We start from the raw sequence: 47,329 nt of genomic DNA on the forward strand, positions 1-47,329 counted from the left end.
GAGCGATTAGGTTTAGAAGTACTGTGAGTAGACCTTCCATGCCAGCCACCAAGTGTTTTGTCGTAATCTCACTTTAGGCCAGGTTCTTGGAAGGTCTATTTATTTTGTGGAAATGAGTATTTTTTTGTCCAAACTTGAGAAGAGGGAGGTAAATACCTCCCTCTCTGCTTTTACCCAAACACAGTGCTTAGATATGGAAATTTAAACGAGTGAAGAACGTGGGACCGATGCTGGGATAGAACGCCCCGCCGACACCGCGACCGATGGCATCACTGTCGTCCTGAGGGAAGCCCTGGTTGAAGATGTTCTGGCCACCCAGCTCGAAATCAAAGTTCCGGCTCACAGTGTAGCCGTAGTTCAAATCCCAACTGGAAAATGAACCAATGTACCCAAGCTGCTTGTTGGATTTTTGATAGCGACCATTCGAGTTGCTGATGAGACGAAGGCTATTGTCGCCAATGCTGTATCCAAAAGTGTTCGTCCAGCGCCAGCGAGGAATTCCCCCCTCTTCGAGGTACTGCTCAAACTTGCCACCGGGCAGTTTTTGGCGAGTGTAGGTCAGGTAGTAAGAGTAATCCCCCTTATACGACAAGGTTCCGAAGCCAGCGGCATATTCCGTGTAACCTGTGAAGTTAAGCCCCGAAGCTTTCGTCGTTGAAAGGTTTGTGCTTGGGCTGATGATCTCAGTCACTTCTTGGGTCGTAGGATCACGAATAATGGCTGTTCCATTCGGCAAATCGCGGCCAGCAGCATCCAATTGCATCAGCTCATCAGCACTGATCGTCGTGATCACGTCTTTGATCTGTTGGTTGAAATATTCCACTGATAAACCGGTGCCGATGAAAGGCTCGTATCCGAGATAGGCGCTGAAACTGGTGGATGTCTGCGGATCAAGCTCAGAGTTGCCGCCACTGCGGATTTCGGCTGACTGATCTAGGGTGCAATATTTGGTGATGTTTCCTGCATCGCCAGCTTCTGTAGCCTGGTTACATAGTTTGTAATCAGTAAAGTCAGTGAAGTAACGAGCTTCCTGATCGTGCAAATCACGTAAAGTCGGCGCTTTGAAGCCTGTTCCTGCATTCAGTCGAGCAAAAAATTCTTTGCCGAGACGGTACTGCAAGCCAGCCATCGGATTGAATGTGTTTCCGAAATCCGAGTAATCATCAAAACGACCGGCCAAGCTGGCTTCCAACGTCGAAACAAGTGGTATGCCGAGTTCAGCGTAAACAGCATTCGCTTTTCGATCACCTTGGCCCCCGCCGCCGCCGAGACCTTTGACCTGACCCGCAAGCTTGTTCGGTGCCGCGCGGTTCATGTACGATTCGAGAATGTGCGATGCACCGACGGAATACCCTGCGCTCTTGCCCAGGATGTCGAAAGTTCCAGAATAGTTAATTTCAGCGGATTTTGCAGTGGAGCTGTCGGTGTCAGGAACATCCAAAGAATAAAGGCTTACGTCACCAGTCGGCACAGGTGCCAGAACATCGAACTCCCCGTTGAAAACAGCTTCTCTAAACCGCTGATCATCGATAAAGTTGGTCCACACGTGCGACCTGTAGATTCGACTGTCAGAAACGTTGAATTCAAGCTCCTGGTCATCGCCAAAGCTGTGCACAACGCCCATTGCAGCGGAAAAAGTTGTTTGATCTGTCTTGGTCCCAGACACAGATTGGGGAACTCGACCATGGACGAGAACTCCATTCTGATTGCCATTGTTTGGATCCGGGCTAAAAACTGCTGCGTCTGCGCCGGTTGTTAGCTCAGGATGAAGGGCATTAACCGCAGCTTCAGAAACTCTATATGCATCGCTGGCCACGTCCAGCACTGCTGGCAAACCTACTGTCTTCGCCGTCTTCTTGGTTCCAAACACCCGGAGATTGATCTTGGTGTTGTCCGTGACTTGGTAAGAGAATTCATCAAGGACAGAAACCTTCTGCCAGTTGCCCTGAAGTTGATAGATATCCCAATAGTCATAACCGCAGAACCGATTCTCGCCGTTGGCCCCCGAGAATTTATCACCGTCAACACAGGGCCCTACTGGAGCGAAACCATCAGCAGTCTGATATGAGAATGGCGTACCGCGCGACGACCGGAAATTGGTGTCAAACCATGGACGATCTTTGGCAAGAATAGGCTTGCTTTCGTCCCACTGCATTGTGATCAGGTTGGACGTTTTATCACTATTTGTCCCGGACATCACGTAGACCTGATCGCGGTCACCGCCGCCGAAACGCGCTTTGGTTAACGAGTAGCCAAAAGACATTCCGTCATATTGCTTACGGGTGATGATATTAATAACGCCGGCTAAGGCATCAGTACCATAAATAGCTGACGCGGTTCCGGTGATGATTTCCACTCGCTCGACAGCAGCTGTTGGAATCACCGACAGGTCGATAAACTCGAGGCTCGGATCGCGGACAATACGGCGGCCGTTCAGGAGAACCAAGGTGTTCCCTTCACCCAGGCCGCGCAGGTCAACTGTCTGAGTGCCTTCGGGTGCACCGTAGCTCGATCCATATTCACCGGAGCCAAAGGATGCTACCGTCAGCTTATTAAGAGCCTCGTTGAGGTTGACCGCCCCACTCTTTTCAAGATCTTTTCGGTCTACCGTTATAACAGGCTTAGGTCCTTCAAGATCAAGCTGACGGATCCGACTACCTGTGACCTGGATGCGTTCACTTTTCTTCTCCTGCTTTTTGTCCTCCGCGTCTTTGTTTGCGGATTCAGTCCTTGTGGGCGCGGGAGTTGGAGAAGGTGTCGGCGTTGAAGCAGGAGCTGTATTGCTCTGCGCATTCACAGTTGTGAATGATGATAGCAGCAGTAGGCTGATTAAGGATTCGCTTCTTCGAAGCATATATGACTCCAAGTCAGAGTATCGTTTTGTCGGACGATACTAGCAGTATGGTTGGAAATGCTTCAATACAAATATCGCGAAAAGCTCGTGTTCAACTCGACTGAGCTATGTTCAAAGCTGCATGACGCTGTAGAAAATCATTTCGCACTTTTGCTGTCATGAATGTTCTGAGGGCCATTGCCAGTAAGACATGCAGATTTGCATTGAAGTTCCTTCTTTGTTCAAACGTTCCTTTAATTATGTTAGGTTGGTCAAAATGGGTGTTGCTCGTTCTGTCAAAAGAACTATTGTTGTATCGTATTCCGTAAACTGCCTATTTGGAGATTCCTTCATGAGGTTTGCTTTCCCTGTTGTGCTGACTTGCCTGCTAGCTGCTTGTGCTACCCCAGCACCGAACTCTCGAGAAACGAATATGGATACGCAAACAGACCTGAAGGTCGCTGCCGCCAAGGATTGCAACGAAGACAGTTTCTGCACCCGCGAATACCTTCCGACCAGCTGCCAATTCAGTGGCCAGAGCTTCGATGGCAGCAATCCCTGTGAAGCCAAAAAACTCGCGCGGCGCTATGCCTGCGAAAAAGGCCTTCAGTTCGCCGATGCGGACGTCAGCTGCAAAAGCAAAGAGGAGCCTGTGATCGAAGCGGCACCGGCGGCGCCTCAGAAGAAAGGAAAAGGCAAGTGATCGGCGGGAAGCGGTCATGGTGGGTAGGGGCCTATGCGCTGACGGCCACTTTGGAAAGATTTTCTGAACGTGACGCCGCGGATTTTTATGCGGCCATCCATCAGCTGCCCGGGCTTGCGGGGCTGGAGTTGCCCCTGCACCTTTTGGAAAAAAAAGACGATCCCTGGCGGCACCTTCATTGTCTGCCGCGGGATCTTGATTTTATTCTCACACCGCTTCCCTATGTCATGCAAAGCCTGGAAAAACAGCCTCTTTTTGGTCTCGCCTCGCCGGATCACGAAGGGCGTGCTGCGGCTTTGCGATTCATTTCTGAAATCAGACAGCGCATTCACCGCCTTGAGGACCACACGGGACGCGCAGCTGTGCGGGCTGTTCAGCTGCATAGTGCCCCGACGGGACAAGCCGAAGCCGCATCGTTCAGAAGGTCACTCGAAGACATCGTGGCCATGGATTGGGGTGCGGTGGAACTGTGGCTGGAACACTGCGACGCTGTGATTCCCGGTCAAATCCCGGCCAAAGGTTTTCTTCCCTTGGCGGATGAAGTCACGATCGCCAAGGACCTTGGACTCGGCATCACGATCAATTGGGGGCGCTCCGTTTTGGAAACAAGGCAGGTGGAGGGCGCTCTGCATCATATTCAGACAGCGGCTCATGCCGGCGTATTGCGCAGTGTATTCCTCTCGTCCACCGCGCAGAACGATCCCCTTTACGGTACCTGGCTCGATAATCATGCGCCCGTGCAAGGCATCGGTGTCGGCCCCTGGCGTCCCACCCATTCCCTTTTGAATGCCGACGCGGTGCACGCTGCCCTGGCCGCGGCGGCCCAGGCCTCTTGCTTCGGGCTTAAAATCCAGCCTTTTCCTGTCACCCTCTCGCTTGCGGAACGGATTGACTGTATCCGTCAGCACCTGGAATTTCTGCGTCCTGGCAGCGCCCAGACATAAAAAAAAGATATACGTCATGCCTTCCTCTTGTTAGAGTTTTGGCCCGGCCTTGCCTGGACGAACCATTCAGGAGAAACCCCTATGCACCTCGCACCCCTGATTCAAGACCTTGCCGTGATCCTGGGTGTCGCGGCACTGGTGACCTTTCTGTTTCGCCTCATCAAACAGCCGGTGGTCCTGGGTTATATCGTTGCGGGCATTATCGTGGGACCCTATACGCCGCCGATTTTTTCCGTGGTGGATGTGGAGAGCGTGAAGGTCTGGGCCGAGCTGGGCGTTATTTTTCTGATGTTCGCGTTGGGTCTGGAATTCAGTTTCCGGCGTCTGGCCAAGGTTGGAGTGTCGGCAGGCATGACCGCCGTCATTCAGATTCTGACTATGCTTATTTTAGGGAATGTGACAGCCCGGGTTCTAGGCTGGACTTCGATGGATGCCGTGTTTCTGGGCTGCATGATCGCCATTTCTTCGACCACCATCATTATCAAGGCTTTGGAAGAACTTGGCCTGAAGACGAAAAAATTCGCGGAGCTGGTCTTCGGCATTCTGATTGTGGAAGATCTCGCGGCCATCATTATGCTCGTGGCCCTGTCAAATATCGCAAGCAAGTCCACCGTCAGCAGCATGGACCTTGTGAGTGCGGGCGGGAAACTCGCTTTGGTCGTGGGGTCCTGGCTGGTCATCGGCATGTTCGTGGTGCCGCGTTTAATTCGTGCTGTGGGGCGGCGCGGCAATAATGAAATGATGATCATCTTTTCGCTCGGGCTCTGCCTCGCCCTCGTATCCCTGTCGGCTTACTTTCATTACTCGGTGGCGCTCGGGGCTTTCATCATGGGTTCGATACTGGCGGAAACCCGTGAGGTGCATCGCATCGAGGAGCTGGTCACACCGCTCAAGGATATGTTCGGTGCGGTCTTTTTCGTGTCGGTCGGCATGCTGCTCGATCCCGCGATCATCCTGAGTAACTGGGCGAGCATTCTCATTCTTTGCGTTGTGATCATCTGTGGTAAAGTTCTTTCGGTGGCGCTGGGCACACTGGTCACGGGACAGTCGCTGGGCACCGCGGTGCACAGTGGTTTCAGCATGGCCCAGATCGGTGAATTCTCCTTCATCATTGCCACCCTCGGTCTTTCCTACAATGCGATTCGTCCTGACCTTTATCCGATCATCGTGGCCGCATCGCTGATCACGACATTTACCACGCCTTATTTCATCCGATATGCAGGACCTGTGACCGAGGCCATCAAACGCAGGCTGTCGCCCGAGGCGATGACGCGGCTTGATCGTTACGGATCGTTCATTCAAAGACGATCCTCGGGCGGCACCTTCAGCAAGGATTTTTATGTGCGTGCCCTGCGTTGGCTCGCCTGCATGATCATCGTGCTGACCATCTTCATCGCGATCGGATACCGCGTTTATCCCTGGCTCGCCGGGCAGATTGTAAGGCGGGAAATTGCCCAGGCCGTGGCCTGGCTTTTGAGCTTTGTGCTGTCCGCGCCTTTTATCTGGGCCATGCTCACGGCGTTTCGCGCGCCCTATCAGCTGGCCGGCCTTGTCAGCCGGATTGCAACAGTCGTGCTGCTCACGGTTTTCAGTCTCGAATTTTTTTCGGTGTGGCTCGTGCTCCTGGTCACCGCGGGACTGGCAACGCTCTTTTTCTTCCTCTTTCGTCGGCGTTTTGAAAGTTTTTATGGATGGTTCGAGGAAAAATTTATTGCCGGCATGGAAAACAGCCCCGAGGATTCCGTTCATTCTCATCTTGTTCCTTGGGATGCTCACCTTGCGGAATTTACCGTCGATCCGCATTCCTCGATCGTCGGGCAGACTCTGATTGAACTCGGTCTGCGCGAACGATTTGGGATGAATGTGGTCGTGATTCAACGCGGCGACAAGGACCTCGTGGCTCCCAAAGCCACGGAACGCATTTATCCGGGTGATGTGATCCTTTGTTTTGGAACGGATGAAGAGCTGGAGCGTTTCCATGCGGATCTGATTCGCCGCCCTGAAACGCAGGGGGAGGATGAGGATGCGAGCTATGCTCTGAGGCCCTTTGAAATTCAAAGCGGCTCCCGCATTCTGCATCGCACCATCCGGGATTCCGGCGTGCGCGAGCAATTTGATTGCATGGTCGTGGGCATTGAACGCGATGGTGAGCGCCTCAGGAGTCCGAAATCAGATCTGGTGCTCGAGGAAAAGGATCTTTTATGGGTCGTCGGCAACGTCAGGCAGCTGCAGCGTCTCGCGGAACATTTTCAGAATCAAGCGTCACGGCGCGCTGGCCTGTGAAGGTTGCCGCACAGGGGGCCAGGGTGTGGGAAAGCGAGTGGGATCAAAGCGAAAGCCATCGCCCAGTTTGACTTTTTTCTGGCCGGTGCGAATGAAGAGTATCGCCCCCTCGTGAATGGGAAAACCACGCGGCGAGGTCAGCCCCAGGCCGCTGCCGTAAAATCCGACGACATGACCTTTGATCAGCCTCTGCCCATCATCAAGATAAAGACGATCATTCATCTCAAGACCCCAGGCCCGACCGCGATCCAGATAAGCCCAGGCCCCATAAATCTTCGCGACCTGGGGCCAGTCATCCGCTTTGATGCTGCCGGCCTCTTTCTGCAGGAGCTGAATCAGTTCGGTTGGCAGCTGCAGTTTTTCCTGAGAGATGTCGATGGTGGTGCGCACCCGCACATGCGAGTTGATCGACGAACCCAGCACAGCTTCACTCCAGCGCGCATCGGCTTCGAAGCTTGGACCTTTCGGCTGCATGCCCCAGTCCAGAACGAGTTCCCGCGTGGCCCGGATCATCGGCTCCTGAATGTCCCAGACGCGGCGCAGATGAAAGGCCTCGCGTTCACCGACCAGCGGCAGAACAGTAAACGATGGCGCGAGCGCATGCGCGGTGAGCATATTGAGGCAAAGATGCGAGCCCTTGCGTCCGTCGTGACTGCCGCGCATGAGTCCCAGCCTTAATTTAAAGGGGTTTTCGCGCGCTGCGGCCTCTGGGATCACAGGATCATTCAAAAGTTTTTGCACGGCCTCACGCCACGAGGGATCCGGCATCAAAGGAGCGGGTGCCTTTTTTTTCCACTGCTCCCAGTCGGCGCGTGGCACAAGGATCTGCTGGGCGCCGAGCAGCTGAGCCCGCCTCGTACTGATCAGCTCGATGGCAAAGAGCAGGCTGTCGCCAATCGGACAGATGACCGGCTGCAGATGATGAGGCTCGGCCAGAGAGGAACGTGATCGTCCTGCCATGATGCTATGAGCCAGACGCTGCTCGTTCAGCGAAAGCATGACCTTCGCTTCCTTCGCCATCTGATCCAAGGGTTTCGCATTCTGTATCCAGGCTTCCTGCAGCGCTCCATGCAGCTTTTGTAACTGATCGCGATGGCGGAGGGTGAACTCCGCATCCAGACCGATCAGCTGCCAGGGCATCAGCGCCGCAGAGCGCCATCCGTCCTGGGACTCAGCCGCGTATGCATGGGGGTTTGCTCCCCAAATAAGCAGCAGAATGCATGAGCTCCACGCCTTTGCAAAAAAGTACAAAATTTCTCTTGGAAGTCGGATGGAAAACCGTTTAAAAGGGTGTGAGGCCATATCATTGTATGGTTGTTGGATTGAGTCTTCAGCCGCGGACGCTTGCATGGGATGTCTCTTCAGTTTTCCCGTGAGAATGCTTAGACTGTGTATCGGCTTCCGGTTTCCGTAGCTGAAGATGCCGCCCCTGCGGCAGGAAAGTATGTTTCGCATGATCAATCCCATCCGCGATTTGGTTCGCGGCAGTCGTCTGTATTGGTTGGGAGTCAAGTGGCTAAGCCAACATCCGATTTGGTTCCTTCTTTTGTTCATCCCAACTCTGGTAGGATTGGGACTGATGGCAGCTGCGCTGCTGCTTTTTTGGGAATACCAGGCGGATATTATGCGAACCCTGCTCTTCGAACCGGGTGAGGGGTGGCTCTGGGTCCTTCTTTATTACATAAGCAAGGGCCTGCTCTATCTGGCAGCTTTGGGACTGTCTCTTCTCTTTGGTCTTTTGACCACCAACGTTCTGGCGGCGCCGCTCTATGAGTTGCTGTCCTGTGCGGTGGAGAAGGAGAAGCGGGGGCGGGTGACGGAAATCTCGCTGTGGCAGTCGCTCAAGAATATTCCGGAGGAACTCAAGAAGGTCCTGCTCATTATGGTACTGTCTCTTCTGGTCTTTCTGGTACCGGGGCTGAATCTTCTGGGCATATTTGTGGCAGCTAGTCTGGTAGGGTGGGATTACTATGATTATCCCATGGCCAGGCGAGGCTGGAGTCTGAAACAAAGGTTAAGGGAAGCGAGACAGGATTATTTTGCCATTTTAGGCTTTGGCCTGTGGCTGGTGATACCCTTCGTTCATTTTATTTTGATGCCCATGGCCGTAGCAGGGGGAACCCTGATGGCTCTGGAGCGGATCGACACTATCGAGAGGAGATAACATGGGTTTAGAAAATTCCGCCGAACGCACAAAGGCCATTGACGCAGCGCTGAGCTCGATTGAGAAGCAATTCGGCAAAGGTGCCATCATGCGTTTGGGTCAGGCGGAGCAGGATGCCAGTCGGATCGAATCTATTTCGACCGGTTCCTTGTCACTGGATGCAGCTCTCGGAGTGGGTGGTTTGCCCAAGGGACGTGTGATCGAGATCTTTGGACCAGAATCCAGCGGGAAAACAACGCTGACTCTGCATATTGCGGCTGAAGTGCAAAAAGCCGGCGGTGTGGCAGCTTTTGTGGATGCTGAGCATGCTCTTGATACCTCCTACGCGAAAAAGATCGGCGTGAACCTGGATGAACTTCTGGTTTCACAGCCTGATACCGGCGAACAGGCTCTGGAAATCGTCGATATGCTGGTGCGCAGTGAAGCGGTGAGCCTTGTGATCATCGACTCTGTGGCGGCTCTGACCCCGAAAGCGGAAATCGAAGGCGAGATGGGTGACATGCATGTGGGTCTTCAGGCCCGCCTGATGTCCCAGGCTCTTCGGAAACTGACCGGCTCCGTGTCCCGTACGAACTGTACGGTCATCTTCATCAACCAGATCCGTATGAAGATCGGTGTGATGTTTGGAAGTCCGGAAACCACCACCGGTGGTAACGCGCTCAAGTTCTATTCTTCGGTTCGTCTTGATATCCGCCGCTTGGCGTCCATCAAGCAGGGCGAGGATGTGATCGGGAACCGCGTGCGTGTGAAAGTCGTGAAGAACAAGGTTGCCGCGCCTTTCAAAGAAGCGGAGTTCGATGTGCTCTTCGGTACGGGTATTTCCCATATCGGTGATCTGATCGATCTGGCTTCCAACCATGAAATCATTACCAAGACCGGCGCCTGGTTCTCTTACAAGGATCAGCGTTTGGGTCAGGGCCGTGAGAAAGCGAAGGAATTCCTGGAAGGCAATCCCGAGCTGAAAGCCCAGATCGAATACGAAGTGAAGAAGAAGCTCAATTTCCCCAATCTGCAGGAACCGAAAAAAGAGTCGGACGTGGCCAAGGCTGAAGCCAAAGGCGCCCGTAAGGGAAAAGCCGATGATGCTGAGCCGAAGGCCAAGGCTGCCGGCGCCAAGGATTGAGTTTGAGCTTACTGTGCTTTCGAGCGGCTCCTCGTTAAGAGGGGTCGCTCTTATCGTTTTCAGCGGAGTCAGTCCGGTTTATTATTGTTGGTATACGCCCGTCCAGGCGACAGCTCGCTGCTCGATTCCAGAATCATTTTGCCAAAGGCGAAACTTTCCTGCGCCTGCAGATCAGCAAAGCTGCGCGGAACAAAGTGAACGCGCACTTCATAATCGCCGGGCGGCAGCGCCGTACCCCGCGTTACCACGACTTTTTTCGCACCGATGGGAATGGCCGCACGGATATTCACACCGGGACCTAAAAGTTCAGCATAATGAATCGGGCGCATCTGACCGCAGACTTCATCGAGGCTCACGGTCAGAAGACTGTCCTTGCTCATTTTGAAGGGAAAGTGAAAGCTCTGCGCCTTCAAAAAGAGGCGCAGGTTCGGCAAAGTTGGATCCGGCAACGTGTTCCCGCCTTCAGCCGGCAGACAGCTTTCCGGTGCCGCGAGTGAGAAGGGATTATTATCGACGACGAAACTCGCGCTTCCACCATAGGCATAGCGTTTGTCCTGCATCGGAGCCGCGGGCGTTGTACCGGAACCCGGACCGCTATTGTCATCATCAGGCGGCAAGCTCGAGATAGTGGTATTGAAGTGATAGCGCATGCCGTTGACAAAGATATCAAGCGAGACGTCCACCAGGATATCCTGGGGGATTTTAATCGCCCACTGCCAGCCGCTCGTCGTATCCAAGGCCAGGGGTGCGGCATCGAAGGGAACATCATTCTGCGTGAAGACCCAATTCTCCAGAGTTGGAGACGAATTCACAAACACGGGCTGACTATTCTCTTCCAGGCGACACCAGACTTCGCCGTTGTCAGGCATGACTTCATAGCGGCAGGCCAGGTAAGCGCCACCAATCGGAACGGGCTCAAGCGCAGCCTGAGCTGCTTCAGCATCCTCGCTGTCATCATCGGCAGCGGGTTTCACGTCCTTGGCCTGAGCCGATTTGTTTCGGCTGTCAAACTTCGGACCTTCCTTGCAACTGAACCAACATAAGGAAATGAAGCATAGCCCCAAGAAATTCATGGTGGTGCGCATAATTATTTCCCCTGCGGTGGACCTTACCCTTTATCGGTTCGCTTTCGGGAAAACCTGAAAATAATTAAATAGTGCAATTATTCCCGACAAAAGCTGCGTATTTTGCATCCTTACCGGGTCCTTTCAGACGCTCTTGATCCAAAAGCCCGGACAGGAGAGACTTTCGACACGTAAGAATTTGGAAGAAGGACAGGACATGGCTCAGACTCTTTGCTATCTGCCAGGGGAAAAAATCAAAGACCCGACGCTCTGGACGAGCTTGCGCGGCTGGCAGAAAACCCAGAATCTCAGCGCCGAGAAAATCCGCTGGACCCCCGATTTCCTCAAGTCTGACGGCATCGACCGGGACGAGCTGGCAGGAGCGCTGGCGCTTCTTCGCGGCGGGCAGATTCAAAAGGTGGTGTATTTCGAGCCACGTCCTCGTGCTGCCAAGGATCTGGACTGGCTCGCGTTCGCCTGCAGCTGCATTCAGCTCGGCATCGCGGTCGAGGATGCGGAAGGCCAGCCACTTTTGACGGAAGAGAAGGCCAGTGTGCTGCAGGACCTTTTCATGAAGGCCTCGAAAAAACCCGCTGCCCCTGCACGGCGCAGTAGTCGAGTTTGATGAATCCTTCAGACCGTATGCTGCGGCATTCGGTCACCTCAGCATGAAACCACCTGTCGCGTAAATCCCTCATTACGAGTATTGAGCAAAACCAACCTGGCGGCTTGTAACCATTGGTACGCGTAAAACAATTCAGTCAAATTTCGTAAGTCAAAAACTTTAGTTTTCCGAAATTGTCTTGGCCAGCCGACCAATTATTCTTGTAAACATCAATAACCCTAAAAAACAAAAGGGAAAAAGAAGATGCTTGCACGAATCACTTCAACGGCTTTCGCTGGACTTGTCCTCACGGCTTCCGTCGCAAAGGCTGACTTTTTGCCAGAGAACGATCTCTGGAAAGAAGACGGTCTTCTTCGCGCCTCTGGAATTACCCAGGACGAATTCAACAGGGTCATCGACGAAGCAGAAGCCACCTATGCACAGGTGTTCCAAGGCTTCGGCGCCAAATTGAAAGTCAACCGTCTGTGGAGTGACTCCACAGTGAACGCCAGTGCGGTTCAAACCGGCACCACCTGGCAGGTGAACATGTACGGCGGCCTCGCTCGTCGCCCTGAAGTGACTCGTGATGGTTTTGCTCTGGTTCTGTGCCATGAAATCGGCCATCACCTGGGCGGATATCCTTTCAGCTCGTCGTGGGCTGCCAATGAAGGCCAGTCGGATTATTTCGCGACTCTCGCCTGCGGTCGTCTCCTCTGGGGCGGTCAGGATGAAGAAAACGCACGCTTCGCCGCCGATCTCGATGCGATTCCCAAGGCGCAGTGTGACAAAGTCTGGAGCACAAGCTCCGATCGTAACCTCTGCTATCGTATGATGGCGGGTGGAAAGTCGCTGGCTGACCTTCTGTCGGCTTTGGGCGGTACCAAGGCTTCGTGGTCGACTCCTGACAAGTCGGCTGTCAGTCGCACCAACAACGCTCACCCTGCTGGCCAGTGCCGTCTGGATACCTATGCGGCTGGTGCGCTTTGCGGCAAGGATTGGGATGCGAAAGTGATTCCTGCGAAGGATCTTGGCAGCAAGCGCAACACCAAGGATGGCGAGATGGATGCTGTGCAGTATACCTGCAACCAGTCCGAAGGCTTGGCCCTCGGCACCCGTCCTACCTGCTGGTTCAAGCCTTATCTGACTGCTGCCAGTACCTTTGAATAAGGGGCTGCTTTAATCGACCCGTCTTTCATGACGGCTGAATAACTCATCAAGGTCGACCGCTCGCGGTCGGCCTTTCGGCATTTTGCGCAAGGGGCGGGAAGATGCGTGTTCCCCCGGTTAAACGCTCAAAGCGAACAGGCTTCTTCCCGGTCTCCATACTCCATGAATACGTATACCAGGCCGCCAGCTCCACCGGCATTTCCGCCTTCAATGCTTCCGCACAGCTAAAAACTTTTTTTCGGCCCTGCTCGCGCAGCTCCAAAGTCAGTTCAATCAGATGCAGGCTCGCATGGGTATCCTTGCTGCCGAGATAAAGGCAGGCGCGCATGGTGCCTTCGGTCTGGCGTTCTGCATTCTGACAGCGAAGCAGCGCATCCTGCTCACGCTGGGGAAAGTGCCGCCGCAGTTCCGTCCAGCGGGAATCGGTGGTATTCGCAACCAAATGAGCAAAACGGATCGAAGCCAGGGCCTCATCCGGTTTTTCGCAGTAGGTTCGCCAGTGCGCGGAGCCCTGCAGAGCCTGATTGATCATGGAACGCTGCGCGTCCAGGTCCGACGAATCGAGCGTCGGACGTTCCACCGGACCTATGACCGGAATGTCTTCATCATTCCTGAGGGTAAAAAGAATGGACACCACGCTCAGGACGAAAAGCCCGGCCGGCAACCAGATCTGAGACAGGCTTGCAAAACGGTTGGGAGGAACAGCCATGATGATTCCTAGCCTTCGAAGGGGCGTTTCAGATTCCCGAATTTGTTGAGCAAAACTCGCTGTTCCGTCATGATTCTTTGCAGCGGCACGCCCTCGGTGAGTTCCAGGACGACAGCATCGGAATCTATGCGCAGGATCCTGCCCGTCACCTGCGTGCGGCCGTGATCCTGAAAAATAATCGTGGCATCCAAGGGATTTTCCGTATCCAGGACAAAAGCTGAACGCTTGGCGTCGAAGGAGAATTTCACACCCTTCTCGCTCAGATTGATCACAGGAAATTTTCCGTTGCCGATGGCAATCTGCGGCCTGGCTTCCTTGGGATATTCCAGGCGGAAGTAATTGCGACTCGGTTTTTCCAATTTTTCGGTCATTTCACATCCGTATGCCCAGGATCTACTAAAATTGTGACGTAGTTTGATGGGGCCGTCAATTGCAGGGCCGCCCTGCCGATGCCAGCTCACATACGTTAGACTAAGGAAGAGCCCGTTCGATTCAGCGAACATCCCGGTGAGCGGGGCGGGTTTTTTCGGTGGAAAGGTCTTTGCAAGCTACGGGTAACGCGTTACTTTGCATTCGACTTTACCGATTCCATAAAACCAAAAAAGCGCGGGGACGGGCCTGATATGAAGGGTGAGAGTCAAAGACAAGCCATACGCCAAAGACTCAAAACAGAGACATTCGATGTGGCCGTCGTGGGCGGCGGCATCAACGGTGCGGTGGCCGTGGCAGCCCTGAGCGCGGCTGGTTATAAAGTAGCCTTGGTCGAAAAAAAGGACTTTGCCTCCAGCACCTCCCAGGAATCCTCGAACCTCGTCTGGGGCGGCATCAAATACCTCGAAAGCTATGAATTTTCCCTGGTCTGGGACCTTTGTCGATCCCGCAACGAACTCATGCGTCGTTACCCGCATGAGGTGCAGGAGCTGCGCTTTTTCACCAATCTCGAGCGTGGCTTTCGGAAACCCCGTATCCTGGTCTTTCTGGGGGCGGTCCTCTATTGGTTTATGGGTCGTTTTAAAACCCGTCCGCCGCGCCTTCTGTCCCGGGCTACGATTGAACGGGATGAGCCCCTGGTTTCAACCAAAACCAGTCAGGGCGGGCTTGAGTATTCGGACTGTTTTTTAAAGGACAATGACGCCCGTTTCGTCTTTCACTTCATTCGCCGCGGCCTGCGTTCCGGAGCGGCCGTTCTAAATTATGTGGAAGCCCGCGAGGGGCAGCGCGGGGATGATGGACTCTGGTCGGTGGCCTGTGTCGATCATGAGGCCAAGGAAAGTTTTGCGGTGAAAGCGCGGGTCCTGATCAATGCCGGTGGCCCCTTCGCGGATCGCTTCAATAAGGCCTGTGGCGTCACGACCCAGCATCAGCACATCTTTTCCAAAGGCGTGCATCTGATCGTGCCGCGTTTGAATGAGAGCGAGCGCGTGCTGACGTTTTTCGCCGATGACGGTCGGCTCTTTTTCGTGATTCCCATGGGCTCCTGTTCCTGCATCGGTACCACGGACACGCGCGTGACCGAGCTGCCGGCCACTGTGAATGATGAGGATCGCCAGTTCATCCTCGATAACATCAATAAGCGCCTCAATCTTCCGAAGCCTTTGACCATGGCCGATGTGATCGCCGAACGCTGCGGCGTCAGGCCCTTGGTGATCAAAGGCAACGCGGGTGATTTCGATCAGGAGGAATGGATCAACCTGTCGCGCAAGCATGTGCTCGAATGCAATCATGAGGACAGGCATATCAGTATCTTTGGGGGCAAGCTCACCGACTGCTTGAATATCGGCCGGGAACTGGTGGATGACGTCCGCGACATGGGATTGACTGATGGTGAAGCTGCCATCTGGTACGGTGCCGGTGATCCTGTGATGGAACAGAAATACCGAAAACTTGTGGCGACTCTTCGGTGGAATGATAAGGAATGGAAGGGCGAGGGTCGATCCAGTGAAAGGCTCTGGCGCCTTTACGGTGATGACGCTTTGAGCCTTGCCGAACGCATCCAGGCCGATCCCTCCCTGGCGGAGCCTGTGCTTCCCGAAGCGCCCGTGCTCTTCGCCGAAGTCGCGCATATGGCCGATCATGAGCTTATCGTGGACCTGGAGGATTTCCTGCGCCGCCGCACACGCCTCAGCCTCGTTGTGAAGCATGAAGTTTTGGAGCAGAGCGCCGGTCTGAAGAAAGCGGCCGCGATACTCTTCGGGCAGGATGCGGATAAGCGCTGGCAGGCTTATTTTCAGCGTACTGCAAAACCGCAGAAGACCCGGGCCTGATCGCTCCAAGGTGATATTACCCACGTCCCATTGGAGTCTTTCCCGCCCGTCATGCGTACGATCACCGAAAAGGATCTGGTCTCGGCGCATGACTTGTGCCAACCTCAGGCGTTGGGAACGATGGCGGCGAGGGACCTGTGACACCAAAGACGACTCCGAAGAAAAGCAAGATTATCATAAGGCGCTGGCGGGAAGAGGACTTTGCGGGCCTTGTTCAGTGCCAGAAAGCCGTTTATCAAAGCGACTTTCCCACCGACTCGGCCAGTGATCGCCGCCTCTTCGAACTTGAATTCAAGAAGTTTCCCGAAGGCCAGGTGCTGGCCGAAGCGGACGGCAAAATCGTGGGCTATGCCTGCGCGATCATTGTCCAGCTGGATGATGCGCAGCCTTACTACACCTATTCCGAAATCACCGGCGACAGCACCTTCAGTACCCATGATCCGAGTGGTGACACGCTCTATGGTGCGGATATTGCCGTGCATCCGGATTATCGGGGCAGCGGGATTGCGGGGCTTCTCTACGGCCAGCGCATGCGCATCATGAAACGCTATAATTTAAGGCGTATGGTGGCCCATGGACGCCTGCCCAACTACCATAAGTACGTGGGCCAGTTCACGCCCGAAGAGTATGTGCATGAGGTGCAGGCGCGGCGGATTTTGGATCCGGCTTTGATCGCGCACCTGAAGGCCGGCTATTCGGTGAAGGCCATTCTGTTTGATCAGCTGGTCGATCGCTCCAGCATGAACTACACGACCTGGCTGGAAAAGCTCAATCCGGATTTTTCCGAAGCGAAGCGTCGCATCGCCTCGACGCCCATCAAAAGGCCGGTTCGCCGCATTCGCGTCTGCACCGCGCAAAGCGAGATGAAAAATATCACAAGCTGGGAAGAATTCCGGCGCAATGTGATCTTCTTTGTGAAGACCGCCGCGTCCTATCACTGCCACTTTCTTTTGTTCCCCGAACTTTTCACGCTGCAGCTGCTCGGTCTTCTGCAGCATAATCGTGATGATATACCATCCAAACTGAAGGAACTGGCCCAAAGGGTGGACGAGTACAAAGAACTTTTCCGGGAACTGGCCCAGGCGCATGGGCTTTATATCATCGGCGGAACCCACCCCTGCCTGCGCGGCGACAGGGTTTACAACACCTCGTATTTTTTCACTCCGACCGGCCGCGTCTATGAGCAGGATAAACTGCACATCTCACGCTCGGAGCGCCTATCCTATGCCTTCAATCCCGGCGAGGCCATCCGGGTTTTCGATACACCGATGGCCCGCATCGCTATTCTGGTGTCCTACGACATTGAATTCCCTGAATTGAGCCGCCTGCTTGTCAACTACGGAGCGGAGGTTCTTTTCGTCCCCTTTGCGACCGATGAAAGAAAGGCCTATAACCGCATACGTTTCTGCGCGCATGCCCGTGCGGTGGAAAACTGCGTGTATGTGGTCATCGCCGGAAATGTCGGCAACCTTGCGCACGCCGAAACCCTGATGATCAACTACGCGCAGTCCGCGATCATCACCCCGAGCGACTTCGCGTTTCCGTCTCATTCCATCGAAGCCGAAGCCGATCCCAATACCGAAACCGTGGCCATTGCCGAGCTGGATATCTCGAACCTTTTGCTGCAAAGGGATATCGGTACGGTCAGGCCCATGTTCGATCTGAGGGTGGATCTTTTCGAAACACAGGCCAAGGTACCTTTGGATTTGATTCGCTGTGACTGATGGTCTCAGGGGCAGGTTCCTGGACTTGCGCTCACCGTGTAGGGCGCATCCATGGGATAAAGGTTGGCTCCGTCGACCGTAAAATTGTAACGCGCTCCCGTGCCACAGGCCTGGACAAAATCATAGTACTGTTCCGCGGCATCCAGCCTGATTACATCCAGAGTATTGGATAGAAAGCTCTGACCTTCCACGATGCGCACCGCGCTTGCGCTTTTGATCACATACGCAGCTCCCGTCGATCCCGGGGCCAACACGCCTTTGCCATTTTTATCGAGAAGGACGGCGGTCGCTTCATCCACGCCCAGCCCGGTGACAAGGTCGGGGGCGGATATCGCGCCGTCTGCGAATTGTCTTGCCATAAATGTAGCCAGCCGTCCGAATCGTTCTCTCTGACGGAAATGGCTGTCGGTCACAAGGTTTTTGAGGAAGGGGACGTTGAGCATGCCCCGGGTGAAACTGATGGCCGGATCAAAAGGATCCCGCGTTGCCGTGCCGGTCGTGACGCTTGCGGTTCCCGCGCTGACAGCATCAAAGACAAAAGGTCCCATAATAGCAAGGCCCGCACTGGTTCCACCGATAACTCCTCCCCGCTGGTAAACCCGCTGGACCGCTTTCATCAGTTCGCTGTCCTTCCAGGCCACGTAATCCGCCTGGTTTCCCCCTGCGAAAAAGATCAGCTCGGCCCGATCCACCAGTTTTGCAGCGATGGCAAGATCAGCCGTGGATATGACTCTCGGGATAACGAGGGTTTGAACGGAAGAAAACATGGCCAGACCATTGAGATAGGCATCGTAGCCATCAGCTCCCGTGGCCCGGATGACCAGCACATCACCGGCCTTGGTCTGAGGATCCCCGGCTATCACATCGTGGGCCCAGACAAAGGCTGAATCCACATCCGTTCCGCCGCCCATAAGTATCATTCCAGGACCTTTCGGTGGTCTCACATCGTCCTGGGTTGAACCCAGCCGAGTCGTAGCCAAAATCGTTTCTGGCAGGACGACAGGACCTTCGGGAAACTTGCTCTCAGCTTTGAATGGATCCGTAGACGGCTCGTTGCTGGACGCAGCGGGTGTGCATGAACTTAAAAAAACTGACGCCAGGAAAGTAAAAAATCCCGGTAAAATTTGCCGCATGGTACCCTCGTTCGTTGTTGACTCATGGATAAGGAATCTGCTTTTAAAATGAGCTGGAAGAAGATTCCGTGGGAACCCTCACCAGTCGTAGAGTGAGCCAGGCGGCGATCAGCACATAGCTGAAGCCAGCCGGCATCCACATGATATAGCCAGCCAGCTGCTGATCCTCGATCGGAGTCAAACCATGAGCACTGGTGGTATGCGCGTAGAAGGAATACCAGATCTGCGGCGAGAGAGCCATCAGCACACCCAGTGCGGTGGAATGCAGGGATGCAGCAAAGAGGTAAATAATTCCCGCGGCCGCATTAAGCGCCGGTCGTCCGATACGTCGCAGCAGGACCTTCCAAAAAAAATAGGCACTGATGAAGAATGCGAGATGTTGAACATTGTGAATCCATCGGTTGCCCAAAGCGGATTCATAGAGTCGCGGCAGATGCCAGATCCAAAGAACCAAAGCATAAAGACCCGCAATGACAAGCGGTCGAGCGGCGCGCTGCAGCCCACGTCCTGAAAGGCTGCGCTGCAACTTCCAAAGACGCCGGCGACCCGCGTTGGAAAAGCCCATGCGCATAAAAAAATCCGAGTAGCTAAAGACAAAGAGCGGAGCTGCCACCATCATGAGCAGCATGTGCTGAATCATATGAATGGAAAGAAGCTCCTCGCTCAGAAGATCAATCGGCGGCAGCAGGGCGGCGAGCACGGCCATGATGCCAGCTGCAAAGAATATCAAAGGCCTCCACTCATGCTGCGCTTTTTTTCGCCAGCCTCGAATGTAGAGAAAACCAAGGAGCGAGAGATTCCCCAAAATCAAAAGGTACCAAGCGAAAACATCCTGAACCGAGCCATTTCCATGACCCCAGGCGGTTTCCGAAAGCAGAAGCAGCACAACCCATCCCGGCAGAAAACCCATCAGCAGTTCCTCCCGAGGATGAAGATCGGAACTGTTTGGGCGAGAATGACCAAAAGAAAAAGTGCATTCATGAGCAGGCTGCTCCTTGCCATGAAAAGAAAGATATCACCCTGTCCACCACGAATATCCGCGACACTGGCAAGTTGCTGGCGGCGTGCCATCCAAAGGGCTACTCCGGCGACAGCCACGGCCAGGAATGTCAGCAGTGCCAGACTCCAGAGCATGACGCTGAGGCCCATCCAGGAAACTTGGGCGAGGCCGCTGCGACAGAAGCCTTCACTCAAAGCATAGGTGCCCATCAAATGGAGCGTCCACGCCAGGGCCCCTCCGAGAAACGCAAACCAGATCCTGGACCTTTCCCGCATGACATAACCTCAAAAAACTCGGGGTGAGACGTAAAGCGTGGCGAAGACCAAAGCCGCGATCACCAGCGTGAAATACCAGGCCATGGCCGTTATTTGCCGATGAAGGATCAGAGTCCCGGAGACCTCGCCATCACCACTGCGGAGCATATGCAGAATCGCCGATACCAGCATGGCCAGACCGAAGACAATCAGAGCCACCATATGCCAGATGATGGTGTGAAAGAGCGAAGCGTAAGCATTCGATTGAGGTGTGAAGCCGGCCTGTACGGAATCCATAAGGATAAGAACACCGGCGATGAAGCCCATGAGAGTGCACCCCAGCAGGGAAAGAATAGGAAGTAAACCCTTCTGAAATTGCTGCCCAAGGAATAACAAGGCGCCACTGCCCAGGAGCGAGCCATACGTCAGGCCTGGTTTCAACAGATCAGGAAGCGGCAGCTCACCCTGCGGCCATTCGGGCGAATAGACGCGCAGATAAAAATAGGAATAAAAAAGGACGCCGAAGATCGTGGCCATGACCGTCAACGTTCCTGCCATGGCCCACCAACCCACAGCCTGCGTTCCGGTGGGTTCGACCGGCAGGCCGGTGAGACGACTGACATCACTGCTGCGCATCCTATGGATATCCCGGGCGCGCGGCCAGAGCCAGTGAGCCACGACTCCAAGGGTGAAGACAAGGGCCACGGCCGCCACGATATAGCCTTTAAAAAGCGTCGCGAGAGACATGATGATGATGCCAGAGGCCGCCGTGATCGGGATATAGGAAGGCCCTGCGACTCGTTGAATGGCTTGTGGTTCACCAGTTATGGCGTCGGTCACGAGAGTCGCGCGCCAGGTGCTGGGCAGAGCTTCCATGGCATCTGAAATTTGGACGAGGTGAGCAGGTTTTTCGCTCTCCTGATCCACCAGAGGCTCACGATTGACGATCACCGGCGGCTTGATGAAGATGTAGTTCGGCATATCGACCGTCACGCTCCATTCCAATGAGCGCGCCCCCCAGGGATTTTTTTCGGCCTTTTTTCCCCGCATGCCGAAATAAAAGACATTGATGACGACCATGATAAAGCCAGCGGCCATGATGAAAGATGCCACAGTCGAAAGGAAGTTCAACTCACCGATGCCCAGATTCGCCGAGTAGGTGTAAACGCGGCGACTCATACCCAAAAGGCCGGTGATGTGCATAGGAAAGAAGGTGAGGTTGAAGCCGGTGAAGACCGTCCAAAAACTCCAGCGTCCCAGTCTTTCGTTGGGGAGATGACCCGTGATGAGCGGCAACCAGTAATGAATGGCGGCAAGAATGGGAAAAACCACGCCACCAATCAAAACGTAGTGGAAGTGGGCCACCACGAAGTACGTGTCATGGGCCTGCAAATCAAAGGGAAGAACGGCTACCATCACGCCTGTCAAACCACCCAGGACGAAAATGAAAAAGAAACCCAAAATAAATAGCATAGGCGTTTTCAAAACGGGCGAACTGCGCCACAGGGTGGCAATCCAGGCAAAAACCTGCACGCCACTGGCCAGTCCGATCATGATACTGGCCGCCACGAAAAACCCTGCCGAGATTAAAGGCAGCCCCGTGGCAAACATATGATGTGCCCAGAGTCCAAAGCTGAGAAAGCCAGTCAGCAGCACCGCCACCACGATCAGACCATAGCCTGCAATCGGACGACGGGCGAAAGTCGCCAGCATCATCGACACGAAACCAGTGGCGGGGATGAACATGATATAGACATCAGGATGACCGAAGAACCAAAACAGATGCTGCCAGAGTATGGGATTGCCTCCGGCTTCAGCCACGAAGAATTTAGTGCCGATGGCTCGATCCAGTTCGATCAGAACCGTGGCTCCAAAGAGAGTCGCAAAGGCGACGATGATCATCACCCCCGCGACCAGCCAGGTCCAGGCAAAGAGTGGCACACGGCCGAGACTCATGCCAGGCGCACGTAGCTTCAGAATGGTCGTAACAATCTCAATCCCGGTGCCGACGCCTGCGATTTCGATAAATCCGAGACCTACCAAAAGAAAATCCACACCCAGTCCTGAGTAGGATTCCAAGGACAGCGGCGCGTAAACGAACCATCCTGTGTCGGGCACCGCATTGAATAGAAAGCCGGTGAAGAAAATAAACCCGCCTGAAATGAAAACCCAGAAGCTGAAGGCGCTCATGCGCGGGAAGGCCATTTCCCTGGCCCCGACGAAAATCGGCAGCAGATAAATGGCCACGCCTTCCAGAAAAGGCAGGATGACGAGAAACATCATGGTCGCGCCATGCATGGTGAAGAGGCGGTTATAGGTTTCCGGCCCCATCAGGTCATTATCCGGCACAGCGAGCTGCAGGCGCATCAAAAGAGCCATCATGCCGGCCAAAAGAAAAAAGACCAGGGACGAGACCATGAAGCGGTTGCCGAAAGGCTGATTGTTGACAGTGGCAAACCAGGACTTCAGACCGGTTTCCGGCGCTGTCCAGACTTTTTCAAAGGCCTCGCGGCGCTGCTGCCTATTCGTGTCGTCGACCGCCATATTCATTCCAGGCTCATAAGGTAGGTGATGAGAGGATGGTAATCTTCCGCTTGAACGTAAGACGGCGGCATGTGATTGCCGGGTTTCAAGGCCTGAGGGTTGGCCACCCATCCGGCGAGTGATCCGTAATTGTTGGCGACCACGCCGGCACCCAAGGAGCTTCGGCTGCCGATATGCGTTAAATCCGGCCCTACTTTTCCCTGGGCCGCGGTGCCACGAATGGTGTGGCATTCGCCACAACCCTCATTCAAAAAGGCTCTTTGCCCCTGCTGCAGAATGGGATCATGGACCTCTACGCCAGCGTTTTGTTTTTTGGTCGTCCAGGCCGCAAATTCATCAGGCGGCAACGCGATCACCATAAGAGCCATGCGTGCATGCTGCAGTCCACAGAACTCCGCGCACTGCGCCCGATAGCTGCCGGGTTCGTCCACCTCCAGCCAATGAACGGTCGTCTGTCCGGGAATCAAATCCGTTTTACCGGAAAGACTGGGGGGCCAGAAGCTATGGATGACATCCCCTGAAGTCATTTCCAAGCGGACCGGCTGTCCGACCGGCACATAAATTTCATTGGCTATCGTAATGTCCTGCTCGGGATACTTCACATCCCACCACCACATGAAACCTGTCAGGCGAATGACCAGAGCATCGGCGGGCGCCTCCAGTTTCTTGGTGACGAGCAGCGTATGGATAAGAAGCGGAACAAGGATGAGCGTCGGCAGTATCAGGCCACCGAGGGCGATGAATATGGTATCTCCCATCGGCGGTCGGACCGCGGCTGGTCGACGGCTTCGCCTCAGGGCCAAAACCAAAAGGACGATCACGAGAAGAAAAATTCCACCGAAGGCAAGCAGCATGATCCACCCAAGATCCGCTATCATGGATGCCGCTGGGCCGAAGGGTTGAAATGCCGAGGATTTGGCTTCCAGGAATTCCTGAATCCGCTTCGCTGGCGTCTCGAATTGAACACTATGATCAATCTTCATAAAGCCTGTTTAATATTTCTGAGGGAACGTTTGCGCGACGAGCACAAAGTCCACCAGAGCATTGAGTTCCTCACTCGAAAGCCGTTCCCCGTAAGCTGGCATGGCCACATGTTTAGGCGGTTGACGGATGAAATCACGCAGCTCATCCGCAGACAGCCGCACCTTCAAAGAGGTGAGGTCTGGTCCCACATCCCCGCCGTTTCCCCCTAAAGCATGACAGCTGATGCAGCTATACTCTGTAAACAGCTGATGCCCCCGCTGTGCATCCGGCCCCAATTGCGCCTGGACCGGCAGCGGCACGAGTTCCTTCGTCGGCCATGCCGTCCATTCCGACTCCAGTCGAAGACCTGTCAAAGTCAAAAGACCCAGGACCGTGATCACAATCATTCCCACTGCCAAGGGACGCCGTCTGAGGCCACGGTTGGCTCCATGATCCACAAAGGGGACGAGAATGAGAAACAGGAAAAGCAGCAGAGGAAAACCAAGATAGAACCAGGTCGTCAACCACGGAGGCAGATAAGCAACCCAGGCGCTATACCAGTGGAACCACCATTCTTCCGAGGGGAAGGACGTTTCCGTGAAATTCGCCTCCGGCATCAGCTCCCGAGGACCGAGCGCCAGAGTCAAGCCAAGGACGACGCAAAAAATCACAAAAGCAAAGATCTGCGATTCCACCATGGTATACGGGAAGAATGTTTCGCCTTCGTCTTCGTGGTGCTTCAGGCGATCGTAAAGTTCCTTTTGCTCCTCGGCTGTTTCCGGGGGATTCAAGCGTTCTGGAATGGTCGTGACGCCGTGAAACACGACGAGGTAAAGATGATAGCTGGCCAGTCCAAGGAGCAGTATAGGAACGAAGATCACATGCACTGCATAAAGGCGACTGAGGGTCGGGCTTCCCTGGGTCCATCCGCCTTGGACGAAATAGACAAGCTCATCACCTATCCAGGGCACGCGATGAAAGATGTTTAAGGCCACTCGGATGGCATAGACGGAGCGTTCATCCCAACGCAAGGTATAGCCAATATAGGAGTTGATGATAATGAGAAAGAACATGAGCACACCGATCACCCAGGTTCCTTCGCGAGGCGGCAGGTAGCCACCAAGAAGAATATGACGGAAGAGATGATAGAGAACGATTATGACCATCATGCCTGCGGACCAGTAATGCATGCCGCGAACGAACCAACCCATGAGCTGATGATGCGTGATATTCACAACGCTGGCATAAGCGGTGTCAGGCGATGCCGAATACATCAGACCGAGGGCAAAGCCCGTGATGATCAGAATGCCGAGCAATAAGAGAAGAGTCGCCCCATCGCCATAGTACCAGCGGGCCTTTGGGACCCGCCTTGCGAAAAATTTACGCCAGATGGGTCCCAGTGCCAGCCGATCAATCGCAGCATGAACAGCGTTTTCTTTCGGCTTCTCATCATTCTTCATACTCGTACTCATGATCAGGCCATGGGGGGAACGGAGCGGACATTGATTTCCAGAACACCATTCTGAATGCGATTGCTATACTTCCAAAGTCCACGTTGAGGAGGGCCGGCTCGGCGCTCGCCATTCTTATCGAATATTCCACCGTGGCAAGGGCAGAAGAACCATTCGCTGCCCTGGTCCCAAACAATAGGGCAGCCAAGGTCGCTGCAGGCTCGGGAATACACCACGAATTCCTGATCACTCCGGCGCCATACGTAAAGAGAGCGTCGGCTTAGCTTGTGATGTTCTTTCTGGTCGGAAATCACGACTTCCCGATTTTGCATGGCACCCACGGGAAAATCCGTCAGCGGACCAACAGGGCGCCAATCTTCGATGTCGCTCTCGGCAAAGGCCGGAGCCATCATGTTGATGAGCACGGGAACACCCACCGCGCCTGCGATGGCGCAACCTGTTCCCGCGACAGTGAGAGTGAGAAGCTTTCTTCTGTCCATGACGATCTCCTTTTCACTCGTTTGTATCTAAATAATTTTTATGATTTTAGAAATGCTTGATTACTTGTACGAGAGCATGGAATTTGCATGAACTTTTCCGGCTGATCTCCCGATACCTTGGAATAAATCATATGCAAGGATTTAACTTCTCTTTTCTTTGGATCATTCTGCTGGCAGGCGCGCTGGTTCTTCTGTCGATCGTGGGTAATTTTTTTGGACTCGGATTGCATCGTTTTCCTGGAGAGCCACGGCGATATACGCTTGTTGGAAATTCGCAACAGGGGAGGGTGGCTCTGGAACAATACGGTTGTGGTTCCTGTCATCGTATTCCAGGCGTGCGGGAAGCCCACGGCCGTGTCGGCCCAAGCCTTGAAGGAATCGATGAGCAAATCTATCTAGCCGGCCTGCTGGCAAACAAGCCCGAAAATCTGAAACGTTGGATTATGGAGCCACAGAGCATCGATCCCAGAACACTTATGCCCGACTTGAATGTCAGTGATGCAGACGCGGACGATATGGTTGCGTTTCTTTACGATCAACCCCGAACAGCCTGGCAGCGGGTGGTTCGCGAGATGAAATCCATGAGTTCGGAAAAAGTTCCTTGAGGCCAGAGGCAAACGATTAAGGTGCTTCGTGAGGATGTGCACCGTACTCAAAGGCGAGCTTGATGCGTCCATCGTCTTCCTGCGCCATCCAAACGATCATGCCCTCGTCATCCGCACGAAACACCACCGTGCGGGCATCCTCGCGCTCGATGGGGCGGCTCAGAACATGCTGCATCTGGACCTTCAGATCCTTCAACTCCGATCCGGGTGGATAAAGGCTCCGCACGGCGCTCAGCTGATAGCGCCCCGCGCCCAGAATGTCAAAGACAGCTGTTGTCACGGGCTCCTGTCCCCAACTCATCTCAAGACGTTCGCCAGAGGCCGGATGACCCTTGGTTTCCTGCTTTAACGTGAGGCCCTCTTTTTTGGCCCAAGCCTCCAAAGATTCCGGGGTCAACTTATGCTGCAGCGTAAGCGCCATCCAATCCCGCTCCACCGGCTCGGGGACTACGGTTTCTTTGGGAGCAACCTGGGTTGGTGTTGGCATCGGCGCAGCCCTGGGTTGCTCGGCCCGCGTTTCTTCAGAACGCGGCTCGTTCTGCACGGACTGCGGCTCCGCCTCCGGTTTTCGCAGTAACCAAAAGGCCAGGAAACCCAGGATCACAAGCGCAAGGACCATGACTTTTTTCATAGTGGATATTTCCAGGCTAAAAGGTCCTGCGTCGGGTTCACAAGATCCGCACGCCTTTGATAGGGATAACGATCACGCAGAGTCAAAGGCCCCGTGGCCCAGCCTGCAAAGCGCTCAAAATGCAGCATATCCTGATTCAATCCGATCAGTCGGCCGACATAAGCCACGCCCTGGCCTTGGCGCACGCGCTCACCGATGCGGATGCCGGCCGGCAGATGACCCGTGATCTCTCCATAGCGCACGATAAAGGAACCATGATCAATCACCAGAGCATAGGTGCCCAGATAAAATTCATAGAAGTCGATGACCTCACCCTCACTGACCGCGCGAATGAGAGTGCCGGTTCCAGCGTAAAGGTCCGCAGCCGCATGACGCCGCGTGCAATCATCGCGGCAGGATCCAAAACTTCGCGGCGGCTCGGTGTAATCAGCGAGGGCTGGACCGGAAAGTGGAAAGGTGAAGGGATCCTGCGGTCGACTGCTCAGGGCAAAATCAAGATCCCAGCGCATGCTATCACAGGCCGCGCCTCCTCCTTTTTTGCGGCAGGCCGCAGCATGCGAGAGCGAGAAGGGGCCATAGGCATGGTTCTGATCGGTGCAAAGACCATTCTCGAACACGGCTCCCAAAGGACAGACAGCGCTTCCGCGCGTGCTGCGCGCCATGGATACCGCCCATTCGCGCGCGTCACAGCCTTCGCCACCGCCGAATTCCCGGCACTTTTTGATCATGGCCTCAGGAAAAGGCCCCAAGGCTTCCGTGGCGGTCTCACAGAGGCGACTTTTGCTTTGATACTGAAAAGGAGTGGGGCAGAACGGGGAGTCGGCTGCGCCGCTGAGTGGGTCCGCTTCATCCGTACCCCCGCCGCCGCAGCCTGCAAGCAGAAGAAAAAATAAGGCATTTCGTAAGAGCCGTGGCATGAGGTCCCCCCTTCGTCGCTGCTCATCGAGCGGCGTGATTTCCTCTTTGAACCAGGGGGGTCATAGCCTTTGTTCTGTGATCAGTCCAATTCAAAAATTTGCAAGCGCATCAGGACTTCAAACAAAGGCCTTTCAGCACAAGCTTCTGCTCATAGGACAGAAACTTGAAACTCGTCAGATGCTCGGTCGTCACCTGCGCGATGCGACCGGGGCACTTGCTTTCCAATTCCCGATAAGCCTGCTCAACATACAGCGTTTCCGACTGAAAACCCAGGACGACAAGTGCTTGGGTATCGACTGTCACCCATTCCCCCTTGCCGGCGGATTTGGGATCCTGGGAACTCACATAAACCTGATGGATCGAATGCGTGCAGCCTGTCAGCATAAGAAGGATGCAGGCCAAAAAAATTCTCATGGGCTTCACCCTTTCTTCCGGACATGGATGCAATAGCCTTGCATGACCACTTCCTGCGCCACGGCGAGACCCAGAAAGTAGTTGGTATTCTGATGTTTGGTCTGTATGCCTTGGATGGCTCCGTTCGGACACTGGCGCTCCAGATCCTCGCGCGCCGTATCCACAAAAGAGTTGCCGAAGGGAATCAGAAGCACGACCAGATTGGAAGCCGAACTCGTCACCTTCTGCTTGCGCCCAGCGGCTGGAGGAATCTGACTCGTTGAAATCGAAGACACAGTCACGCATGCCGGAAGAAAGCTGAGACAGAGCAGGACAAGCATCATGGTTTTCATCGAGTTTCACTCCTGTGCCGCGGCGAGGTCGCCCCATTCGGGTTCCAGCGAGGCCGTGGCTTTCTGCGGCATGCAGTAGCCCTGGGCCGAAGTTTCGCGCGCCCAGAAAATACCGGGTAAATAGATCGTCAGCATATCCTGGGTCGTAACCCCGCGAACACTGCCCTGCGGACAGGCTTCTTTCAGCCTTGTGCCCAGCTGCAGCGCAAAGTCGTTGTCAAAGTTCAGTCCAAGAAAAATGAATTTGGACACGCTCGCCGTAACCGGCTTTTTCCTTTGGGCCGGGATATTGCTTTGCGAGACGGCGACCGTATAGGTGCAGCCGCTGCCCAGAAGACTGATCCATGCACAAAGGATGAAGAGCCTTTTCATATCGTCTCACTTCCTAGGGTTGAACGCAGGTCGCATCCACGCGCACGATCTGACCTTTGACAAAGGAATACTCGCGGGATTCCCGTATCGAGGTCACGTTGGTCAGATAGCCGCCTTTGCATTCCGCAGCAAGACGCTCAGGAACGTCGCGGGCATAGAATTCATTGAAGACGGGTGTTCCCGTCCGGGGGCCAAATTGAAAGTAGGTTTCGTAATATTCAGCCGCGCTGCCGATATTTTGGAGACCGCGTGATCCCGCAGCGGCTCCGAGTTTTCCGGCCACCCTTGCCGCCTCGCCAAAGTCCACCGTCATTTCACTGACCTTGACGCTGACGGGCTTGCCGCGCGGCGCGTATTCCATATCGCTGAGCTGGACCTTGTAAAGGACTGCGCAGCCACTATGCAGGAAAACGCAGAGAGCAATTCGCAGTAAGATGTGCAGCATGAGTCCACCTCACGAATAGGGAAAGACAGTCGCCTTAACTTTCAAAACCCTGCAGGGCCAATTCCAAATCCTTCCGGTTCGATGCATGTTCGAGCGCCTCTTCCTGCGTGATCACACCCGATTTGAAGAGGGTGAGCAGCGAGTGATCGAAACTTTGCATGCCGTAGGTATTGCGGCTGTTGCGGATGGCGTCTTTCAGAAGGTTGAAGTCCTCGCCCTTCTGGATGACTTCCCGCACCAACTCATTGGCGATCAGAATCTCAATGGCCGGCACCATCCCCTTATTATCCTTGCGCGGCACCAGACGCTGCGAGACGATCGCCTTCAGAGTCTGGGACAGCATGATCTTCAGGGAAGGATGCTGATGCGGAGGGAAATAGGATAAAAGACGCGTGATGCTTTCAGTGGCGTCCATCGTGTGCAGGGTGGAAAGAACGAGGTGACCGGTTTCCGCCGCCATCAGTGCGGTTTCTGTGGTTTCGCGATCACGAAGCTCGCCCACCAGGATCACATCGGGATTCTGCCGGAGGGCACTCCGGAGGGCCGCGGCGAAACTTTCCGCATCGACGCCGATTTCCCTTTGATTGATGGTGGAGCGCTTTTCGGTGAAGACGAATTCGATCGGATCCTCGATCGTCAGGATATGCGAGGCCCGCGAGGCGTTGATTTTTTCGATGATGGACGCAAGGGTCGTGGACTTTCCGCTGCCTGTGGCGCCGGTCACCAGGACCAGGCCGCGGCGCTCTTCGGCGAAGCTGTGCATCACCTGCGGCAGCTGCAGCTCTTCCATGGTGCGGATATGGTTGTTGATGACCCGAAGGATCATCGCATAGCTCTGTTTTTGCCGGAAAAGATTCACGCGGAAGCGATTGCCAAGAGGACTGGCATAGGCGAAGTCGAGGTCTTCGAGTTTTTGAAGACGATGCTTCATATGCGGGGGAACCAGGGTTCCGATCCAGGCCATCATCATCTCGGGCGTGATGACCTCGCCATCGGCCAGGTTCAGGATCTCGCCCTGAAAGCGGAACCGGGGCATGACCCCAGGTTTAAGGATGATATCGCTGGCACCACCACGAACGGCAACTTTTAGTATCTTCTCGAGGTTCATGTTCAGCTCGGCCCAATATAATAAAGAGGTCCTGCTATCAGTATAGCGGCCTCAAGGACTCCCCGCAGGAGGACGGAATTGCCGATGGGTCTCCGGTTTGAACGAACGGATGGCTGGCTTTTTCCCTTGGCGTTCTCTAAAAGTACCAGGGTTCGGCCTTGCGTTTGCAGCTGATGGAAGCATCACCTGCAAGAGTGTGATAGACTGCGGAAATCGCAGCCCAACCGGGGAAATTTCTGGATGAGTCATCGAGTAGTAACCCCGAAGCCCATCGGCAATATCGAACAGTTCCGTCTTCTGACCGAAGCCAGAAAACTCGACTATTTCAAGCTTTTTTACTGTGTTTGACCAGTTCATGCCTGCTCACTGTAGTGAAGTATCAATCCTGGATTCGGCCTTATTCAAAAATTTTTTAGGAAAGCGGCGATGCCGGAAAAAGAAGTCTTTGCTTTCCATTATTTGGCGTAAATAAATCTGGGCGCCGCCAATCTTTGGGCGCGTAAGAATGCGAAATGGACTTTGATTTCCCGGCGCAAACCCCGGTAATGATGGGCTAATCGGCTTCAGGCAAGGTTTACCGGTTTTACAGAAGGGTCGGCTGCCCCTAAAATGGAAGGAGATCCCTTTCATAATGGATAGCGTGATGAGACAGCTGATCGTCATTCTCAGCCTGGGTTGGGCCTCACTTCTTTCAGCCCAGGACGAAAACATCGCTCCCGGTGATGACCTGGGGCCGGCCATGTCTGAACAGGCCGAACACTTCGATATCCTGCAGCTGCCCAAGGGGGCGTCCGTGGTGCTGCCGCATCCGGCTGCGACTCTGGTTCCTTTGAATTTGAAAGTGCAGGTGTCCGCCACGGATCGTAAGCAGATACTGAAGATCGGTGCTGTCAGCAGCCAGGGTTCCACCCAGGTCGTGAATCTTGCGATTTATGATAGATATCAATCGCGGGTGAAATACCTGAAGATCAAGCCGGGAAGTTTCGTGATCTATGCATTCAAGAATCTGAACTCGCTGCAGCTTGTTCCTCAGAATGCAAAAGCCGCGGGCCTTCAGGGAACGCGGCTGCTTTTGGAAAGCAACCGGCCCCTGGGAATCAGCTATTAAGAAAGGGGATCATGCGCCCCAGCTCAAAGTCAGCTGGGGATCAGACGGCCGCTCATCATCAGCATGCGCGAGTTCGGTGTGAAGACCCACCGAGCGGCTGATCGAAGGAGCGGGACTGCCGATGCCGTATGATGCGGGGAAAATATCCTGAAGAATACGGCGACCCTTGGGCACGGTATCCATCAGATTCAGGACATCCGAGTTCATCCCCTGGCTCAGACGCAGGCTCAATGAACGATATTCCTCTTCCACCAAAAGGCTCAGATGACTCTGGCTGTTGCGCATCACCCAGCGGTGCAGCGCGACCAGGGTCGTGCTCCGGGCATCAATATACATCTTGCCGATCATTTCCATCACGGTGCTGGCGTGACGAAGACGCACTTCAAAGGGAATCGAACTATCATAGAGAGTGTCGATCACTTCCCAGGCGCGGATGGCCACCTTGGTTTTCTGATCCAGGACCATTTTTTTGAAAAAGCTGCGATGTTTGCGCAGTTTCTTGATCGTCTCCAGGTGCGCGGCCGGATTCTGCTGGGCATAGAGCCAGAGCGCGAGACGCACGGCCAGGGAAGGGCGCAGCGTTTCCTCGTCCTGCGCCGCGATCCAGGCATCCAGATCCTCGGGCATCTTATGCATCAGGTTTTCCCAAAGCGTATGCTCTTTCACGCGGGGATGAGCCGGAAGGCTATTCAGTTCATGCAGCAGCTCAGGAACGACAGCCCGCTGCCCGGCGAGGCGCAGCGCCTTGATCTCTCCCACCAGAGCCACCTGGTACCAGAACTTGCTGGTCGTGCCTTCCTTCAGCTGACGGAAGAGCGAGCAGGCGAGCATGGCCGAACCGTTATTCAAAGCGAGATGAGCATAGGTGAACTGGCTGATTTCACCTGGCTTCTGGCTGCTGCCCTGGGCCAGCGTGTGCCCGATGGATACTTCCCAGATCGCTGTATCAAGGTCACCCTTCTGGCAATAATAATAACCGAGAATCTCCGCGACCTGACGATAGACGTGACCCAGCTGACTCTTCCGCGGTTTGACTTTATTACGCAGAAGCAGACTTTTGATGATGCGCTCCAGCTTCGGCACCAGGGCTTGGGATGTCGTGCCTGAGTCCGCAAGCATCGCGATACAGGCGATGCCGTAATATACGCGATAGGCATCATGCACCGGATCTTCTTCCGCCGGTTCATCCATCACCTTTTGCAGAAACTCCTCCAGGACGATTTTCGGATCACGTTCCGCCAAGGCCTGAGCCTTTTCATCTTCCACGGCCGTACAGGCTTTGTTCAACAGGTCCAAAGACCACTTGCTTGCCATATGATGGGCTCCCTCGGTTTCATTAGCGTTGGAATGCTTGCGAGGGTATGTTTTGCAAAGCCAGGACCACGCGCGGTTTCGCGCAATTCCCGCGAGTTAGATCTGACCGTGGTTCACTGGAAAAAAGTCAGTCCAAACAGATGTTTTGCGCTTGATGCCCTTACCAACCTGATTTGATTGAAAGAATGCCTTGCGTCGATTCCGACAGAGAGGCAAATGCCCGCGCGAAACAAGGCCCTTCCTTGGGATCCACTGATTTGAAAGAGTTTTTTTGGAGTGCTTATTTTCGTGAGGCCTGAGCCCTTGAGAAAAACCAGGAAGCATATCAGGAGCGGGAGAAGTCAGGGCGTGAACCCTGACTCCCCTGTTGCAGAGTCTATGCCGCGGCGCGTATCGCCTGGACGATCGAAAGTCTCAGAACCTGCAGCGTGGACAGAAGCGTCGCGGCTGTCGAGGTGAAGACGCCCAGCATCATGGCCAGCATGATGGAGCTCGAATCCAGATGCAGACGTACGGGCAAAAGGCGATTGGTTCCTGGCGTCGGCGGCATCGGAATTCCCTGACCTGAAAGAACGTGCACCGTGAGCGTCATCAGAATCCCGAGCGCAGCCCCAGCCAGAGCCAGATAGAGCCCCTCCAGCACGAGGAGCTGGATCAGATCCTGAGGCGACTCTCCATTGGCGCGCAGCATGCCGAGTTCCCGCTTGCGTTCCAGAACCGTATTGGAGGCGCTGTTATAAATCGCGAGCAGGATCATGCCGAGAAAGACGAGACGGAAGATATTCAAAAGCGCCGTCAGGAAGCGTTCACCGTTCTCGGCCCAGACCTGATCCAGCACATAGATGGAAAGCGCCTCATAGCCGGGGAAATTCCGCAGCAGACCGCTTTGAATTCCATCCCAGTATTTTTCATCCTCCAGACCGATGGTGATGGATTCAACGCGCTGGGTATTCAAAAGAATCTGGGCTTCACTCAGCTGCACCTGAAAAAGGGCGTCATCGGCCTCCTTCATGCCGACCTGAAAAATTCCCGTGACGCGCGTGTCGATGGCATTGATGGTGCCGTCGACGGTCTGACCCATGACGGTCAGATTATCGCCGACCTTGACGCCGAGCGCCCGAGCCAGCCCCACACCCAGGACAAGGCCATCCTTCTGCGCACCGATCGCGCCACCTTCGATGAAATTCATCTTGTTAAAGAAACTCTGTTCAGAAGCGCCGACCACGCCCTGGCCGCGACCGGCGACGTTGATGCGGCCGTTACTGAGCAGCGCAAAGAATTGAACGCGCGGGAAGACGGCCTTCACATGCGGCTGAAGACGCAGATAATGCATCAGGGCGTCCGGATCTTCGAGCCAATGCTCCCAGGGTTTTTCAAAGGCCTGGCCCCAGTAGCCCTTGGTCATGACCTGGCCGTGACCAAAGCGGGAGTGTATGGAATTTTCCTTGTGCAGCGCGATCAAACCAGAGAAGAAGCCCTGAAGGAACAGCAGTCCGAAGACGCCGACGGCAATGGTGCCAAGGGCCACCAGTGAGCGCCTTGAATTGCGCCGAATATTTCTGAGTGCGAATTTAGCCAACATGTCGAGCCTCCTTGTCCGCGGAAAGGATGCGGCCGTCCTGCATGCGTATCTCACGAAGACCAAAACCAAGCACCATGGGATCATGCGAGGCCAGTATGAGCGTGACCCCACGCTTTTCCTGGATGCTCTTCAGGTTCTCCATCAGCTGCCGACCCGTGCGGCTGTCAAGACTCGCCGTGGGTTCATCCGCCACCACCACCAGCGGCTGTTTCGCAAGCGCACGGGCCACGGCCACGCGCTGCTTTTGTCCGCCACTCAATTGGTTGGGGCGCTTGTGACGATGTTCCCAGAGACCAAGATCCTGGAGGGCCTCCGCGACCCTTTCCTGCCGCAGTTTTTTAGGAACCTGCTGCCGGGTAAGAAAGAACTCGACGTTTTCCTCGACGGACAGAACATCGATCAGCTGAAAATCCTGAAAGATGAATCCTATATGAAAGCGCCGAATGTCATTCAGCTCGTCTTCTTTCATGGAATGAACAGGCCGATCCAGAAAACGGAGATCGCCGCCCTGGGGCGCCTCGATCAAACCGAGAAGATTGAGGAGCGTGGATTTACCGGACCCGGAAGGGCCCGTTAAACAGATGCCTTCGCCGTTTTCAATCCGAACATCGACTTCGTTCAAGACCTTATCTTTGCCATCCCGCCCGTAGGCGAATGTGAGCTGGCGTCCTTCATAGAGCATAAGTTCCTCGCGACAGATTTTTTGTGTGGTCCGTTCCTTGCGTGCAAGGAGTGGACCTAAACCCAGGGTCCCGAAAAAAGATAATGCCTTTCTGAAAGAAGCTCCTGAAAGTCCAAGTCAAAGTCCGACACTCCAATTCTCGCTTTTCCGAAACACGCAATGGTCACCCAGGGATGCTGGCTTGTGACAGGTCCTGAATGCAGGAAGATCAGAGTGTGCAAACCTTAGTGAAGAAGATCATTCAGAAAAGATAGCGCCGGGGCAAGTCGTGCACGACTGTCATCAAAGCCTCGCTTCTCGTGGTTTCCCGGACTTACACCGGTGGCGCAGCTCTTGCTCTATTCCACGCAAACAATTCGCAAGTATTCGCAAGCAAGTTAAAAGCAGGCACACGAGGAGTTCGTCATGAAGAAGCAAGAGCGAGGCGAGAGTATTGCCATCATTGGAATGTCGTGCTGGTATCCCGGTGCTCAAACCCTGGTGGAATTCTGGGAAAATATTCTGGCGAAGCGCCAGCAGTTCCGTCGCATGCCGGACGAGCGTCTTCCTTTGGATCAGTATCATAGCAGCGATCGCGCGACCCCTGATAAGACCTATGGAACCGAAGCCGCGGTACTCGATGGCTTCGAGTTTGATTGGAAGGGCCGCCGGATCCCGAAGCAAACCTTTGAAAGCACCGACATCGTTCATTGGCTCGCGCTCGACGTGGCGCTCAAGGCTTTGGATGATGCCGGCCTTGATCTGGCCACCCTGCAGAAGATTCAAACCGGAGTGGTCCTCGGTAATACCCTGACCGGCGAATGGACCCGGACCAACGCCATGCGCATGCGCTGGCCTTATATCGAACGCGTTCTGCGCGAGACAGCCGGCACCCGCGGCATGAGCGGAGCCAACCTTGACAGCTATCTGCGCACGGTTGAAGAAGCCTTCAAATCCGTGTTCCCCGGTGTGAACGAAGACACCCTGGCCGGTGCTCTTTCCAATACCATCGCGGGTCGTATCTGTAACTTCCTCGATCTGCATGGCGGCGGCTATACAGTCGATGGCGCCTGCTCGTCTTCACTGCTCGCTGTGATCAACGCAGCCCGCAGCCTGTCGAGCGGTGACCTTGATGTGGCCTTTGCAGGCGGCATTGACATCAGTCTTGATACCTTCGAACTGATCGGCTTTGCCAAGACAGGCGCCTTGACCCCCGATGAAATGCGTGTCTACGATAAACGCGCGAATGGTTTTATTCCCGGTGAAGGCTGTGGATTTGTGGTGATGAAACGCCTTTCTGATGCCGAGCGTGATGGCAATCGCATCTATGCCGTGCTGAAAGGCTGGGGCATCTCGTCCGATGGCAAAGGTGGAATGACGGCTCCGTCCATTCAGGGCCAGGCGTCAGCCATCGGCAAAGCCTATGAAATGGCTGGTTACGGTCTGGAAAACTGTGACTTCATCGAAGGTCACGGCACTGGAACCACGGTCGGTGACAAGGTGGAAATCTCGGCGCTCGTCGAAGTCCTCGGTGATAGAACCCCCGAACACAAAATCGGTCTGACCTCGCTCAAATCCATCGTCGGTCATACCAAAGCAGCTGCCGGCATCGGTGCCTTCATCAAGGCCACGATCGCCGTGAATCAGCGCGTTCAGCCGCCGATGGCAGGCGTTGAAGAACCCAATGCCCTTTTCAGCGAAAAGGCTCGTCACTTCCATCCTTTGATGGAAGGCAGGAAATGGGACGAGGATCGCACCATGCGCGCCGGCGTCTCGGCCATGGGTTTTGGTGGCATCAATACGCACGCAACGCTGGAAAGCTATGGCCTTCCTGCCGATCATCTGCGTCCTCGGCTTGATGAACGCGTGATGCTGCAGTCGCATGACAAGGCTGAAGTTCTGGTCTTCTCGGCCAGCTCGCAGTCCCTTCTGCAGAAGAAAGTGCAGCAGGCCCTGAATTATGTCCGCCGCATCAGTCGCGCGGAACTCGGTGACCTGGCCCAGGAGTCGGCACGCTTCGTTCAGAATCACGAGCAGTATCGTGCGAGCGTCGTCGCCAGCAAACCCGAAGAGGCTTATAACGCTCTGCAAAAACTTCTGGGACTCCTCAGCCAGCCGATGGAGCTGCAAAGCAGTCGCGAGCAGATGGAAGGCTCGGCCTTTATCACTCTCGGCCACAGCAGCAAGGCTCCGAAACTGGGCTTTCTCTTCCCTGGCCAGGGCGCACAAAAACCCAACATGGGCCGTAAATTGATTCAGCGTCACAGCTGGGCGCAAAGCCGTCTGGAAAAAGCGGATGCGGTGGCTCAGGCCACGAGTGACATCAAACTCTCGTCCGCATTCCTGATCGACGCTGGCAGCAACCTTGAGGACGCAGCCCGTCAGCTGTCGCGCACCGAACTTGCACAGCCCGCGATTTCCGTGATCAATGCTCTTTGGCTCGATATGCTGCAAAAATTGGGAATGACGCCGGCCATCGTCGGTGGCCACAGCCTCGGCGAACTCAGCGCTCTTTATGCAGCCAAAGCCTTTGATTTTGAAACTCTGGTGAAACTTGCCGCAGTTCGCGGTCAGCTGATGGCGCATCGGGCCGATCGTCCGGGTGCCATGATTCATCTGACCTGTGATGCACAGACCGCTCTTCAGCTGATGGAAACCGTCAGCGGAACAGCGAGTATTGCCAATCGCAACGCACCTGATCAGACTGTTCTGTCGGGCGACCCCGAAGCCCTGAAGTCCATCCTGGACGCCGCAAAATCCCGCGGTATTCAAGGCGGCCTTCTGCCGGTCTCGAACGCCTTCCATTCCATCTATATGGAAGAGGCGGCCGCGTCCTTTGCTCAAACTCTGTCCCAGATCCCTTTCAAAAAACCGGCTCTGAAATTCTTCCGCGGCACCGATGGCCAGGCCTTGTCCGGCGAGGCCGATCTGAAGGATTATCTGAGCCAGCAGATTCTGGAGCAGGTCGACTTCATCGCATTGGCCGCTTCCATGCGCGCTGAGTGCGAACTTCTGATCGAAGTGGGTCCTTCGCAGATCCTTTCCGGTTTGATGAAACGCATGCCAGGGGCAACGCTCTGCTTGCCAACCGAGTCGCGTCCCGGTCATGACGCCGATCTTAAAGTCCTTCTGGCCACGGCCTTCACCAAGGGCGTCGCCATTCGTTGGGATGAACTCTATCAGGCGCGTTATCTGCGTCCCTTCGTTCGTCCTGAAGAAAAGCATTTCATTGCGAGCCCCACGGAAAAAGCACTTCAGTTTTCCCAGGGCTCTGCCGCTCCCATTATGAAATCCGCTCCTGTGATCGCCGCTCCTGCTGCTCCCATCCCTGTGACTGCTCCTGCTCCCGCACCTCTACCTGCACAACCTGCAAGCCTTGCCTCGGCTCCTGCAGGGGCCTCGATCGAGGACATCATCTACGGCACGATCACAGCATTGACTGGTTTTGAAAGGAATACCCTCAAGCCTGAAATGCGTCTGCTCGACGATTTGAACATGGATTCCATCAAGGCCAGCGAACTCGTGGCCAACGTCAGCATGCATTATGGAATCGCCGGCGAATTGGAATCAACACCCTTCGCCAATGCCAGCATTCAGGAACTGGCTGACGCCATCCGCAGCAAAGTCGGTTCCGCTGAAAAAGCAGCGCCCGTGGCTGCGGCCAGCACCCCGGCACCGGAAGCGCCGAAGAAAGTCGTCACAAGCCGCGTAGCGGAAACGAGCCTCGGCAAAAACAAGGAACCTTGGGTTCGCAATTTTACCGAAGCTCTGCAGCCGTCTGAAGCCCTGCCTCAGGGTCTTTGGAATGGGAATACGGTTGCCGTCATGGCTTCACCTGCGGATGCCGCTCTTGTCGCCAGCTGGCAGCAGCAGCTTCAGACCGAAGGCGCCGTCATCAGCGAGCAGGCGGAAGTATCCCTGATCCTTCTGCCAACAGCAGCAAGTAGTGAAGCCTGGAACGAAGCCGTTGCGCTTCTGGCCCAGGTCGGTCGCCAGCTTTGGAAAAAAGGCAGCACCTTGATCTTCGTTCAAGGTGATGATGGACAGTTCGGTCGCAGCTCGGCGAGTGAGCAGATTTTCAGCAGCAAGGCCTTTGCTCAAAGCCTTGCGCATGAAAGACCCGACCTTAAGGTTCGCAGCCTCTCCGTTCCCGCCGACAAACTTTCGAACGCGGGCTGGATGCTGAATGTACTGGCTGCAGAAAAAGATTCCGACCTTGCGCTGGGCGTGGCCGGTTATACTCAGGAAGGCGAGCGCCTTCAGCCGGAACTGCAGCTGGATCAACCCAGCACCTATGAAAAGCGTCCTTTGAACTTCGATGCCCAGGATGTGGTCCTGGTCACCGGCGGCGCCAAAGGCATCACGGCCGAATGCGCCATCGCCATGGCCAAGGAATATGGTGTGAAGATGGCCTTGATCGGCTCCTCGCGCCTGAGCGATGAGGACTCGCGTAATCCTGAGCATCCGATCCAGAAGACTCTGAACAGCTATCGTGACGCCGGTCTGGTCGCAGCCTATTACGCCTGCAACATTACTGATGGTGATGCTGTGAAGGGTATGGTCGCACAGATTCGGAAGGAACTCGGCGAGCCCACCGCTTTGATTCATGGTGCCGGCAGCAATCAGCCGCGTCCTGTGTCTTCCGTGAAAGCGGCGGATGCTGAGAAGGAAATGGCTCCCAAGATCCTCGGCATGCGTCATCTTCTGAGCGCACTGGAAGGTTCCGCTTTGAAACTTGTGGTGGGCTTCACCTCGGTAATCGGTGTGACCGGTATGCCTGGCAACGCCTGGTATGGTTTCGCCAACGAAGCGCTTGATCTGATGATCCGTCGCTACCAAAAGCAAAACCCTCAGGCGCACACCCAGACTCTGGCCTATAGCGTCTGGTCGGAAGTCGGCATGGGCGCGCGCATGGGCAGTGATAAAAACCTGGAGCAGAAGGGCATCAGCTCGATCAGTCCCGAGCAGGGCATCGAACGCTTCATGCAGCTGATCCGCGGCATCAGTCGTGATCAGCAGACGGTGATCTCGTCCCGCCTCGGCACCATCGGCGCGCAGAAAGCTCCAGGACTGAAGCAGGATCAGCTGGCTCTGAATTTTGCCCAGGATATCGTGCATCATCAGGCCGGTGTGGAAACGATAGCGCGCGTTCACCTGAATCACAGTGAGCATGCCTATCTCCTTGATCACAACTACAAGGGCGCTTACCTTCTGCCCACCGTTCATGGTCTGGAAGCCATGGCGCAGATCGTATCCCTGCAGCATGATCTCGGCGACAGCCTGATCCTTGAGAACATTCAGCTGACCCGTCCCATCACGGTCGGACAGCAGGGCTGCACGATAGAAATCCATGCTGAAGTCCTGGAATACAAGGCTGGTGATGACACCGTCCGCGTAAGAGCCGGTATCCGAACCGCTCTGAGTGGTTTCAAGGTCGACCATTTCGCAGCCGAAATCGTACTGCAGGTTCTGAACGGGGCCGAGATCGAAGGCATTCCCGTGACCGAACAGCGCCTTGCTGTGGACCCGATGAAGCAGCTCTATGGCAGCATCCTCTTCCAAGGCCCGATGTTCCAGCGCATTCAAAGCCTGCACCATCTGGAATCGGATAACGAGACGGAAGGCCGCACGCTGTTCCTGGCCCGCACCAACGCAGCTGACCTCGGCGCGCATACGCTCGGCGATCCTTACTTCCGTGATGCGCTTCTGCAGTCGGCTCAGATCATCATTCCGCAGAATCAATGTCTGCCGATCGAGATCGAGCGCCTGGAACTGTACCGCGGTTACAACACCGAAGTGGAGCGTCTCTGCTGGAGCGATGTCCATAAGGTTGATGACAAGTCCTATAGCGCGACGATCACCGTCTTCAATCCCGAAGGCCGTATCCTGGAACGCATGGTGAACTATCGCCTGCAGTTCCTGGAAAAGAAGGCTCATCTGCCCAAGGCCATGGATCTGATCCAGGGCGAAGCCTTGCCGGTGGAAGAGAACAGTCTTCTGGCTCCTTACCGCGGCCTCGCGAAGCGCCTTGTGATCGGTGCCGAGCCTAATGGTCCCCAGGATCAATCGGTCTTCGTCCATCGCTTTATTCCGGACTTCAAGACCTTTGCGAACCTGAATCGCTCGATCTACTTTTCGCACTTCTTCAACTGGATGGGCCAGTCGCGGGAAATGTCCTCGCTCCCGGTGCTGGACAAGATCCGTGAGTTGACCGAAACCGGCCGCTGGGGCCAGGTCACGAACTGGGCTTCGATCGAAGTCCTGGGTGAATGCCGGAACCGCGATCGCGTGGTCGAAGCCCGCATGTGGTGCGGCCAGGTCGGTGGCTCGAAGAATTCCTCGGCCACGCTGAACTTCGATTGGGTCTCGCTCGGCGAAGACGGTATCGAAGAACGCATAGCCACGGGTCAGATGGGCTTTACCTGGGTCGAGATCCTCGATCATGGTATCGTCCGTCCGGCTGAGTTCCCTGTGGAATACCGGGACTTCATCGCGAGCATGATCGCGCGCAATGACAAGCCCAACAGCTATATCCCGGCCCCTGAGCCCTATCGGAGTCTTGGCAAAGGTCAAACGCTGTTCCAGGCGCCCGAGGGCCCGAATACAGCGATCACGATCGCGCAGAAGGTCTTTGAAACCAGTCTTTACGATGCCAACCTTGTGGGTAACCTCTACTTTGGCAACTATTCGATCTGGATGGGCAAGCTGCGGGATTCCTACTTCCACGGACTGGCGCCGCATCTTTATCGCGGCATCGGGGAAGCGGGGGAGCTGACCTGCGTGAAGAGTCGCATTCAACATCTTCGTGAGGCGATGCCTTTTGATGATATCCTGGTTACCATGGGTATCAAAGCGGTTCATCAGAACGGTGTGGATCTGCAGTTCGAGTTCCATAAGGTGACTCCGGAAGGCCATACGGAAAAACTGGCGACAGCCGATCATCAAACGATCTGGACCCGTCCCGGTGCCGATGGCGAGAAGGTGGCCTGTGAGCTGCCTCAGGACATCCTGAGTGCCCTGATCGAACATGTGGAAATCTCACTTTTGAAAACCGTGATCTAAGGAGGGATCGTCATGCGTTTCATATTAGGACTGGCACTCGTCTTTTGTTCGCAAGGCCTCGTGGCTCAGTCGGCTGATGAGATTCTGAAGAAAGCGGATGAGATCCGCGCACCTTCGGAATCCTATCGGATGGAGGTTTCCGTGGAATCCTCGGACCAGAGCAAATTTCGCTACGAGATCAAGGTCGGGGGCAAGGAAAGCTCGCTGATCCGTACCCTGGAGCCGCCGCGCGAGGTGGGCAAGAACTTTCTGATGCTGAACGAGGATATGTGGGCCTATGTACCGAACATCAAGCGTTCCCTGCGGGTGACGCTGAACCAAAAGCTCACCGGCCAGGCCGCGAACGGCGACATCAGCCGCATGACCTGGGTCGGTGACTATAAGCCGGCTCTGGAATCGCAGAGCGAGAAGGAATGGGTGCTCATTCTGAAAGCCGAACGTCGGGGTTTGACGTATGACGGGATTCGGGTGTGGATTGACAAGAGTAACTTCCGCCCGGTTCGGGGTGAATATCTCTCGCTCCAGGGAAAAGTCCTGAAGCGGGTGGAATTCACCGAGTATCGCAGCATCGCGGGCAAGGAAAGACCCACGCGTATCGTGATCGAGAACGCGGATCGCAAAGAGGACTACTCCGTCCTGCGCATTCTTGATATGCAAAAGGCCGAATTTCCATCGACGCAGTTTACGCAGAATAATCTTCAGTGAGAGGGTGTCATGAACCGTCTCATGTGGGGAGGCAGCCTTGTGCTGCTGATCGGGACCGCAGCGCATGCTCTCCCCGGTGTCTATGAAAACCGGGGACGAAGCCTGGGGATCGAGTATGCCCATGATCTGGAAGCCGGCCGCACGCAGCATAGCCAGCTTTTCTATCATGACAAGCATCTTTGGAGTCTTTCAGCAGATGCCACGGCCACGCGCTTTCATCTGCAGTACCGTTTGATCGTCGATGGCGAGGACAGCCAGACTTATGAAAAGCCCGGGGATCGGAACGTCGAAAAGCTGATCGCCTTCGTGGAAAAGCCCTGGGGCGATTTCAAATGGAGCCTTGGTCTGCAGGAAGTCAGCTGGGGGGAAAACCTCCTCCTGCCCATCCTGGATGTCGTGAATCCAAGGGATGTGGGTTACCTGCGCGGATTTTATGATGCCGGCGCCAAGCAGTCGAGTCCCATGCTGCTCGGGGAATGGAAGTCAGGCGTCCTGGATGCCCAGCTGATCGCTGTGCCCTGGGCGGTGAAAAGTCGTCAGCCCGAGGCGATCGGTGATTACAAGATCGCGGACGAGCGCCGCTATGAGGCCGGTGCCGACAGCGAATATGGAGGACGACTCGGTATCTTTCTGGAAGGCGTGGATGCGCGGCTTTATTATTTCCGGCATCATCCGCGGGAACCTTCGTACCGCTTTCAGGCGTTTTCGGGTGAGACGGACATCATCATCGACGAAGAGATGGTGACCACCTCGGGCATGAGCCTTTCCTATGCCGCCGCCGCCTGGCTTTTGCGTACGGACCTCGCCTGGCATCAGAATTTTCCCGCCACCAGCGTCGCGGCGGAGGTGGAGCGGACCGATCTGATGCAAAGCATCGTGGGCCTTAACTATACCAGTGACGACGGCCTTCAGACCCTGGGCGTCGAGCTTCATAATGATCTTTGGAAGACCCTTCCCGAGGCCTATTCGAAGGGACCATGGACGGAAGTGGAGCGGGATCAAACGCTCCTGACCTGGATCGCTGTCACGGCGAACCTGAGTTTTTTCCAGACCCTGATCGAACCGCAGATTTTTTATCTGCAGGGCCTCGATAACGAGGATCGCATGCTGCGGCTGATACTTTCGAGTCATGTGAACGACAGCACCAGCATCGGCTCGGAATATCAAAAGACCGAGGCTGCCACGACGAGTCCCAAGCTGCTTTTGAATAACAAGGAAACCTTGGCATTACGCGTGACCTACGCATTCTAAAAGGGGAGGCCGTATGAAAGAGACTTTGGTTCAAAGACCGGATCTGGACAAGGCCGAGCATCTGACGCTGATCGTCGGCCTTTCCTGCCGCAACCTGCGCGGATTTTTGTTCATGTGGATGAACGTCATCAGCTTTATCTGGGCCACCAAAAAAGCCCCGGGCTGCACGCATATCCTGCCTGGGGTCATCAGTCCCTTTTCCATTCTGCTCGTGAGCTATTGGACGAGTCCCCGGGATATGATGCGCTTCGTCAAAGCGCCCGCGCATATGCGGTGGATGCAGTTCATCTATAAGCATCCCCGCAGTCTGAATCTTTTCAATGAAACCTATGGCCGGCCGCAAAGCGCCAATTACATCAACAGCCCCCGTGGATACGCCGGCAGTCTGAAAAGCGAACAAGGGAGAGATGTATGAGAAAGAGCCTCAGTCGTTTGCTGGTCGTGATCGGCTTTTTGCCCACCAGCGTCCTCGGTCAGGGGGTTCAGCTGGGAACCCTGCACGTGGTCGTCGAAGGCATCAAAAACTCCAAGGGCCAGGTGAAGGTCGGACTGGAGAAAACCGCGGCTGAATTCGATCAGGGCCCGCTTCATGAGGCCCGCTATCGCGGCGAGACCATCGTCAGCAAGGAAGGCCGGATCGAAGTCCATTTCCGCGATCTTCCTTACGGCACGTATGCCATCAAAAGCTTCCATGACGAGGATGGCAACGGCCAGCTCAACACCAATTTCATGGGCATTCCCACCGAGGACTATGGTTTCTCGAATAATGCCAGAGGCACGATGGGGCCGGCGAAATTCGAAGCCGCCCGCTTCGAGCTGGACAGCTCCGAGAAGACCATAACCATTCGTTTGAAATAGGAAGTTCGCCTCTGCGCGACACTTGTGTGCAGGGTTCCTGGAGATTTTTCTCTGGGAACCTTTTCCCATTTCGGCGTTTTTCCCCTGATTTTTACCGCCTGGAAACTGTCAAGCCACGGAAACCATTTTAAAAACCGGAAATCCAGGAATTCGATTGACGCAGCGGCTGCATCCCACCCTCTTTCTTACTCTTGATAATACAATAAAAACAGACAGATACAGCTCAATTATGGGCCTGATTTTGGTCGCGATTTTGCAAGAGTAGGGGAAAGAATATGAGACCGGGAGTTTATCATGCAAGGCTGGGCACACAAGGCTCGTTGGAGTCTTCTCATGGCGCTGATCATCAGCTCCAGTTGGATGAGCTGTACGCGCAAAAAAAATGACAATCCATCCAAGGTTGTATCCGAACCCAAGTCGGCTCTTGATATTGACGCTTTGAATAACCTCGATAAGTATATCGAACCCGAGACCCAGGAAGACGTCGCCGGCGCCACGACCGGCCGCACTGTGGATACCGGCGAGGATACCGAGGATCTGAATATCGTTCTGCCTCAGTGCGGAATCCCGGACTTTGCCGATTCCAATGCCAAGACTTTTTCCACGCAGATGACGGAAACCTATACGCGCGTCATCAACGCGGGATTTGCCGTCGCCAATGTCGATATCACATCGACTTTGGATCTGCACGGAACCCTTCTGGAAACGACACTGGATGTGCATGTCACGCACGCCAATTCCAACGGGACATCCGTCTATGGACCGCTCGCCGATGTCGAGCCCATCAATCAGCGCGCCCTGGACTTGACCCGCAAATTCAAAGGCTATGTAACGAATTATACCGTTCCCAATAACTCCAACTTCGCCAAGGACTGGAAAGGGATCGTGTGCACGATCCGCGCCTCTGATCACCTTGTGAATACCCGTGACGGCTATAACACCACAGTGGATTTCTATCCGCCGGTGGCGCCTGCCATTTCACCGATTGCAGATGCCGCGCGGTATACCAAGGAGCTGGGTGATTTCCGCTTTTTCAAGAACATCAAAGCCAAGGTCACGACGACCAATAACCCGGTTTTAACCGTGGGCAAGGAATACAGCGGCAGTATCCTCGTCGAAAAAATCCCGAATGAGCGCATGACCCAGCTGGGCGTTTTCAAGGGCGATGTCGCCTATCGCGTCACCAATCGCTTCGGTTCCGATGCCGAGACCCTGGCGCTTGGTTTCCATCTTTGGACGGAATATTACATTGATAACGGTCAGCGGGCGTTTTCGGGCATCATCACCAACGTCGGTGATGAGGAACTCCGCTACTTCGCAGGCGTTTACAAAGGTCCTGCCGGTGTTCCCGCGAATAACGTCACCTATACGAAAGACATCAAGCCGCTGATCACCGAAAACTGTGTCAGCTGCCATCGGCCGAACAACAACCCGCGCCTTGACCTGAGCACCTATGCCCAGGTGAAAGCCGCGGCGGAACAGAAAGGTTTGATCGGCCGCGTTCTGAGTGGAGCCATGCCGCCTTCGGGGGCTCTGGCCAATGAACCGAAGAAACTCTTTTCAGCCTGGTCTCAGGCTGGCTTTCCGGAATGAGGTGTCCCATGCGGTCCCTCCTTCTTTTCATGATGCTGTTTCTCAGCGGGTCCGCTCTGGGCAAACCCCAGGCCGTGGATCTTTTCTGTGACGCGTTTCCCAGCAGCCCGTCCTGTTCGGGGGCTGCGATCAGCTGCAACTACTGCCACGCGGCGGTGCCGCCGGCTTTGAATCCTTTCGGCAGCAGCGTGAAGGCAGGAATCCAGCAGACCGGGACCGAGTTTCCGCCTTCCGCCGATGCCCTGCGGATGGCTGTCGAGGCTTTTGGTCAGGACGATAGCGACCGTGATGGTTTCACCAATCTTCAGGAAATCGAGGCGGGACATAAGCCAGGGGATGACAACAGCCATCCCACGAAAAACGGCTGCCAGGGCAGCACGAAGCTGGTGAACGGCCAGTGGAATCTTTGCCAGCGCGATGCCGCCTATGTCTATAAAAAGATCTGGCTCGATGTCTGCGGGGAAAACCCGGACTATGATGACTACAAAAAATTTGTCGGCCTTTCCGCGGATCGTCAGACCAAGGCTCTGGATGAGCTTTTGGATGACTGCATGGAAAGCGTTCACTGGCGCGGCAAGGATGGTGTGGTTTGGCAAATCGGTCACTACAAAATCCGCCCGGTGGGATCGGTAAAGTCCGGTGAAGATGCCGGCGTCATTCCCATCGTGGACTATTACGCGGACTTCAACCTTTTCGTCTATTCGCAAATTGATGGACACGATGCCCGTGATCAGCTGCTGGCAAACTATACCGTCACGCGGAACCAGACGCCCTCTTTGGTGACCTACACCAAGGTCACCCCGCAGCGGCTTCTCGATGGTCAGGTCATGCAGCCTGATAAACGCGTCGGGCTCTTGACGTCCTTCTGGAACCTTAGTTTTTATCTGAACTATACAGGCATCGCCCGTGTGCTCGTGGCCCAGGCCTTCAATGCCTACCTTGG

The 47,329-nt window shown here is 55.0% G+C and carries 39 protein-coding genes and 1 pseudogene; 18 read left to right on the forward strand and 22 right to left on the reverse strand.

The window, feature by feature from the left end; translation table 11 throughout:
- Positions 1–187: 187 nt before the first annotated feature.
- A complete protein-coding gene (locus VFO10_RS09945) occupies positions 188–2,854 on the reverse strand; it encodes a TonB-dependent receptor plug domain-containing protein (RefSeq protein ID WP_325139569.1) in 2,667 nt (888 codons plus the stop codon).
- A 412-nt stretch (positions 2,855–3,266) separates the two neighbouring features.
- Between VFO10_RS09945 and VFO10_RS09950 the strand changes: the two genes are divergently transcribed.
- The 3 genes from VFO10_RS09950 to VFO10_RS09960 all read left to right on the forward strand — a co-directional run bounded on the left by VFO10_RS09950 (position 3,267) and on the right by VFO10_RS09960 (position 6,763).
- Positions 3,267–3,536 (forward strand): hypothetical protein, encoded by a 270-nt coding sequence (locus VFO10_RS09950; protein WP_325139570.1) that lies wholly within the window; start codon positions 3,267–3,269, stop codon positions 3,534–3,536.
- The gene (locus VFO10_RS09955; protein ID WP_325139572.1) at positions 3,533–4,480 is read left to right on the forward strand and encodes a DUF4862 family protein; all 948 of its coding nucleotides are present in this window, start codon (positions 3,533–3,535) and stop codon (positions 4,478–4,480) included. The genes VFO10_RS09950 and VFO10_RS09955 overlap by 4 nt, the downstream gene beginning before the upstream one ends.
- Before the next feature lie 81 nt (positions 4,481–4,561).
- Positions 4,562–6,763: a cation:proton antiporter gene (locus VFO10_RS09960; RefSeq protein WP_325139574.1), complete on the forward strand. Its 2,202-nt coding sequence runs from the start codon at positions 4,562–4,564 to the stop codon at positions 6,761–6,763.
- Here the strand turns inward: VFO10_RS09960 and VFO10_RS09965 are convergent.
- Entirely contained in the window at positions 6,743–7,903 is a 1,161-nt protein-coding gene (locus VFO10_RS09965; protein ID WP_325139576.1) for a hypothetical protein, read from the reverse strand. The genes VFO10_RS09960 and VFO10_RS09965 overlap by 21 nt on opposite strands.
- 313 nt (positions 7,904–8,216) lie before the next feature.
- On the opposite strand from VFO10_RS09965, the gene VFO10_RS09970 reads away from it, so the two are divergent.
- Together VFO10_RS09970 and recA are read left to right on the forward strand one after the other, a co-directional pair.
- The gene (locus VFO10_RS09970) at positions 8,217–8,927 is read left to right on the forward strand and encodes an EI24 domain-containing protein (protein WP_325139578.1); all 711 of its coding nucleotides are present in this window, start codon (positions 8,217–8,219) and stop codon (positions 8,925–8,927) included.
- Position 8,928: 1 nt separating this feature from the next.
- Positions 8,929–10,050 carry a recombinase RecA gene (gene recA / locus VFO10_RS09975; protein ID WP_325139580.1) on the forward strand — a complete coding sequence of 374 codons (1,122 nt, stop codon included), beginning with the start codon at positions 8,929–8,931 and terminating at the stop codon, positions 10,048–10,050.
- 68 nt (positions 10,051–10,118) lie between these two features.
- Here the strand turns inward: recA and VFO10_RS09980 are convergent, their stop codons facing one another.
- Positions 10,119–11,135 (reverse strand): hypothetical protein, encoded by a 1,017-nt coding sequence (locus VFO10_RS09980; protein ID WP_325139582.1) that lies wholly within the window; start codon positions 11,133–11,135, stop codon positions 10,119–10,121.
- Positions 11,136–11,331: 196 nt separating this feature from the next.
- Between VFO10_RS09980 and VFO10_RS09985 the strand changes: the two genes are divergently transcribed.
- Together VFO10_RS09985 and VFO10_RS09990 are read left to right on the forward strand one after the other, a co-directional pair.
- Positions 11,332–11,739 carry a hypothetical protein gene (locus tag VFO10_RS09985; RefSeq protein WP_325139584.1) on the forward strand — a complete coding sequence of 136 codons (408 nt, stop codon included), beginning with the start codon at positions 11,332–11,334 and terminating at the stop codon, positions 11,737–11,739.
- A gap of 243 nt (positions 11,740–11,982) precedes the next feature.
- Positions 11,983–12,885 carry a hypothetical protein gene (locus VFO10_RS09990; protein WP_325139586.1) on the forward strand — a complete coding sequence of 301 codons (903 nt, stop codon included), beginning with the start codon at positions 11,983–11,985 and terminating at the stop codon, positions 12,883–12,885.
- Between the two features lie 46 nt (positions 12,886–12,931).
- Here VFO10_RS09990 and VFO10_RS09995 read toward each other — a convergent pair whose 3' ends face one another.
- Both VFO10_RS09995 and VFO10_RS10000 read right to left on the reverse strand, forming a co-directional pair.
- Positions 12,932–13,594 carry a hypothetical protein gene (locus tag VFO10_RS09995; RefSeq protein ID WP_325139588.1) on the reverse strand — a complete coding sequence of 221 codons (663 nt, stop codon included), beginning with the start codon at positions 13,592–13,594 and terminating at the stop codon, positions 12,932–12,934.
- Positions 13,595–13,602: 8 nt separating this feature from the next.
- Complete coding sequence (locus VFO10_RS10000; protein WP_325139590.1) at positions 13,603–13,965, reverse strand: PilZ domain-containing protein; 363 nt, start codon at positions 13,963–13,965, stop codon at positions 13,603–13,605.
- Between the two features lie 252 nt (positions 13,966–14,217).
- Between VFO10_RS10000 and VFO10_RS10005 the strand changes: the two genes are divergently transcribed.
- Both VFO10_RS10005 and VFO10_RS10010 read left to right on the forward strand, forming a co-directional pair.
- Entirely contained in the window at positions 14,218–15,858 is a 1,641-nt protein-coding gene (locus tag VFO10_RS10005) for a glycerol-3-phosphate dehydrogenase/oxidase (RefSeq protein ID WP_325139592.1), read from the forward strand.
- Positions 15,859–15,995: 137 nt separating this feature from the next.
- The gene (locus VFO10_RS10010) at positions 15,996–17,582 is read left to right on the forward strand and encodes a bifunctional GNAT family N-acetyltransferase/carbon-nitrogen hydrolase family protein (protein ID WP_325139594.1); all 1,587 of its coding nucleotides are present in this window, start codon (positions 15,996–15,998) and stop codon (positions 17,580–17,582) included.
- A gap of 5 nt (positions 17,583–17,587) precedes the next feature.
- On the opposite strand, the gene VFO10_RS10015 is transcribed toward VFO10_RS10010, so the two are convergent.
- The 7 genes from VFO10_RS10015 to VFO10_RS10045 form a co-directional block, all read right to left on the reverse strand.
- A complete protein-coding gene (locus VFO10_RS10015; protein WP_325139596.1) occupies positions 17,588–18,562 on the reverse strand; it encodes a cyanophycinase in 975 nt (324 codons plus the stop codon).
- Positions 18,563–18,758: 196 nt separating this feature from the next.
- Positions 18,759–19,625 (reverse strand): cytochrome c oxidase assembly protein, encoded by an 867-nt coding sequence (locus VFO10_RS10020; protein ID WP_325139598.1) that lies wholly within the window; start codon positions 19,623–19,625, stop codon positions 18,759–18,761.
- Entirely contained in the window at positions 19,625–19,990 is a 366-nt protein-coding gene (locus tag VFO10_RS10025; protein WP_325139601.1) for a hypothetical protein, read from the reverse strand. Before VFO10_RS10025 ends, VFO10_RS10020 begins: the two co-directional genes overlap by 1 nt.
- A 9-nt stretch (positions 19,991–19,999) precedes the next feature.
- Positions 20,000–22,519 carry a cbb3-type cytochrome c oxidase subunit I gene (locus VFO10_RS10030; RefSeq protein ID WP_325139603.1) on the reverse strand — a complete coding sequence of 840 codons (2,520 nt, stop codon included), beginning with the start codon at positions 22,517–22,519 and terminating at the stop codon, positions 20,000–20,002.
- Positions 22,516–23,496, reverse strand: coding sequence for a cytochrome c oxidase subunit II (gene coxB / locus VFO10_RS10035; protein ID WP_325139605.1), 981 nt, complete (start codon positions 23,494–23,496; stop codon positions 22,516–22,518). The genes VFO10_RS10030 and coxB overlap by 4 nt, the downstream gene beginning before the upstream one ends.
- A 9-nt stretch (positions 23,497–23,505) precedes the next feature.
- On the reverse strand, positions 23,506–24,936 hold the full coding sequence (locus VFO10_RS10040; protein ID WP_325139607.1) for a cytochrome b N-terminal domain-containing protein: 1,431 nt from the start codon (positions 24,934–24,936) through the stop codon (positions 23,506–23,508).
- Positions 24,937–24,950: 14 nt separating this feature from the next.
- Complete coding sequence (locus tag VFO10_RS10045) at positions 24,951–25,427, reverse strand: ubiquinol-cytochrome c reductase iron-sulfur subunit (RefSeq protein WP_325139609.1); 477 nt, start codon at positions 25,425–25,427, stop codon at positions 24,951–24,953.
- Between the two features lie 131 nt (positions 25,428–25,558).
- Here VFO10_RS10045 and VFO10_RS10050 point away from each other — a divergent pair, with 131 nt between their 5' ends.
- A complete protein-coding gene (locus VFO10_RS10050) occupies positions 25,559–26,032 on the forward strand; it encodes a c-type cytochrome (RefSeq protein WP_325139611.1) in 474 nt (157 codons plus the stop codon).
- 16 nt (positions 26,033–26,048) lie between these two features.
- On the opposite strand, the gene VFO10_RS10055 is transcribed toward VFO10_RS10050, so the two are convergent.
- From VFO10_RS10055 to VFO10_RS10085, 7 genes are all read right to left on the reverse strand, one after another.
- Positions 26,049–26,663: a hypothetical protein gene (locus VFO10_RS10055; protein WP_325139613.1), complete on the reverse strand. Its 615-nt coding sequence runs from the start codon at positions 26,661–26,663 to the stop codon at positions 26,049–26,051.
- Positions 26,660–27,580, reverse strand: a complete 921-nt coding sequence (locus tag VFO10_RS10060) for a M23 family metallopeptidase (protein WP_325139615.1) — start codon at positions 27,578–27,580, stop codon at positions 26,660–26,662. Before VFO10_RS10060 ends, VFO10_RS10055 begins: the two co-directional genes overlap by 4 nt.
- Before the next feature lie 109 nt (positions 27,581–27,689).
- Entirely contained in the window at positions 27,690–27,995 is a 306-nt protein-coding gene (locus VFO10_RS10065; RefSeq protein ID WP_325139617.1) for a hypothetical protein, read from the reverse strand.
- Between the two features lie 5 nt (positions 27,996–28,000).
- On the reverse strand, positions 28,001–28,327 hold the full coding sequence (locus VFO10_RS10070; protein ID WP_325139619.1) for a hypothetical protein: 327 nt from the start codon (positions 28,325–28,327) through the stop codon (positions 28,001–28,003).
- 6 nt (positions 28,328–28,333) lie between these two features.
- Positions 28,334–28,699, reverse strand: a complete 366-nt coding sequence (locus VFO10_RS10075; RefSeq protein ID WP_325139621.1) for a hypothetical protein — start codon at positions 28,697–28,699, stop codon at positions 28,334–28,336.
- A 13-nt stretch (positions 28,700–28,712) separates the two neighbouring features.
- Positions 28,713–29,144, reverse strand: coding sequence for a hypothetical protein (locus VFO10_RS10080; RefSeq protein WP_325139623.1), 432 nt, complete (start codon positions 29,142–29,144; stop codon positions 28,713–28,715).
- 34 nt (positions 29,145–29,178) lie between these two features.
- The gene (locus VFO10_RS10085; RefSeq protein WP_325139625.1) at positions 29,179–30,252 is read right to left on the reverse strand and encodes a PilT/PilU family type 4a pilus ATPase; all 1,074 of its coding nucleotides are present in this window, start codon (positions 30,250–30,252) and stop codon (positions 29,179–29,181) included.
- 631 nt (positions 30,253–30,883) lie between these two features.
- Here VFO10_RS10085 and VFO10_RS10090 point away from each other — a divergent pair.
- On the forward strand, positions 30,884–31,360 hold the full coding sequence (locus tag VFO10_RS10090) for a hypothetical protein (RefSeq protein WP_325139627.1): 477 nt from the start codon (positions 30,884–30,886) through the stop codon (positions 31,358–31,360).
- A gap of 9 nt (positions 31,361–31,369) precedes the next feature.
- On the opposite strand, the gene VFO10_RS10095 is transcribed toward VFO10_RS10090, so the two are convergent.
- The 3 genes from VFO10_RS10095 to VFO10_RS10105 form a co-directional block, all read right to left on the reverse strand.
- Positions 31,370–32,674 carry a hypothetical protein gene (locus VFO10_RS10095; RefSeq protein ID WP_325139629.1) on the reverse strand — a complete coding sequence of 435 codons (1,305 nt, stop codon included), beginning with the start codon at positions 32,672–32,674 and terminating at the stop codon, positions 31,370–31,372.
- A 376-nt stretch (positions 32,675–33,050) separates the two neighbouring features.
- The gene (locus VFO10_RS10100; RefSeq protein ID WP_325139631.1) at positions 33,051–34,256 is read right to left on the reverse strand and encodes an ABC transporter permease; all 1,206 of its coding nucleotides are present in this window, start codon (positions 34,254–34,256) and stop codon (positions 33,051–33,053) included.
- Positions 34,246–34,938, reverse strand: a complete 693-nt coding sequence (locus VFO10_RS10105) for an ABC transporter ATP-binding protein (protein WP_325139633.1) — start codon at positions 34,936–34,938, stop codon at positions 34,246–34,248. The genes VFO10_RS10100 and VFO10_RS10105 overlap by 11 nt, the downstream gene beginning before the upstream one ends.
- A gap of 405 nt (positions 34,939–35,343) precedes the next feature.
- Here VFO10_RS10105 and VFO10_RS10110 point away from each other — a divergent pair, with 405 nt between their 5' ends.
- The 7 genes and pseudogenes from VFO10_RS10110 to VFO10_RS10140 all read left to right on the forward strand — a co-directional run.
- Positions 35,344–41,979, forward strand: a complete 6,636-nt coding sequence (locus VFO10_RS10110; protein WP_325139635.1) for an SDR family NAD(P)-dependent oxidoreductase — start codon at positions 35,344–35,346, stop codon at positions 41,977–41,979.
- 12 nt (positions 41,980–41,991) lie between these two features.
- Positions 41,992–42,684, forward strand: a complete 693-nt coding sequence (locus VFO10_RS10115) for an outer membrane lipoprotein-sorting protein (protein WP_325139637.1) — start codon at positions 41,992–41,994, stop codon at positions 42,682–42,684.
- A gap of 9 nt (positions 42,685–42,693) precedes the next feature.
- Positions 42,694–43,935 (forward strand): DUF1302 family protein, encoded by a 1,242-nt coding sequence (locus tag VFO10_RS10120; protein WP_325139639.1) that lies wholly within the window; start codon positions 42,694–42,696, stop codon positions 43,933–43,935.
- A 13-nt stretch (positions 43,936–43,948) separates the two neighbouring features.
- Positions 43,949–44,350, forward strand: coding sequence for a monooxygenase family protein (locus VFO10_RS10125; RefSeq protein WP_325139641.1), 402 nt, complete (start codon positions 43,949–43,951; stop codon positions 44,348–44,350).
- Positions 44,347–44,793, forward strand: a complete 447-nt coding sequence (locus tag VFO10_RS10130) for a DUF2141 domain-containing protein (protein WP_325139643.1) — start codon at positions 44,347–44,349, stop codon at positions 44,791–44,793. Before VFO10_RS10125 ends, VFO10_RS10130 begins: the two co-directional genes overlap by 4 nt.
- A gap of 294 nt (positions 44,794–45,087) precedes the next feature.
- Positions 45,088–46,386: a hypothetical protein gene (locus VFO10_RS10135; protein ID WP_325139645.1), complete on the forward strand. Its 1,299-nt coding sequence runs from the start codon at positions 45,088–45,090 to the stop codon at positions 46,384–46,386.
- 8 nt (positions 46,387–46,394) lie between these two features.
- Positions 46,395–47,329: pseudogene (locus tag VFO10_RS10140) on the forward strand (hypothetical protein); the annotation flags it as partial.

This window comes from Oligoflexus sp. (genome assembly GCF_035712445.1).
In the GTDB taxonomy this organism is placed as follows: domain Bacteria; phylum Bdellovibrionota_B; class Oligoflexia; order Oligoflexales; family Oligoflexaceae; genus Oligoflexus.

Bases quoted from the DNA above. Each gene is read 5' to 3' on its own strand.
- VFO10_RS10000 (WP_325139590.1), bottom strand. From the start codon at position 13,965: ATGACCGAAAAATTGGAAAAACCGAGTCGCAATTACTTCCGCCTGGAA.
- VFO10_RS09995 (WP_325139588.1), bottom strand. From the start codon at position 13,594: ATGGCTGTTCCTCCCAACCGTTTTGCAAGCCTGTCTCAGATCTGGTTG.
- VFO10_RS10060 (WP_325139615.1), bottom strand. From the start codon at position 27,580: ATGCCACGGCTCTTACGAAATGCCTTATTTTTTCTTCTGCTTGCAGGC.
- VFO10_RS10030 (WP_325139603.1), bottom strand. From the start codon at position 22,519: ATGAATATGGCGGTCGACGACACGAATAGGCAGCAGCGCCGCGAGGCC.
- VFO10_RS09970 (WP_325139578.1), top strand. From the start codon at position 8,217: ATGATCAATCCCATCCGCGATTTGGTTCGCGGCAGTCGTCTGTATTGG.
- VFO10_RS10105 (WP_325139633.1), bottom strand. From the start codon at position 34,938: ATGCTCTATGAAGGACGCCAGCTCACATTCGCCTACGGGCGGGATGGC.
- VFO10_RS10020 (WP_325139598.1), bottom strand. From the start codon at position 19,625: ATGGGTTTTCTGCCGGGATGGGTTGTGCTGCTTCTGCTTTCGGAAACC.
- coxB (WP_325139605.1), bottom strand. From the start codon at position 23,496: ATGAAGATTGATCATAGTGTTCAATTCGAGACGCCAGCGAAGCGGATT.
- VFO10_RS10085 (WP_325139625.1), bottom strand. From the start codon at position 30,252: ATGAACCTCGAGAAGATACTAAAAGTTGCCGTTCGTGGTGGTGCCAGC.
- VFO10_RS10070 (WP_325139619.1), bottom strand. From the start codon at position 28,327: ATGAAAACCATGATGCTTGTCCTGCTCTGTCTCAGCTTTCTTCCGGCA.
- VFO10_RS09985 (WP_325139584.1), top strand. From the start codon at position 11,332: ATGGCTCAGACTCTTTGCTATCTGCCAGGGGAAAAAATCAAAGACCCG.
- VFO10_RS10130 (WP_325139643.1), top strand. From the start codon at position 44,347: ATGAGAAAGAGCCTCAGTCGTTTGCTGGTCGTGATCGGCTTTTTGCCC.
- VFO10_RS10080 (WP_325139623.1), bottom strand. From the start codon at position 29,144: ATGCTGCACATCTTACTGCGAATTGCTCTCTGCGTTTTCCTGCATAGT.
- VFO10_RS09945 (WP_325139569.1), bottom strand. From the start codon at position 2,854: ATGCTTCGAAGAAGCGAATCCTTAATCAGCCTACTGCTGCTATCATCA.
- VFO10_RS09990 (WP_325139586.1), top strand. From the start codon at position 11,983: ATGCTTGCACGAATCACTTCAACGGCTTTCGCTGGACTTGTCCTCACG.
- VFO10_RS10005 (WP_325139592.1), top strand. From the start codon at position 14,218: ATGAAGGGTGAGAGTCAAAGACAAGCCATACGCCAAAGACTCAAAACA.
- VFO10_RS10120 (WP_325139639.1), top strand. From the start codon at position 42,694: ATGAACCGTCTCATGTGGGGAGGCAGCCTTGTGCTGCTGATCGGGACC.
- VFO10_RS09980 (WP_325139582.1), bottom strand. From the start codon at position 11,135: ATGCGCACCACCATGAATTTCTTGGGGCTATGCTTCATTTCCTTATGT.
- VFO10_RS10090 (WP_325139627.1), top strand. From the start codon at position 30,884: ATGGATAGCGTGATGAGACAGCTGATCGTCATTCTCAGCCTGGGTTGG.
- VFO10_RS10125 (WP_325139641.1), top strand. From the start codon at position 43,949: ATGAAAGAGACTTTGGTTCAAAGACCGGATCTGGACAAGGCCGAGCAT.
- VFO10_RS10050 (WP_325139611.1), top strand. From the start codon at position 25,559: ATGCAAGGATTTAACTTCTCTTTTCTTTGGATCATTCTGCTGGCAGGC.
- VFO10_RS10100 (WP_325139631.1), bottom strand. From the start codon at position 34,256: ATGTTGGCTAAATTCGCACTCAGAAATATTCGGCGCAATTCAAGGCGC.
- VFO10_RS10045 (WP_325139609.1), bottom strand. From the start codon at position 25,427: ATGGACAGAAGAAAGCTTCTCACTCTCACTGTCGCGGGAACAGGTTGC.
- VFO10_RS10065 (WP_325139617.1), bottom strand. From the start codon at position 27,995: ATGAGAATTTTTTTGGCCTGCATCCTTCTTATGCTGACAGGCTGCACG.
- VFO10_RS09950 (WP_325139570.1), top strand. From the start codon at position 3,267: ATGGATACGCAAACAGACCTGAAGGTCGCTGCCGCCAAGGATTGCAAC.
- VFO10_RS09960 (WP_325139574.1), top strand. From the start codon at position 4,562: ATGCACCTCGCACCCCTGATTCAAGACCTTGCCGTGATCCTGGGTGTC.
- VFO10_RS10115 (WP_325139637.1), top strand. From the start codon at position 41,992: ATGCGTTTCATATTAGGACTGGCACTCGTCTTTTGTTCGCAAGGCCTC.
- VFO10_RS10040 (WP_325139607.1), bottom strand. From the start codon at position 24,936: ATGAAGAATGATGAGAAGCCGAAAGAAAACGCTGTTCATGCTGCGATT.
- recA (WP_325139580.1), top strand. From the start codon at position 8,929: ATGGGTTTAGAAAATTCCGCCGAACGCACAAAGGCCATTGACGCAGCG.
- VFO10_RS10075 (WP_325139621.1), bottom strand. From the start codon at position 28,699: ATGAAAAGGCTCTTCATCCTTTGTGCATGGATCAGTCTTCTGGGCAGC.
- VFO10_RS10025 (WP_325139601.1), bottom strand. From the start codon at position 19,990: ATGCGGGAAAGGTCCAGGATCTGGTTTGCGTTTCTCGGAGGGGCCCTG.
- VFO10_RS10135 (WP_325139645.1), top strand. From the start codon at position 45,088: ATGCAAGGCTGGGCACACAAGGCTCGTTGGAGTCTTCTCATGGCGCTG.
- VFO10_RS10110 (WP_325139635.1), top strand. From the start codon at position 35,344: ATGAAGAAGCAAGAGCGAGGCGAGAGTATTGCCATCATTGGAATGTCG.
- VFO10_RS10095 (WP_325139629.1), bottom strand. From the start codon at position 32,674: ATGGCAAGCAAGTGGTCTTTGGACCTGTTGAACAAAGCCTGTACGGCC.
- VFO10_RS09965 (WP_325139576.1), bottom strand. From the start codon at position 7,903: ATGCCCTGGCAGCTGATCGGTCTGGATGCGGAGTTCACCCTCCGCCAT.
- VFO10_RS10055 (WP_325139613.1), bottom strand. From the start codon at position 26,663: ATGAAAAAAGTCATGGTCCTTGCGCTTGTGATCCTGGGTTTCCTGGCC.